This window comes from Qipengyuania sp., assembly GCF_042095715.1.
GTDB lineage: Bacteria > Pseudomonadota > Alphaproteobacteria > Sphingomonadales > Sphingomonadaceae > Qipengyuania.
Window position 1 is genome coordinate 1 of record NZ_JBELMO010000001.1, and the last position, 56780, is coordinate 56780.

General features: G+C 60.9%; 56 protein-coding genes and 1 pseudogene (1 of these 57 running past the window's edge). 37 read left to right on the forward strand and 20 right to left on the reverse strand.

The features are described from left to right. A pseudogene (locus ACFDTG_RS00005) lies at positions 1-336 on the forward strand (hypothetical protein); the annotation flags it as partial. On the opposite strand, the gene ACFDTG_RS00010 reads toward ACFDTG_RS00005, so the two are convergent. After that, on the reverse strand, positions 222-476 hold the full coding sequence (locus tag ACFDTG_RS00010) for a PepSY domain-containing protein (protein ID WP_375289015.1): 255 nt from the start codon (positions 474-476) through the stop codon (positions 222-224). The pseudogene ACFDTG_RS00005 and the gene ACFDTG_RS00010 overlap by 115 nt on opposite strands. A gap of 233 nt (positions 477-709) precedes the next feature. Here ACFDTG_RS00010 and ACFDTG_RS00015 point away from each other — a divergent pair, with 233 nt between their 5' ends. Both ACFDTG_RS00015 and ACFDTG_RS00020 read left to right on the forward strand, forming a co-directional pair. Further along, positions 710-2566 (forward strand): ABC-F family ATP-binding cassette domain-containing protein, encoded by a 1857-nt coding sequence (locus tag ACFDTG_RS00015; RefSeq protein ID WP_375289016.1) that lies wholly within the window; start codon positions 710-712, stop codon positions 2564-2566. Positions 2567-2582: 16 nt separating this feature from the next. Continuing rightward, the gene (locus ACFDTG_RS00020; protein ID WP_375289017.1) at positions 2583-3125 is read left to right on the forward strand and encodes a pseudouridine synthase; all 543 of its coding nucleotides are present in this window, start codon (positions 2583-2585) and stop codon (positions 3123-3125) included. Between the two features lie 9 nt (positions 3126-3134). Here ACFDTG_RS00020 and ACFDTG_RS00025 read toward each other — a convergent pair whose 3' ends face one another. The 5 genes from ACFDTG_RS00025 to ACFDTG_RS00045 form a co-directional block, all read right to left on the reverse strand. Beyond that, positions 3135-4280 carry a JmjC domain-containing protein gene (locus ACFDTG_RS00025; protein WP_375289018.1) on the reverse strand — a complete coding sequence of 382 codons (1146 nt, stop codon included), beginning with the start codon at positions 4278-4280 and terminating at the stop codon, positions 3135-3137. 8 nt (positions 4281-4288) lie between these two features. Then, entirely contained in the window at positions 4289-4558 is a 270-nt protein-coding gene (locus ACFDTG_RS00030; protein ID WP_375289019.1) for a hypothetical protein, read from the reverse strand. Positions 4559-4673: 115 nt separating this feature from the next. Then, positions 4674-6125, reverse strand: a complete 1452-nt coding sequence (locus ACFDTG_RS00035; protein WP_375289020.1) for an efflux transporter outer membrane subunit — start codon at positions 6123-6125, stop codon at positions 4674-4676. Then, positions 6122-9370 (reverse strand): multidrug efflux RND transporter permease subunit, encoded by a 3249-nt coding sequence (locus tag ACFDTG_RS00040; RefSeq protein WP_375289022.1) that lies wholly within the window; start codon positions 9368-9370, stop codon positions 6122-6124. The genes ACFDTG_RS00035 and ACFDTG_RS00040 overlap by 4 nt, the downstream gene beginning before the upstream one ends. A 3-nt stretch (positions 9371-9373) precedes the next feature. After that, a complete protein-coding gene (locus ACFDTG_RS00045; protein WP_375289023.1) occupies positions 9374-10528 on the reverse strand; it encodes an efflux RND transporter periplasmic adaptor subunit in 1155 nt (384 codons plus the stop codon). 79 nt (positions 10529-10607) lie between these two features. Between ACFDTG_RS00045 and ACFDTG_RS00050 the strand changes: the two genes are divergently transcribed. Beyond that, a complete protein-coding gene (locus tag ACFDTG_RS00050) occupies positions 10608-11264 on the forward strand; it encodes a TetR/AcrR family transcriptional regulator (RefSeq protein ID WP_375289165.1) in 657 nt (218 codons plus the stop codon). A gap of 143 nt (positions 11265-11407) precedes the next feature. Here the strand turns inward: ACFDTG_RS00050 and ACFDTG_RS00055 are convergent, their stop codons facing one another. Then, positions 11408-12838: a carboxylesterase/lipase family protein gene (locus ACFDTG_RS00055; protein ID WP_375289024.1), complete on the reverse strand. Its 1431-nt coding sequence runs from the start codon at positions 12836-12838 to the stop codon at positions 11408-11410. Here ACFDTG_RS00055 and ACFDTG_RS00060 point away from each other — a divergent pair. Further along, complete coding sequence (locus ACFDTG_RS00060; RefSeq protein WP_375289025.1) at positions 12820-13989, forward strand: LacI family DNA-binding transcriptional regulator; 1170 nt, start codon at positions 12820-12822, stop codon at positions 13987-13989. The genes ACFDTG_RS00055 and ACFDTG_RS00060 overlap by 19 nt on opposite strands. Before the next feature lie 141 nt (positions 13990-14130). Continuing rightward, the gene (locus ACFDTG_RS00065; RefSeq protein WP_375289026.1) at positions 14131-14916 is read left to right on the forward strand and encodes an endonuclease/exonuclease/phosphatase family protein; all 786 of its coding nucleotides are present in this window, start codon (positions 14131-14133) and stop codon (positions 14914-14916) included. A 12-nt stretch (positions 14917-14928) separates the two neighbouring features. Here the strand turns inward: ACFDTG_RS00065 and ACFDTG_RS00070 are convergent, their stop codons facing one another. Genes ACFDTG_RS00070 through ACFDTG_RS00080 form a run of 3 tightly spaced genes read right to left on the reverse strand, consistent with a single transcriptional unit; the run spans position 14929 to position 20396 of the window. Next, complete coding sequence (locus ACFDTG_RS00070; RefSeq protein WP_375289027.1) at positions 14929-15768, reverse strand: endonuclease/exonuclease/phosphatase family protein; 840 nt, start codon at positions 15766-15768, stop codon at positions 14929-14931. Then, positions 15744-17261: a glucoamylase family protein gene (locus ACFDTG_RS00075; RefSeq protein ID WP_375289028.1), complete on the reverse strand. Its 1518-nt coding sequence runs from the start codon at positions 17259-17261 to the stop codon at positions 15744-15746. Before ACFDTG_RS00075 ends, ACFDTG_RS00070 begins: the two co-directional genes overlap by 25 nt. 57 nt (positions 17262-17318) lie before the next feature. Then, on the reverse strand, positions 17319-20396 hold the full coding sequence (locus ACFDTG_RS00080) for a TonB-dependent receptor domain-containing protein (RefSeq protein WP_375289029.1): 3078 nt from the start codon (positions 20394-20396) through the stop codon (positions 17319-17321). Between the two features lie 153 nt (positions 20397-20549). Between ACFDTG_RS00080 and bglX the strand changes: the two genes are divergently transcribed. From bglX to ACFDTG_RS00095, 3 genes are all read left to right on the forward strand, one after another. After that, on the forward strand, positions 20550-22892 hold the full coding sequence (bglX, locus tag ACFDTG_RS00085; RefSeq protein WP_375289030.1) for a beta-glucosidase BglX: 2343 nt from the start codon (positions 20550-20552) through the stop codon (positions 22890-22892). Positions 22893-22895: 3 nt separating this feature from the next. Next, positions 22896-24578: a sulfatase gene (locus tag ACFDTG_RS00090; protein WP_375289031.1), complete on the forward strand. Its 1683-nt coding sequence runs from the start codon at positions 22896-22898 to the stop codon at positions 24576-24578. 344 nt (positions 24579-24922) lie between these two features. Continuing rightward, positions 24923-27346: an HAD family hydrolase gene (locus ACFDTG_RS00095; RefSeq protein WP_375289032.1), complete on the forward strand. Its 2424-nt coding sequence runs from the start codon at positions 24923-24925 to the stop codon at positions 27344-27346. Between the two features lie 150 nt (positions 27347-27496). Here ACFDTG_RS00095 and ACFDTG_RS00100 read toward each other — a convergent pair whose 3' ends face one another. Continuing rightward, entirely contained in the window at positions 27497-28054 is a 558-nt protein-coding gene (locus tag ACFDTG_RS00100; RefSeq protein ID WP_375289033.1) for a PilZ domain-containing protein, read from the reverse strand. A 97-nt stretch (positions 28055-28151) separates the two neighbouring features. Continuing rightward, positions 28152-28976, reverse strand: coding sequence for a flagellin (locus ACFDTG_RS00105; RefSeq protein ID WP_375289034.1), 825 nt, complete (start codon positions 28974-28976; stop codon positions 28152-28154). A 216-nt stretch (positions 28977-29192) separates the two neighbouring features. On the opposite strand from ACFDTG_RS00105, the gene ACFDTG_RS00110 reads away from it, so the two are divergent. The 18 genes from ACFDTG_RS00110 to ACFDTG_RS00195 all read left to right on the forward strand — a co-directional run bounded on the left by ACFDTG_RS00110 (position 29193) and on the right by ACFDTG_RS00195 (position 44473). After that, positions 29193-30461 carry a sigma-54 interaction domain-containing protein gene (locus tag ACFDTG_RS00110; RefSeq protein ID WP_375289035.1) on the forward strand — a complete coding sequence of 423 codons (1269 nt, stop codon included), beginning with the start codon at positions 29193-29195 and terminating at the stop codon, positions 30459-30461. Next, a complete protein-coding gene (gene fliE, locus ACFDTG_RS00115) occupies positions 30458-30826 on the forward strand; it encodes a flagellar hook-basal body complex protein FliE (RefSeq protein WP_375289036.1) in 369 nt (122 codons plus the stop codon). Before ACFDTG_RS00110 ends, fliE begins: the two co-directional genes overlap by 4 nt. A 105-nt stretch (positions 30827-30931) precedes the next feature. Continuing rightward, positions 30932-32491 carry a flagellar basal-body MS-ring/collar protein FliF gene (gene fliF / locus ACFDTG_RS00120; protein WP_375289037.1) on the forward strand — a complete coding sequence of 520 codons (1560 nt, stop codon included), beginning with the start codon at positions 30932-30934 and terminating at the stop codon, positions 32489-32491. Then, on the forward strand, positions 32491-33519 hold the full coding sequence (locus tag ACFDTG_RS00125; protein ID WP_375289038.1) for a flagellar motor switch protein FliG: 1029 nt from the start codon (positions 32491-32493) through the stop codon (positions 33517-33519). The genes fliF and ACFDTG_RS00125 overlap by 1 nt, the downstream gene beginning before the upstream one ends. Then, the gene (locus ACFDTG_RS00130) at positions 33500-34096 is read left to right on the forward strand and encodes a FliH/SctL family protein (RefSeq protein WP_375289039.1); all 597 of its coding nucleotides are present in this window, start codon (positions 33500-33502) and stop codon (positions 34094-34096) included. Before ACFDTG_RS00125 ends, ACFDTG_RS00130 begins: the two co-directional genes overlap by 20 nt. Continuing rightward, a complete protein-coding gene (locus ACFDTG_RS00135; protein WP_375289040.1) occupies positions 34090-35418 on the forward strand; it encodes a FliI/YscN family ATPase in 1329 nt (442 codons plus the stop codon). Before ACFDTG_RS00130 ends, ACFDTG_RS00135 begins: the two co-directional genes overlap by 7 nt. Beyond that, the gene (locus ACFDTG_RS00140) at positions 35411-35785 is read left to right on the forward strand and encodes a hypothetical protein (protein WP_375289041.1); all 375 of its coding nucleotides are present in this window, start codon (positions 35411-35413) and stop codon (positions 35783-35785) included. The genes ACFDTG_RS00135 and ACFDTG_RS00140 overlap by 8 nt, the downstream gene beginning before the upstream one ends. Positions 35786-35793: 8 nt before the next feature. After that, on the forward strand, positions 35794-37563 hold the full coding sequence (locus ACFDTG_RS00145; RefSeq protein WP_375289042.1) for a hypothetical protein: 1770 nt from the start codon (positions 35794-35796) through the stop codon (positions 37561-37563). Between the two features lie 26 nt (positions 37564-37589). Continuing rightward, positions 37590-38177, forward strand: a complete 588-nt coding sequence (fliL, locus tag ACFDTG_RS00150) for a flagellar basal body-associated protein FliL (RefSeq protein ID WP_375289043.1) — start codon at positions 37590-37592, stop codon at positions 38175-38177. Continuing rightward, positions 38174-39079: a FliM/FliN family flagellar motor C-terminal domain-containing protein gene (locus tag ACFDTG_RS00155; protein ID WP_375289044.1), complete on the forward strand. Its 906-nt coding sequence runs from the start codon at positions 38174-38176 to the stop codon at positions 39077-39079. The genes fliL and ACFDTG_RS00155 overlap by 4 nt, the downstream gene beginning before the upstream one ends. Position 39080: 1 nt before the next feature. After that, complete coding sequence (fliN, locus tag ACFDTG_RS00160) at positions 39081-39392, forward strand: flagellar motor switch protein FliN (protein ID WP_375289045.1); 312 nt, start codon at positions 39081-39083, stop codon at positions 39390-39392. After that, positions 39392-39661: a flagellar biogenesis protein gene (locus tag ACFDTG_RS00165; protein ID WP_375289046.1), complete on the forward strand. Its 270-nt coding sequence runs from the start codon at positions 39392-39394 to the stop codon at positions 39659-39661. Before fliN ends, ACFDTG_RS00165 begins: the two co-directional genes overlap by 1 nt. Position 39662: 1 nt before the next feature. Continuing rightward, complete coding sequence (fliP, locus tag ACFDTG_RS00170; protein ID WP_375289047.1) at positions 39663-40478, forward strand: flagellar type III secretion system pore protein FliP; 816 nt, start codon at positions 39663-39665, stop codon at positions 40476-40478. Then, entirely contained in the window at positions 40478-40750 is a 273-nt protein-coding gene (gene fliQ / locus ACFDTG_RS00175) for a flagellar biosynthesis protein FliQ (RefSeq protein WP_375289048.1), read from the forward strand. Before fliP ends, fliQ begins: the two co-directional genes overlap by 1 nt. Further along, positions 40747-41520, forward strand: a complete 774-nt coding sequence (locus ACFDTG_RS00180) for a flagellar biosynthetic protein FliR (RefSeq protein WP_375289049.1) — start codon at positions 40747-40749, stop codon at positions 41518-41520. The genes fliQ and ACFDTG_RS00180 overlap by 4 nt, the downstream gene beginning before the upstream one ends. Further along, positions 41517-42641 (forward strand): flagellar biosynthesis protein FlhB, encoded by a 1125-nt coding sequence (locus ACFDTG_RS00185; protein ID WP_375289051.1) that lies wholly within the window; start codon positions 41517-41519, stop codon positions 42639-42641. Before ACFDTG_RS00180 ends, ACFDTG_RS00185 begins: the two co-directional genes overlap by 4 nt. A 30-nt stretch (positions 42642-42671) precedes the next feature. Beyond that, positions 42672-44093, forward strand: a complete 1422-nt coding sequence (gene fliD / locus ACFDTG_RS00190) for a flagellar filament capping protein FliD (RefSeq protein ID WP_375289053.1) — start codon at positions 42672-42674, stop codon at positions 44091-44093. Continuing rightward, positions 44093-44473: a flagellar protein FliS gene (locus tag ACFDTG_RS00195; protein ID WP_375289054.1), complete on the forward strand. Its 381-nt coding sequence runs from the start codon at positions 44093-44095 to the stop codon at positions 44471-44473. The genes fliD and ACFDTG_RS00195 overlap by 1 nt, the downstream gene beginning before the upstream one ends. 12 nt (positions 44474-44485) lie before the next feature. Here the strand turns inward: ACFDTG_RS00195 and ACFDTG_RS00200 are convergent, their stop codons facing one another. From ACFDTG_RS00200 to ACFDTG_RS00235, 8 genes are all read right to left on the reverse strand, one after another. Further along, on the reverse strand, positions 44486-45088 hold the full coding sequence (locus ACFDTG_RS00200) for a sigma-70 family RNA polymerase sigma factor (RefSeq protein WP_375289055.1): 603 nt from the start codon (positions 45086-45088) through the stop codon (positions 44486-44488). Continuing rightward, positions 45085-47208: a flagellar biosynthesis protein FlhA gene (locus ACFDTG_RS00205; protein WP_375289056.1), complete on the reverse strand. Its 2124-nt coding sequence runs from the start codon at positions 47206-47208 to the stop codon at positions 45085-45087. Before ACFDTG_RS00205 ends, ACFDTG_RS00200 begins: the two co-directional genes overlap by 4 nt. After that, complete coding sequence (locus tag ACFDTG_RS00210) at positions 47208-48047, reverse strand: transglycosylase SLT domain-containing protein (RefSeq protein WP_375289057.1); 840 nt, start codon at positions 48045-48047, stop codon at positions 47208-47210. The genes ACFDTG_RS00205 and ACFDTG_RS00210 overlap by 1 nt, the downstream gene beginning before the upstream one ends. Positions 48048-48122: 75 nt before the next feature. Continuing rightward, a complete protein-coding gene (locus tag ACFDTG_RS00215; RefSeq protein WP_375289058.1) occupies positions 48123-48428 on the reverse strand; it encodes a hypothetical protein in 306 nt (101 codons plus the stop codon). Between the two features lie 3 nt (positions 48429-48431). Next, on the reverse strand, positions 48432-48704 hold the full coding sequence (locus ACFDTG_RS00220; protein ID WP_375289059.1) for a flagellar biosynthesis anti-sigma factor FlgM: 273 nt from the start codon (positions 48702-48704) through the stop codon (positions 48432-48434). Positions 48705-48795: 91 nt separating this feature from the next. Then, positions 48796-49290 (reverse strand): flagella basal body P-ring formation protein FlgA, encoded by a 495-nt coding sequence (locus ACFDTG_RS00225; RefSeq protein WP_375289060.1) that lies wholly within the window; start codon positions 49288-49290, stop codon positions 48796-48798. 49 nt (positions 49291-49339) lie between these two features. Next, on the reverse strand, positions 49340-49708 hold the full coding sequence (locus ACFDTG_RS00230) for a hypothetical protein (RefSeq protein WP_375289061.1): 369 nt from the start codon (positions 49706-49708) through the stop codon (positions 49340-49342). A gap of 14 nt (positions 49709-49722) precedes the next feature. Further along, a complete protein-coding gene (locus ACFDTG_RS00235) occupies positions 49723-50373 on the reverse strand; it encodes a MotA/TolQ/ExbB proton channel family protein (protein WP_375289062.1) in 651 nt (216 codons plus the stop codon). A gap of 215 nt (positions 50374-50588) precedes the next feature. Here ACFDTG_RS00235 and flgB point away from each other — a divergent pair, with 215 nt between their 5' ends. The 10 genes from flgB to flgK form a co-directional block, all read left to right on the forward strand. Continuing rightward, positions 50589-50936, forward strand: coding sequence for a flagellar basal body rod protein FlgB (gene flgB, locus ACFDTG_RS00240; RefSeq protein ID WP_375289063.1), 348 nt, complete (start codon positions 50589-50591; stop codon positions 50934-50936). After that, a complete protein-coding gene (gene flgC, locus ACFDTG_RS00245) occupies positions 50933-51343 on the forward strand; it encodes a flagellar basal body rod protein FlgC (RefSeq protein ID WP_375289064.1) in 411 nt (136 codons plus the stop codon). The genes flgB and flgC overlap by 4 nt, the downstream gene beginning before the upstream one ends. Next, on the forward strand, positions 51340-51612 hold the full coding sequence (locus ACFDTG_RS00250) for a flagellar hook assembly protein FlgD (RefSeq protein ID WP_375289065.1): 273 nt from the start codon (positions 51340-51342) through the stop codon (positions 51610-51612). The genes flgC and ACFDTG_RS00250 overlap by 4 nt, the downstream gene beginning before the upstream one ends. 18 nt (positions 51613-51630) lie before the next feature. Further along, positions 51631-52443, forward strand: a complete 813-nt coding sequence (locus ACFDTG_RS00255; protein ID WP_375289066.1) for a flagellar hook-basal body complex protein — start codon at positions 51631-51633, stop codon at positions 52441-52443. Positions 52444-52448: 5 nt separating this feature from the next. Beyond that, complete coding sequence (locus tag ACFDTG_RS00260; RefSeq protein ID WP_375289067.1) at positions 52449-53189, forward strand: flagellar basal body rod protein FlgF; 741 nt, start codon at positions 52449-52451, stop codon at positions 53187-53189. 21 nt (positions 53190-53210) lie between these two features. After that, the gene (gene flgG / locus ACFDTG_RS00265; RefSeq protein WP_375289068.1) at positions 53211-53999 is read left to right on the forward strand and encodes a flagellar basal-body rod protein FlgG; all 789 of its coding nucleotides are present in this window, start codon (positions 53211-53213) and stop codon (positions 53997-53999) included. Between the two features lie 113 nt (positions 54000-54112). Continuing rightward, positions 54113-54664 (forward strand): flagellar basal body L-ring protein FlgH, encoded by a 552-nt coding sequence (locus ACFDTG_RS00270; protein WP_375289069.1) that lies wholly within the window; start codon positions 54113-54115, stop codon positions 54662-54664. Further along, positions 54664-55764 (forward strand): flagellar basal body P-ring protein FlgI, encoded by a 1101-nt coding sequence (locus ACFDTG_RS00275; RefSeq protein ID WP_375289070.1) that lies wholly within the window; start codon positions 54664-54666, stop codon positions 55762-55764. The genes ACFDTG_RS00270 and ACFDTG_RS00275 overlap by 1 nt, the downstream gene beginning before the upstream one ends. Continuing rightward, positions 55761-56063 carry a rod-binding protein gene (locus ACFDTG_RS00280; protein ID WP_375289071.1) on the forward strand — a complete coding sequence of 101 codons (303 nt, stop codon included), beginning with the start codon at positions 55761-55763 and terminating at the stop codon, positions 56061-56063. The genes ACFDTG_RS00275 and ACFDTG_RS00280 overlap by 4 nt, the downstream gene beginning before the upstream one ends. Position 56064: 1 nt before the next feature. Continuing rightward, positions 56065-56780: the 5' portion of a flagellar hook-associated protein FlgK gene (gene flgK / locus ACFDTG_RS00285; RefSeq protein ID WP_375289072.1), read on the forward strand. The gene runs 625 nt beyond the window's last position; the window shows 716 of its 1341 coding nt (coding positions 1-716); it begins with the start codon at positions 56065-56067; its stop codon lies beyond the right edge, outside the window.

The window sequence follows — 56780 nt, forward strand, 5'->3', positions numbered from 1 at the left end:
ATCGGCAAAGCCGCAACCGGCCTGTTTACCGGCGCGGACGCCGAAGCCATTGGCGGCCAGTTCGGCGGGCTGTTGGCCAATCCCTGGGAACTGTTGATGTGGCACACCGTGTTCATGGCCATCGTTGTGTTTATCGTTGGTCGGGGTATTCGTTCCGGGCTTGAGAAAGCCGTGAACATGCTGATGCCACTGCTGTTCGTACTGCTGATTGCGATGGTGATCTATGCCATGAACAGCGGCACCTCCCCGGGACGCTCCGCCAGCGCGGTTTGCATCATTGTATCGAGCGGCAAGCCGGCCTCGGCGGACGGAGAACCTTGGAGCGATGCCTCGTAATCTTCGCCCAGAGCCCCATCGATCTCGTCGTGGAAAATGAGCGGAAGCCCCGTCACGCAGAGCATGAGCAGGAAAGCCGTGGCCACCAGGCTCGACCATTTATGGACCACAAACCAGAATCTGATGCTGCGCCGCGTCATGGCCGGATGGCTAGGCGGGTCCTTGGGCGCCGTCAATGATAACAGTTCGCAATTGCATTCTGCGGCGAGGGCTAGCCGCCAAATGTTTCAGGCGGGAGTTGGAGCCGCCTTTCGATCCGATGGTTATCCGCCGCAGATCTTACGAACCGCAACGGGTTCATTGCGAGCGCGGGGGGCCGTATATCCGATCAGTCGTTTGGGTTGGCCGCTCGACCTGCTAGGGGCGCGCCGCAATGATCACCATCGACAACCTTACAGTCCGGCTCGGCGGACGGGCTATCATGCAGGATGCCAGCGCTGCCATTCCCACCGGCGCGAGAATCGGCCTTATCGGATGCAACGGGGCGGGAAAGTCGACCCTGATGAAGACGCTGATCGGCCACATCGAACCCGATGAGGGTGCGATCGAAATGCCGAGGCGCGCGCGTCTGGGGTATATCGCGCAGGAGGCTCCCAGCGGTTCGATCACGCCTTTCGAGGCGGTGCTTGCCGGAGATACGGAGCGCGCTCAGCTCCTCGAGGAAGCGGAAAATTGCCCCGACATGGAGCGACTGGGCGACATCCACGAGCGGCTTCTCGCGATCGATGCCTATGCGGCCCCGTCCCGTGCGGCGATCATCCTGACCGGGCTGGGGTTCGACGAAGAGATGCAGGCTCGTCCGCTCGACTCCTTTTCCGGTGGCTGGAAAATGCGGGTCGCGCTGGGCACCCTCTTGCTATCCAATCCCGATATCCTGCTTCTCGACGAACCGTCCAACCACCTCGATCTCGAAGCGACACTGTGGCTGGAGAGCTTCCTCAAGACCTATCAAGGCACGCTGATCGTCATCAGTCACGAACGCGATCTGCTGAACAACGTCGTCACCGCGATACTGCACCTCCAGGATGGCAAACTGTCCCTTTACCCGGGCGGCTATGATGCATTCGAGAAGCAGCGGGCCGAGCGAGCCGCGCAGCTCGCGGCCATGAAGGCGGCACAGGATGCCCAGCGGGCGCGGCTGGAGGATTACGTCGCTCGCAACAGCGCAAGAGCTTCCACCGCCAAGCAAGCACAATCGCGCGCAAAGATGCTCGCGAAGATGCAGCCGATCACGGCCGTGATGGAAGACCCGAGCCTCAGTTTCGACTTCCCCAGCCCAGACGAGATGCGGCCCCCGCTGATCACTCTCGATCTTGCGGCGGTGGGTTACGGCGATGTGCCGATCCTCCAGCGGCTCAACCTGCGGATCGACCCGGACGACCGCATCGCCCTGCTCGGTCGCAACGGCAACGGCAAAACCACGATGGCTCGCCTGCTGGCGGCCCAGCTCGCGCCGATGGACGGGGCGATGCAGGCATCGGGCCGGATGCGCGTAGGCTATTTCACCCAATACCAGGTGGAAGAACTGGAAGCGGACGGCACGCCGCTGGACCACATGACCCGGGCGATGGAAGGCGCCTCGCCCGGCGCGGTGCGCGCTCAGCTTGGCCGGTTCGGATTTTCCGGGCACCGCGCCACCGCGCGGATCGGGACGCTCTCCGGCGGCGAGCGTGCGCGGCTGGCGCTGGCGCTCATTACCCGTGACGCCCCACATCTCCTGATCCTGGACGAGCCGACCAACCATCTCGACGTGGATGCGCGCGAAGCGCTGGTCCAGGCGCTGAACGCGTTCGAGGGAGCGGTCATTCTCATCAGCCATGATCGGCACGTGGTCGAACTGACCGCCGACCGGCTTGTTCTGGTGGATGGCGGAACGGCCAAGGAATACCCGGGTAGTATCGAGGACTACATCGATTTCATTCTGGGCCGGAACCAGCCGCGTGCGGGCGGAAGCGGCGGTGCCGCCAAACCGAAGAAAGACAAGCGCGCCGCGGCTAGGAGCCGCGAGGCCGTCCGGCTCGCGCGAAGCAATGTGACCGCAAGCGAAAAGGCGATGGCACGCTTGCAACACAGGCTCTCGGCGCTCGACACTTCCCTGGCAGACCCGTCGCATGCCGGTGTCGCCCCCAGCGATCTCCTGCGGGAGCGCGCGGAGGTTGCGGCGGAGCTGGAAACGGCCGAGTTACAATGGCTCGAAGCGCAGGAATCGCTGGAGAAGGCCGAGGCGTGACGGGAGGCCGAAGCGCGTGAGCGGCGTGATTCTCTTCAACAAGCCCTACGGCGTGCTCTCGCAGTTCACCGACGAGCGGCAAGGTGTGCCGCGCCCGACGCTTGCGCAGTTCATCGACGCACCGGGGTTCTATCCCGCCGGGCGGCTCGATTTCGACAGCGAAGGCCTGCTGATCCTTTGCGACGATGGCCGGTTGCAGGCGCGCATCGCCGACCCGCGTTTCAAACTAGCCAAGACCTATCTCGCACAGGTTGAAGGGGAGCCCGACGCTGCTGCGATGGAGGCATTGCGAAGCGGTGTCCGGCTTAAGGATGGCCGGTCCCGCCCTGCGAAAGCCGAGCGTATCTGTGCGCCCGCATTTTGGCCGCGCGATCCGCCGATCCGGTTCCGCAAGTCCGTTCCCGACAGCTGGCTGCGCCTGACCATTACCGAAGGCCGCAACCGGCAGGTTCGCCGGATGACGGCAGCGGTCGGACATCCGACGCTGCGCCTTGTCCGTTGGGAAGTAGGGGAATGGACGCTCGACGGGCTTGCGCCCGGCGAATGGCGCAAGCTGTGACGGCGCCGCTCAGTCGGAATCGATAATCGCCAGACAACCGCGATTCAGAAGATCGATGATCAGCCCGGCGACGTCTTGCGAGGCGAGCTCGTTTGAGGGCGCGATGATGCGCGGTTCGGCGCAAAGCCGCTCGGCCATTCGCGCCACCGTGCCCTGACAGACGTAAGCCTCGCCGTCGACGAACAGCACGAGTCTTTCGGTGCTCTCCCGGACGAAGGAGAACCGGCTGGCCGGATTGCGTGCAAGATCGAGCGGCGCTCTCTCTCTGGTCAGGTCGGCGGCGGTCACATGCTGCTCCGGCGCCCAGTCCAGCCCATCTTCCTTCGGCCGTGTGACATAGCGGCCGAACCATGCGGCGAACGCGGTCCGGTCCGTCAGCGCGTCCGAAACCATAGCCTGCAGACGCGCCAGGGCCGCCGAAGAAATCTCGCCGGGAGGCGCCCCGACCGAAAGATTCGGGTCGGTGTAGCGATCGTCCTCGTCCAGCGTATCCAGCAGGTGGTCAGCCCAGGCGGAAACGAGATCGCCGCGTGACGGCGCGCGGAAACCGACCGAATAGGTCATGCAATCGTCGCCCACTGCCACCCCGTCGTGCGCGTAACCGGGCGGCACGTACAAGATGTCGCCCGGATCGAGCACCCATTCCTCCAGGGGTTCGAAATCCGCCAGGAGGCGCAGATCATCGTGCGGCAGCAGCCTTGCACTGCTGTCATGGCGCTTTCCAATCCGCCAGCGCCGTTGACCCAGACCCTGAACAAGGAAGACGTCATACTGGTCGAAATGTGGCCCTACGCCGCCGCCCTCGACGGCATAGCTGACCATCACATCGTCGATACGCCAATCGGGGATGAACCGGAACGGCTCGATCAGCGCAGCCACCTCATCGATATGGTGATCCACCGCATGAACGAGCAAGGTCCAAGGAGTTGCGCCAAGATCGCCAAAACTCTCAGGCCCAAAAGGGCCATGTTGGACCGTCCACCCGCCCTGCGCGACTTGGCGAACCAGGCGGCTTTCGACCTCGGCCTGGCAGGCGAGACCCGCCAGTTCGTCGGGTTCGAGCGGGTTGGTCCAACATCCCCACGGGTTGCGGATCAGGAGAGGTTGCTTCTGCCAGCAATCCCGAAGAAACGCCGCCGCGTCGAAATTCTGCAATGCAGGCACTAGCGCGGCAGCTGTTCGTCGGCCTCGGCCATCAGGTCCATCAGGTTGCGAGCAGCGTTCCGATCGTCCGGATCGGGGAATGAGACGTCGAGGTCGGGCGCGGCACCCGGCATGTAGAGCACCGCCCACAAGGCAAATCGTTGCCCTCGATCACGCGACAGGCCGAGGTCGACCTGCATCTTTTCGATCCCCGCCGCCCGCGCGCCTGAGGAAAGCGATTCTGCCGAACTGGTGCCGAAATACCGGTAGAAAAGATCGTCAAAATTCATGGCGCCCTGCTACCACCGTGGTTGCGCGACGTCACGCCGTCGCACCGGTCATTCCGTTCTCAGGAGGCGCGGGCGCAAACAGACTGGCTGCGCCTGGCAAGCCGCTTGCCCGTTTTCATCCGCCCGACGCCATTGGCTCCGCGTCGCCAATCCCGCCTCCGAGTGCAACGAACAGGGTGGCGCTGTTCTGAATCCAGGCCCGGCGGGTGGCGAGAAGGCGCTGTTGTGCTTCGAACAGGCTGCGTTCGGCGTCCAGGACTTCGAGATAGTCGGCAACGCCTTCACGATATCGCAGATTGGCGATCCGCGCGATCCGCTGTTGCGCCGTGACGCCTCGCTCCAGCGCCGCGATCTGATCGTCCAGATATCGCCTGCCCGCAAGCGCGTCGGAGACTTCGCGGAACGCGACCTGGACCGTCTTGTCGTAGTTGGCGACTTCCTCGACTTCCAGCGCGCGAGCCAGATCGAGATCGCCCTGGCGGGCGCCCCAATCGAAGATCGGGAGGCTGATGGACGGGCCAAAGCTCCATCCCAGGGTGTCGGAAGAGAACAGCCCGTCGAGGCTGCTCGACGAAAAACCGGCATTGCCAGTCAAGGAGATCGTGGGGAAGAAGGCGGCGCGTGCCGCCCCGATGTCCGCACGCGCGGCGCGCAGTTGCTCTTCGGCGGCGATGATATCGGGCCGGACGAGAAGCAAATCGGAGGGCAGGCCGGGATCGAGGCGTCGTTCGTCTTGCTGGTCGAGCAGGTCGAGGCCCGGTGGAAGATCGTCGGGAATGCGGCCTCCGACGAGCACGGTCAGCTGGTTCTCGATCTGCGCCAGGCTCAGTTTCTGCGACGCCAGCTGCTGCTGGGCCTGTGTCAGCAGGGTTTCGGCCTGACGATAGGGCAGTTCGGAGGTCACGCCCTGATCGAAGCGAAGCTTCGCGATCCTCAGCCCTTCGACGCGCCCGTCGGCTGTGGCTTGGGCGAGCTTGATCTGTTCGCGGGTTTCCAAGGCCGCAATATAGGAATTGGCGGTATCCGCGATGAGCGAGAGATAGAAGGCGCGCTGCGCCGCCGCGGACGCGAGATACCGCGCGCGGGCGGCTTCGCTCAGATTGGCGATGCGTCCCCAGAAGTCCAATTCGAATGCGCTTACCCCGACCCCAACGTCGAACCTGTCGTAAGTTACGGACGCGGGCGCGCCGTCGGCATCTCCTGGCGGAATGATAACCGGATTGGCCGCGAGAGACTGCCGTGTGCGTGTTCCACTCGCCTGCGCGACGAGATTGGGAAGCCTTCGGGAATCCTGAATGCGATAGCGGGCCCTGGCTTGCTCGATCCGGGCCGTCGCGATCACGAGATCGCGATTGTTCGCCAGCGCGGTAGCGATCAGCGCATTGAGGCGTGGATCGCGAAACCACTCTTTGTAAGATAGCCTGCTGGCGATCACACTGCCGTCTTGCCTCAGGCTTTGGTCATAGACGGGAGGGGTCGCAGGCTCGGGCCTGACATGGTCTGGCGCGAAATTGGCGCAGCCTGCCAAGGCCAGGCTGGCCGCGGTGGCAAGAAGCAGTCGGTTCATCGGGGCGTTCCGGTATTGGGCTCTCGCGGGGTCGTGGGGGCGGCGGCTTCGTCGTTCTCGATATGCCCGGTGGCCACGGGTTGCTTGCGGCTGAGCTTGCGGCGGACAAGCAGATACAGGATCGGAATGACGAAGATGCCGATCACCGTCGCGGTGATCATGCCGCCCATCACGCCCGTGCCCACCGCGATCCGGCTGGCCGCTCCTGCGCCGCTGGCCAAAACGAGCGGCACCATGCCCAGGGTGAATGCCAGCGAGGTCATGATGATCGGGCGCAACCTCAGCCGTGCCGCGGATTTTACCGCTTCGATACGCGACTTGCCGGTTTCCTCCTCCTCGATAGCGAATTCCACCACGAGGATCGCGTTCTTCGCCGCGAGACCGATGATGGTGATCAGCCCCACGTTGAAATACACATCGGCCGACAGCCCGCGCAGCATCGAAAAGAGCACCGATCCCAGCACACCCATCGGCACGATGAGAAGCACCGCGACCGGCACCGCCCAGCTTTCGTACAGCGCGGCGAGCACCAGGAACACGACGATGACGGACAGGCCCAGCAACGCCCCGATCTGTCCGCTTGCCTGCTTCTCCTCGAAGGAAACGCCGGTCCACTCGTACCCGATCCCTGCGGGGAGTTGGCCCGCCAGTCTTTCCATTTCCGCAAGCGCAGCCCCCGAAGATTCGCCCGGCGCTGCCATTCCCGACAGGGTCATGGCGGGATACCCGTTGTAGCGCGCCAGGCTGGCAGGTGCGGCGGACCATCGCGCGGTCGCGAAGGACGAAAACGGCACGAGTTGGCCGCTCTGGTTGGGAATGCGCAAGGCAAGCAGGTCCTCGGGCGACATCCGGTCCTCGGCGTCGGCTTGGACCAGCACCTGCAGCACCCGCCCCTCGCGGTTGAAGTCGTTGGCGTAAGCGGAGCCGAAGGTGATCGAAAGCGCCGCATTCACATCGTTCATGGAGAGGCCAAGAGCCCGCGCCTGCAGCCTGTCGATATCGACGGCGAGTTCGGGGCTGAGGCCCTGATCCTCAGGCCTCAGGCCGGTTATGACTTCGCTCTGCGATGCCATGCCGAGGAGTTGATCGCGCGCGGCCGTCAGGGCCGTGCGTCCCAGGCCCACCCGGTCCTGTAGCTTCAGCGTGAAGCCGCTCGCCTGTCCCAACGACTGGATTGCGGGCGGTTGGATCACAAAGGCGAATGCCCCTTCGATCTGGGAGAATGTCCCCATCGCGCGTCCAAGCAAGGCTTCGGCGCTGCTTTCGGATGCGGATCTTTCGTCCCACGGCTTGAAGGAAGAGAACATCATGGCGTTGTTCTGGCCTTGCCCGAAGAAGCTGAAGCCTCTTACGACGACGAGGTCTTTCACTTCGTCCTGCGATAGCCAGAAGTCCACGATCGGTTTCAGCGCTTCATCTGTCCGCTCCTGCGTCGCCCCGGGAGGCGCCTGGACTACCGTGATCAGGAACCCTTGATCCTCATTCGGAAGGAAGGCGGTAGGCAAGCGGAAGAACAGCAGCACGGTGATCGCGGCAAGCACGAGAAATACCGCGAGGGCCCTGAACGGCCGCGAGAGAATACGGTCGTTTGCGCGGCCGTACTTCTCCTGCATTCGCGCGAACCAGCTATTGAAGCTGCCGGAGAAATCCGCAAGTTTCCATCGCGCCTGCGTCAATTTCCCGCGAAGTCCGGGCTCCACGGGCCCACGTTCGGGCGGCGCGGAATCGTGGTCGGTTCCCTGGTCAATCGGCTTGAGGAAAGTGGCGCAGAGCGCAGGCGTCAGCGATAGGGCCAGCACGGCGGAGAAGAAGATCGCAATCGCCAGCGTCACCGAGAACTGGCGATAGATGCCCCCGGTGGAGCCCGGGAAGAAGGCCATCGGGATGAACACCGCGATCAGCACGAGCGTTATGCCGATAATGGCGCCGGTGATCTGACCCATCGCCTTGCGCGTAGCCTGTGCAGGCGGCAGGCCTTCCTCGCGCATGATGCGTTCCACATTCTCGATCACGACGATGGCATCGTCGACGAGGATGCCGATCGCCAGCACCATCCCGAATAGCGACAGCACGTTGATGGAGAACCCAAAGAGCCACAAGCCAAGACAGGCACCGGCCAGCGCTATCGGGACGACAAGAGCGGGTATCAGAGTTGCGCGCCAGCTTTGAAGGAACAGCAGGATGACCAGGAAGACCAGGATCATCGCTTCGACCAGCGTCTTCACCACTTCCTCGACCGAGGCCTGAACGAAGGGCGTGGTATCGTATGGGATCGATAGACTCACGCCCTCGGGCAGGCTCGACTCGATCTCCGCCATTCTGGACTTTACGCCCTCCGCGGCGGCCAGCGCGTTCGCGCCGGTCGCGAGTTGCACGGCCATACCCGCCATCGGGCTGCGATTCAGCGTGGTGGAGGTCGAATAGTTCTGCGCCCCCACCTCTACCCGGGCCACGTCGCTCAGCCGGACCACGGCGGCACCGGTGTCGGCGCGAAGAATGATGTTTCTGAATTCCTCCGCAGTCGTGAACCGGCCCTCGGTCGTGATGGTCGCGGATATCTGCTGCCCGGATGCGATCGGCTGCTCACCGATGGCCCCGCCCGCTGTCTGGGCATTCTGTTCGCGCACGGCGGCGAGCACTTCGCTGGGCGAAAGACCGTAGGAAGCGAGAGCTTCCGGATCCAGCCAGATACGCATGGCGTATTGCGATCCGAAAAGGGTCACGTCCCCGACACCCGGAACCCGCCGCAATTCATCGATCACCCGCGTAGCCGCGATATTGCCGAGATCGGTGCTGTCGAATGCGGTCGTGTCGGACGTCACGGCCACGATCATCAGGAAACCGGCGTTTGCCTTGCGCACCGTAATGCCTTGTCGCCTGACTTCCTCGGGCAGGCGCGCCTCCACGGTGCTAAGGCGGTTCTGAACCTCCGTCTGCGCTATGTTGATGTCGGTCCCCGCCTCGAAGGTCAGCGTGATGCTCGCAGTGCCGTTGGAGGCACTGGAGGACGCCATGTACAAGAAGCCTTCGACGCCATTGATTTGCTGCTCGATGACCTGGGTTACGTTCTGTTCGAGCGTCTCGGCATTCGCACCCGGATAGACGACGCTGATGGTCAGCGAGGGCGGCGCAACCTCGGGATATTGTTCGATCGGAAGGGCCCGCAGGGCGATGATGCCCGCCAGCAATATTGCCAGCGAAACGACCCAGGCGAAAATGGGGCGATCGATGAAAAAACGCGCCATCGGTCAGCCCTCCTTGGCGGGGGCCGGTGTGTTTGCTTGCGCTTTACGAGCACTGCCAATCCGCTGGACCGGGACCCCCGGCCGCAGCTTTTGAAGATTGCTGACGATCACGACGTCACCCGCTTTCAGGCCACTCTCGACGATCCACTTTCCATCGATCATCGCGCCCAAGGTAACCGGACGTACCGCCGCTTTCCCATCCTTGCTCACGATGAACACGGAGCCGCCCTGCTCGCTGAGCGACACAGCGCGTTGCGGGACCGCGATCCCGTTGCTGATTTGGCCGGCAATAATTTTCGCCCGGACGAATTCTCCCGGCAGCAAGAGGCCGCTGGGGTTCGGAAAGATCGCTCGCAGTTCGACGGTCCCGGTTTCGGCGTCCACCGAACGACCTTGAAAATCGATATATCCGGGGACGGGATATTCACTGCCGTCCTTGAAGCTGAGCAGCACCTCCATCCGGTCGTTGGGCCCCAGCGAGATCTCCCCGGTCGATGCCTGCCGGCGAAGCGCCATCAGCTCGTCCGACGATTGCGAGAACCGAACATAGACCCTGGAAATCTGCTCTATCCGCGTGAGCAGCGTGCCTTCCGCCTGAGAGACCAGCGCCCCCTCGGTTGTTTCCGCGCGACCCGCTCGACCGGCGATCGGCGCGCGGACGGTGGTATAGCCCAGTTGGAGGTCCGCCGCCCTGAGCTGCGCGGCGAGTTGGTTTACATTCGCATCGGCTTCTCGCGCGGCCGCGACGGCGGCGTCGTACTCCTGGCGGCTGATCGCATTTTCGCTGACCAGCGGGCGGTATCGTTCAACCACGGCCCTCGCATTGGATGCGCTGGCGCGTGCACGGGCAAGGGCGGCCTGCGCTTGAGCATAACTGGCCCGCAACTCGCTGGGGTCGATCCGGAACAAGAGCTGCCCGGCGCCTACGTCGGTGCCTTCGTCGTAAAGCCTCGACTGGATGATGCCGGTAACACGCGCCCGGACCTCGGCGGTTTTGAATGCCTCGACCCGGCCCGGCAGTTCCATGACGTTGGGAACCGAAACCGCGCGCATGGTGATCGTCTGGACCGGAACAGCGGCCGGCTGTGGGGGCGCTTCGGATCCGGAACAGGAAACGAGGAACAGGCCTCCCATCAGGGCGGCAAACAAGCGCGTCATCGTCGAAACTTTCGGTTCAGTATTTGTGCAGATGCGAAGGTGTAATAGGAATTACAGTGTTGCCATACAAGCGCCTTTGGTGAAGCTTTTGCCTGTGTTCGGAAAAGAAACGGAAACTTGTCGGCTAAACCGGCGGCGGGCGGCCATTCTCGACGCCGCTCGCGCGCTTTTCATTGAATTCGGATACGAGGGAACGACCTTGGGAATGATTGTGGATCGTGCGGGGGGGTCGCTCGCGACGGTTTACAAGCTCTTCGGCAACAAGGACGGTCTCCTCAAGGCCATGGTCTTCGAGAGGGAGTTATCGAGCGTAACAGCTATTCTGGCCGCGAGAAATTGTTCGGAAGAGCCGGCAGAGACCCTTCACCGTATCGCCGCCGAACTGGAAGCGCATTTGCTGAATGCCGATTTCTTGGCGCTTGTTCGCATCGTGATGGCCCGCAGCATCGAAGACGCACAGTTTGCGAAGGAATTCTATGACCGTACGGCCATGCGCACGCGCGCCGGGCTCGAGGATTTGTTTGAGATCTGGCGCAAGGCAGATCTCGGTTTGCAAGGTGATCCGCAGATGTTGGCCGATACGTTTATGGGGCTGATTGTGAGCGACATGCATCACGCGGCGATCAGCCACGGTTCGATCGAGCGGCTGACCACGGAGCAATTCAGCCAGCGGACGGATCTCTTCCTGAGGGGGGCCGGTCTGCTCCCTCGCCCCATCGAACACTTGAGGCAGTAATCGGGGGGCATCGATCACGCCTCCGAATTAATGGAGCTGCTGTGGTGACTGCCCCCGCGCGCAACCAAACCCTCGGGAGGGTTACGCGCGTAGTCCGTAAAGCCACGGGAACGCTGAACGGGCCGCGAAACCGACTCGTCTAACTAGTCGCGCTCCGCTGCCGCTGCGTCTAGCCTTGCTCCCAAAGGATCTTCTTTCAGCACCGCCTCGCCTGAAGCCTCGAAATCCATGATCTGATCGCCGGTGGGATCATACGACAGCCACTGCGGCAGTTCGTCCCCATTTGGATTACCGGTCTTTGCGAAGTTGGTCAGATAATCGCCCATCAACCGGGCGATTTGACGATCCCTGGCTGTCGTTTGGTCGCCATACTTGATTTCTGCGGTGTCGAAAAAGAACGGAATGTCGGTCGCGTGTTGCGCGCCCTCGGAATCCACCGATTCCGCGACATACGAGAAGCGGTATTGCCAGACCGGAACGCCGTGCTCGGCCACTTCGCCTGCGATCTCGCGGGCGCCAGCCACCATAATTCCTGTCGGCCCGCCGATGTCCGCACTTGTGGCGCCTATCATCATAGGCGCTTTGGCGAAATCGCCGTCCTCATAGGCCGCCTCGGCATCGACCGCGATCAAGCCATCGGGGAAGGGGCTGGCGAAGGTTCGCTCCCCGGCATCATTGACGGCGGACATGGTGGCAAGATTGAGCCCGTCGGTCACCTTTGCAGCCGGAAGCGCGCGCAGTTTCTCGAGCGCTTCCGGGTCATTGGTCGCGATTCCGTTCGTGCGCGCGAAGTTCACTCCGATGGCCTCGGTGGCAGCGAAATCGGCTGCGCGCATGGAGCCGCCATTTCCGCCGGACATCACCACCGCCTTGTCGAACAGTCCTTCGGCCATCGGTGAGGTAACCAGAAAGTGAACTGACATTCCGCCCGCCGATTCCCCCACAATGGTAACATTCTCGGGGTCACCACCGAACGCCGCGATATTGCGCTCTACCCAGCGCAGAGCGGCGAGCTGATCCATATATCCGTAATTGCCGAGCAAGCCATTGTCCGGGTTCGCGCGGGTGAGGGCTGGATGCGCGAATGTGCCAAAACGCCCCACGCGGTAATTGAAACTGACGAAAACCACGTCTCTCGAAGCGAGCTTCGCCCCCGAATACGTGGGCGGCGAGGAGCCACCGTTGACGAAGCCTCCGCCATAAATCCATACGACCACGGGCAGCTTTCCCTCTGCGCCGACAGGCTTCCACAAGTTGATGTAAAGGCAGTCTTCGGCTGGCTCCGTGCCGAGCGGCGCGGCGTCGCTCGGAAAGGGCTTCTGCATGCAATCGGGCGCATAACCCGTCGCCTCTCTCACGCCGTCCCATGCGCCGGGCGGTTGCGGGGCGCGCCAGCGCAGCGGACCGACCGGCGGCGCGGCGAACGGGATGCCCTTCCAACTCGCAATACCGTCCTCGACGGTGCCGCGAACCGCGCCGGTTTCGATACGCACTACCGGCGCATCGATCGTCGGCTCCGCTGCAGCCGGCACGCCCAAACCTGCAATGGCGAACAATGAAGCGATCAACCGCATGTTATCTCCCTCTCGCTCATCGCGATTATCAGCTGCCGGGCTTATTGCAGCTTCTCGACGTCGCCGCCATCGAAGAGAAGCGCAGCGACTGTCGAATTGATTGGCGATCACTCGCCGATGGTTTAGGCTTCGCTGGTGGCAAGCGCATGGTAACGATCAGGGAAGTCGCGAAAGAAGCGGGCGTTTCCGTGGCGACCGCATCGCGTGCGCTCAACGGCTTGAAGAATGTGACACGCGCAACCCGCGAGAAGATCGAGGCTGCTGCCCTGCGTCTCGACTATGTCCCTCATAGTGGCGCCCGCAGTCTCACCCGCCGCCAGACCGACACCATCGGGATTATCCTGCCGGACCTGTTCGGTGAGTTCTTTTCCGAAATCATCCGCGGCATCGACATGGTGGTCCACGCTGCGGGCAAGAACATTCTGCTTGGCAACATGCACGGCAGTCCGGCCGAAACCGTTCAGGCGATACGTGCGATGCGGGGGCGGGTAGACGGTCTGCTGGTCATGCCCCCCAACTCCAGCGTCGATACGATCGGTGGTTCGAACAATTGGAATATTCCGACGGTTCTTCTCAATGCTCCTGCACGCGATGCGGACATGCCGTATGTCACCGTCGATAATTACGCCGGCGCACGGCTGGTCGCCGAACATCTCGTCGGCTGCGGCGCCAAACGGATTATCCATATCGCCGGGCCTCAAAACAATCGTGATGCAAGCGAACGGGAGCGTGGATTTCGCGACGTGATCAAGGAAAAGCTGGGCGAAGCCAATCCGGTTGTCTTGCCTGGCGACTTTCGCGAAGATGCGGGGCGGGATGCGGCGCACGCGTTGCTGTCCGGCGGAACGCCCTTCGATGCAGTCTTCGCTGGGAACGATGTCATGGCGGTCGATCTGATAACCGAACTGCGCAAGGCAGGCCTGGAGATTGGCAAGGATGTGCTGGTTGCGGGCTTCGACGACATTCCGCTCGCCCGCTATGTAACGCCCGAACTCACGACGGTTCATTCGGATATAACGCGTCTCGGCTCGACCGGGGCGCGGCTATTGCTTCGCATGCTGAGGGGCGAGGATCTTGGTGAGGAGCGCGGCCTCGTCATCGCGCCTACCCTTGCGGTCCGGGGATCGACCACCGGCAAGGCCTCCTTCTAACAACGATCGGAACAAGGCGTGGCCCAAGAGATCGGAGTGAGGATTTTGCGCGGCACCGCGATTCTGGCGTGCGCGCTCCTGCTTGCCGCATGCGCGCACGTGGCAGAGCGAATACCCCTTAACAGCAGCCCCCTCGTTGTCATGACCTACAATGTCAGGCTCGATCTGGCGTCCGACGGTGCCAACGCGTGGCCGAAGCGAAAAGATATGGTCGCCGCTCTCATCGGTCACGAAGCGCCGGATATCTTGGGCATGCAGGAGGTGCTGGCCGGTCAGAAGCATGATCTGGAGGAGGCGCTGCCATCTTACCGGTTCATCGGTGTCGGCCGGGACGATGGAGGCGATAAGGGTGAGTTCTCTCCCCTGGCATGGCGCAACGACCGCTTCGTCCTGGTGGATTGGGGAAATTTCTGGCTTTCGGAAACACCGGCCAATCCGGGGAAGGGATGGGATGCGGCCTATCCTCGGATCGCGACTTGGGCGCTCCTGCGCGAGCGCGGAAGCGGTAGGCCCCTTCGCGTCCTCAACACGCATTTCGACAATGTCGGCGAGGTCGCGCGCGAACGTGCCGCCGAAATGATCGTTCGCTGGGCGCGAGAGGGGCAGGGGAGTGACCTTTCGGCTGCGACCGTGGTGATGGGAGATTTCAATGTTCCCCCCGGCAGCCGGCCGCACGCACTGCTCGCGGACGCCGAGCACAGCGGGCTGAAGGATGCGAAGACGCTCAGTACAACGCCTCCTTATGGACCTTCTGGAACCTTCACCGGTTTCGATATCTCGAAGGATGCAGGCGAGCCGATCGATCATATTTTCGTGTCGAGCGGCATCCGCGTACGCGGTTATTCAGTTGTAACCCAGCATTGGGGTGGTTGGCTTCCTTCGGACCATTATCCGGTGATCGTGGAGCTTCAATTGCCCGATCGCTAATCGGGCCTGTCTCTAGACCACGCGCAGGGTGGCGCGGACGCCGAAGTGATCGGATGGATATTTTCCGTCCTCCGGAACATCCCCGATCCGACGGGCTGCGACCGGCTCGAAGCGCTTACGCTCGGCAAAGATGTGGTCGATTACCCTTTCCCGATGACCCATGGCCGGGTTCAACGTGGTCGTGGAGGGATCTTGCGGCAGCGTACTGAAGAAGCGGGGGCCAGTCAGCGGCGCAAGGGCTTTCTCGTCGACGGTGGCGTTGAAATCGCCCGCAACGATCAGGGGTGTATGGTCGCGAGGAAGCCAATCCATGAGGTCGTTGACCTGTAAGGTCCGCACTGCGCCTGCGTCAGGCTGCGAGGCCAAGTGGGTGCCAACCACATCGATCGCAGAGCCGGCAACCGACATCCGTAAGCGCAAGGCGGTGCGATAATCGTTCAATGGTTCAAGCTTTTTCCCGACCTCATCCATCACTGGGAAGCGGGTGAGAATGGCATTGCCATAACGTTTAAGCGATCCTGGGGGTTCGGTGGCAAAGAAGTGGACCGAGTATTCCCCTAGCATATCCGCGATCGTCTGGGCTTGGTTGGGCAAAGCCCTGGTTTTGTCCTGCAGCACTTCCTGCAAAATGATGATGTCCGCCCCAGCCTGCTTCAGCGATTGCACCAGCAGCGGCAACCTTTGTGGCCAATCCCCGGCATCGTGCCAAATATTGAATGTCACGAGCTGGACCGTGCGGGGCTCTGTAATGTGAGCGACACAACTGGTGAGCGGAAACGTACCGGCGGCAAGCAACAGGGCGCGCCTGCTGAACACCGGCCCGGCCATCATTTGGCGGTCTTCTCGAGCCATCCGCCCTTGAAGCCCAACCGCTCCAGTCCACGCCGAATATGGGGGTTCTTGCGTAGCGTATTCCAGACGAGGCCAGTGCGATGGTTCTCCATCATCGCAAGGATCGGGCCCTGATCGATACCAAGATGGTCGCGCGCCACCCATCCCTTTTGAGCGTCCACCGTGCCGCTGGCGCTGCCTACATCGGTGAAGGTGTAACTCGGGTTGAAGGCGTCCTTGAACCCATACTTCGTGTAGAGCGACGCGCCATAGGTCTCGCGCATGGCCATCAGCGCGGGAATGGTCACTTCGGGAGCGAAGGGGACCGAACCGCCGGCAGCGGTGGGTACGATCGTGCCATCGTCGACCACTCGCTCGCTGCTTACCCCGCGCGCGGAATAGCCCTGAAATTGGCGGGGCTTGCCATTCACGATCCGGCCATTGGCGGCACCGGTCGGCCCGTCGGACGCGGTCCAGCCCCAGAGATCGCCGGAATAACCGACCCAATCGTTGGGATTGTCGATGCCATAGGCCCGTTGGCTCAGCGTGGCGCGGCGGCTGTTCTCAAAATAATCGATCCCCTTCGACGCCATGAAGGAATCCTGGATGCCGCGAAAGTCGATCCAGACATGGCTGTACTGATGGCCGAAAAGCGGCTCGAACTGAAGGTGCTCATAGCCGTAATAGGGGGCCCAGTCCTTCTCCAGATCGGCCGCCCAGCCGGTGTCCCATGCCTCTTTCGTGACCGGATGTGTCGGCGATCCGGCAGCCAGAATATAAATTAGCATGCCTTCGTTGTAGCCGACCCAGTCGTGCGTGCCGAAATCGCCGTTTTCTCCGCGCTCGGGATACCACCCCATGGCGATCGCCTTTCCGCTGCCGCCATTGGCGGACGGAATGGAACTGTTTTCGCGTTGGACGAAGGTCCAGTCGACACGGGCGTAGATTTTTTCGGCGAGGTCGCGGATTGCCGCTTCGGTCGGGTCGTCACGATCGAAATAGCTTTGTGCGAACAGAACGCCGCCCAGCAGAAGGCTGGTGTCCACGGTGGAGAGTTCCGTACGCCCGCGCCGCGCGCCGTCTTCGTTGTTGAGGAAGTGGTAGAAGAAACCCTTGTAACCGGAAACGCCCTCTACAGCAGGACCTTGAGGCGCGTTCCAATAGAACTCCAGACAATCGCGCGTGCGCGCAGCCGCCTGATCGCGGGAGACATAGCCACGCTCCGCCCCGATGCCGAAGGCGGTCAGCGCGAAACCGGTCGCCGCAATGGAGGAGAATGGATTACTCGGCCACCGATCGGGCGCGAGGCACCGTTGGGTATCAGTGGTTTCCCAGAAATAGGCGAAGGTTTTTCGGGTTAGATCTTCGGAGAAGGCGGCCTGATCGGTGGTCGAAGGCTGGGTGCCGCTCAGAGGACCGTCAACGGTCGCATTATCCGCGGGGAGGTAGTTTACACACCCCCCGAGAACCAAGGTTACGATTAGCGGAACGAGGCGTAGAGAAATGGTGGTCACCCGTTGGCAAGGGAAAGCGCCACCGCCCCTTCATCGCGGCGGCGGCGCGGGAGGGGTCTAAAATTCGAAGCCTGCCGATATCTTGAGCGTCCGCGGCGGGCCGGCAGTTCCGAATCCGGTCCGCTGTAGATAGTTGGCAGACAATGGGTTCGTGTTGAAATTACTGTAGTTGCGATCGTTCAATGCGTTGACAATGTCCGCCCGAAGCCTGAATCGCGCACGGTCGGAAAGGAAACCAAAGGGGATATACTTGGTAATCGCCAAGTCCAGTTGGCGGAAGCCCCACCGGTCGCCGTTGGATTCCACCGTGTTGGAGATGACGGTACGCTGAATTTGATCGTTGGCCCCGATCTCATTTATGAAGCTGGTCACGTTTTGTGGCGATGCGATCTGAAATTTGCCAGAGAGCACTGCCGCGATCGGAAGGTCGACCGCACCGGCAATTACAATGCGATGGCGTCGCAGCCCGCTCGAGCGTGCAAAAGGATAATCTTCGACCGATGGAAAATCGAGAGCGAAGGTCTGGCCAAACTGCCGGTTCTCGATAGCATCGCTGTAAGTATAAGTCCCGGTTAGGTTCCACGGGGATGACTGGGTATAGCGCTTCGTAAGCTTGAGATAGGCACTATCGTTGCGTGTCTCGAGCCCGTTTGTTCCGATTATGATTGACCCGAATCCCGGAGGCGTCGCACCGAAGGGCGAGCTTGGGTTGGCTGGCGGATCGGGGAAAAAGTTACCATTCGGCAGGCGATTGCCAAGGAGCAGGACGAACCCGTCCTTGCTCTCGATATGCTGGTACCCGATCTCCGCCTCGAAATTCGGAGCCAACTGGCTGCGCAGGCCGAGACTGAATTGATCGGAATACGGTGTCTTGAGATCGTTGTCGAAAAAGCGAAGCTCACGCCCGCCTCCCGCCCCGGCATTGGCCACCAATTGAGCGCGACCTTCGGGCGTCAGAAAAAATGGATCGAACTGCACGCAGGTTGGTGACAGTGTGCAGGGATTGGTGGAATCACCCGTCTGGAAGTTAAATGTTCGGGTGGTGAAGCCCTGCGCGACACGCAGTTCCTGACCGAGGAAATCAAACTGGTTGCGGTCGTAGGATCGACCAAATCCTCCGAACACCACGAACCGACGATCCTCGTCGAGGGCATAGCTAAAGCCCAGTCGCGGCTGGAAGGCGCCGGTGAATGCTTCGCGTTGCGTGCCATCGGATATAAATTGGTTGATGTCGTAATTGGCGTTAACGAGGTTGGGGTACTTCGCCGGAGAAACTGCGTCGATGAAGGCTTGCGGTGTGACGAAGTCAAGAAACGCCGGAATCTCCTCGTAATCCCAACGAATGCCGAGGTTGAGCGTCAGACGATCGGTAACGTCCCAGTCGTCCTGGACATAGACGCCAAATTGCCAGGCATCCGTTGTGATTTCGTCATCGCCTGTACCGTCCTGGAACCCAAATTGGACGCGATAGGGGACATCATCATTGAAGAAGCTGCCATCGGTGACGAATTGGCGCGTGACCGGATTGAAAACCGCATTGTATTGATAAAGTGGGTTGAAATTATTGAGCTGCGTGGCGCGCAGTTCGACCTGCTTGTACTTGAAGCCTGCCTTGATGGTATGACGTTCGAAGCCGATCCAGGTGAAGTCGTTCTGGATCGCAAAACCCTTCTGACCCTTGTCCTGGTAGTTCGACCCGCCACCGATACGTAAGATATTGTTTGACCGGAATACGCCCGGTCGTCCGTTAGCGAGAATAGTCGGCGTCACGTAGTCGAATTGCTGAGCGTTTCCAAACTCGAGCGGGGTTGGTGCCCACTTCACGTCCTCGTACGTCAGTTTGAGGTCGTTGACGAAATTGTCGGAGCTGAATTCGTAGCGCAGCAGCCCGCGATACTCCTTCACGTCCTGCGAACTTATGGTCGAGCGCGCATTGCTGCCGTCACCCAGGAACTCGCCGCTCTCGTCGCGAAACTTGAACGTTGCCTCGACGAGGTGCCCGTTCGCCGGCTCGAGCGAAAGTTTTCCAAAATACAGGTCTTCGTTGAACGTCGAGTTCGCCGGACCGAAGACATCCTGATATTCGGACGGGAAGAAACTGATCGGCAGGCCATTGCCGGGTGTAATCTGAATCGGATTTTCACGCCGCTTTCCTTCGTATGTAACAAAGAAATGCGCGACGTCTTTGACGATCGGACCACCGAGTGCGCCGCCGAACTGGAAGATGCGCGTTTCTACCTTGTCACGCGGGGGATTGCTGTACTTTTCCAGCGGAGTCTTCTGACGCAGGTTTTGGTTCGTATAATCAACAAAAAACTCACCCCGGAATTCGTTAGTGCCGGATTTGGTGCCCGCCGTGATCGCGACCGAGCTCACTTGGTCAAACTCGGCCTTGTAGTTGGAACTGATGACTCGATATTCACCAACCGCCAGCTGAGGGAATGGGTTGCCTTCCGAACTGTCCTGACCGGTAATGCCGTTCTTGAGGACGTAATCCTTCTGGCCGACACCATCGATGAAAACATTGACAGTGCGACTGTCCTGCGCCCCGCCCTGAATGCGTGATTGGCCGTCCGGATTGACGAATTGAACGCCGGGCGCAAGGTCCGCGAAGGCCAAGAAGTTGCGGTTGTCCTGCGGCAAAGTCTCGATCTGGCGCTGCGTAATATTGGCGCCCACTTCGCCGCCTTCCAGCACGGAAATGCGCCCACCTGTGACGATGATCACATCGCCCGTGCCAGCCACGCCTGAAGGGTCAGCCACTGCCGGTTCCTGGGCGATGTCATCGAAGTTAAGCACCGAATCTTGCGCGATCAAAAGCGTAAATTCATCGGTCCGGCGGATGACTCCGTCGATCCCGGTGATCTCGAGGTAATAGGTGGCTGGCCTCAGTTGCGGGAAATTGTAGCGGCCGTCTTGCGACACCGATACCGTGCGACGGAAGCCGGTTGCGATATCGACAGCGGTTATCTCGGTCGCGCCCGTTACTGTACCGCGCAATGAAGCATTCGATTCCTGGGCGTGTGCGGGTACTGCCAGGGCCATGCTCATGGCGCCGCCGGCAACTCCCACGGCGAGTGCCGCAGCCAATTTGCGCGAAATTAGCGCGCCCTTCGATAGGCGATTGCCGTTCATCAATTCTCTCCCCGTTACATCGAACCCCGGTTCTCCCCGGCGGCCCGAATCATTCTCGGTCTCTGCGGCGGCCTTGTAACCGGTTCCATAATCTCTGTATAGCTCATCCCGGCAGCGGCGATTCTTCAGGCTGCGGATAAAGGAGAGATGAGGATGGGCCGTATCGGCAATTCCCTGTGGACGGGGATCTTTGCGCTCGGGGCAGTGGGATGCACCACCACGCAGGTCGAGGAGCCCAGGGGACTAGCCGATGCTTCCGTAGCCGCGTCCCCAACTGCCGTCGCTATATCCAAGGCGCAACCCACGTGGTCGCAGAGCGCCCCCGAAATGGATCGCTTCATCGCCGATCTGATGGCGCGGATGACGCTGCAGGAAAAGGTTGGGCAGCTCAACCTGCTGACCAGCGATTGGGAATCGACCGGTCCCACGATGCGCGATACTTACCGGCAAGACATCGCCGCTGGCCGGGTGGGTGCGATTTTCAACGCCTATACCGCCAAATACACGCGCGAACTGCAGCGAATGGCGGTGGAGGGCACGCGCCTCAAGATACCGCTGCTGTTCGGTTACGACGTCATTCACGGACACCGCACGATCTTCCCCGTGTCGCTCGGCGAGGCGGCCAGCTGGGACATGAAGGCTGTCGAAAAATCCGCACGGGTTTCCGCGCAGGAAGCCGCGGCGGAAGGCATTCATTGGACCTTCTCGCCGATGGTGGACATCGCGCGCGATCCGCGCTGGGGTCGCATCTCCGAAGGTGCGGGCGAGGATGTCTATCTTGGCAGCAAAGTCGCCGCTGCGCGCGTGCACGGATATCAGGGGGACGACCTTTCCGCGACCGACACGGTGCTTGCCACCGTCAAGCACTTCGCCGCCTATGGCGCGGCGCAAGCGGGCCGCGATTATCACACGGTCGATATCTCGGAGCGGACGCTGTGGGACACCTATCTGCCGCCGTTCAAGGCAGCGATCGATGCCGGCGCGGCGAGCGTCATGACGTCCTTCAACGAAATCGATGGCATCCCCGCGAGCGGCAGCGAATACCTGCTGACCGATGTCCTGCGCGACCGATGGGGCTTCGACGGCTTCGTGGTGACCGATTACACCTCCATCAACGAGATGGTGCCGCACGGATTTTCCAAGGATCTCGCGCAGGCCGGAGAGCAAGCGCTGAACGCCGGTGTCGACATGGACATGCAGGGCGCCGTCTACATGGAGCACCTCGCCAAATCGGTCGAAGAAGGTCGCGTCAGCATGGATGCGATCGACCGTTCGGTGCGCCGGGTGCTCGAGGCGAAGTACCGGCTCGGCCTGTTCGACGATCCCTATCGCTATGCTAACGAAGCCCGCGAAAAGGCGACGCTTTACCGGCCCGAATTTCTCGAAGCCGCACGTGACGTGGCGCGCAAATCCATGGTGCTGCTCAAGAATGAGGGCGACACGCTCCCGCTTGCCGCTTCCGCGCGCCGGATTGCACTGATCGGACCGCTCGCCGACAGCAAGCCGGATATGATCGGCAGCTGGGCTGCTGCGGGTGATCGGGGCACGCGGCCCGTCACCGTGCTGGAAGGCATGCGCGCGCGCGCCGGAAACGGCACCACGGTCGAATATGCCAAGGGGGCGAGCTACGATTTCGATGCCTCCGGATCGACCGAAGGCTTCTCCGAAGCGCTCGCTCTGGCCGAGCGGTCAGACGTGATCGTCGCGGTAATGGGGGAAAAGTGGGACATGACGGGCGAGGCGGCGAGCCGCACTTCGCTCGATCTGCCCGGCAACCAAGAGGCGTTGCTGGAAAGATTGGTGGCAACCGGAAAACCGGTGGTCCTGGTGATGATGAGCGGACGCCCTAATTCGATTGCCTGGGCGGATGAGAACGTGTCCGCGATCCTGCATGCCTGGTACCCCGGCACGCAGGGGGGCAAAGCGGTCGCAGACGTGCTCTTCGGTGACTACAACCCTTCGGGCAAGCTGCCGGTGACCTTTCCGCGGACCGTCGGCCAGGTGCCGATCCATTACGACATGAAGAATACCGGCCGACCCATCGAGCTGGGTGCCCCGGGTGCGAAATATGTCTCGCGTTATCTCAACACGTCCAACGATCCCTTGTACCGGTTCGGCTATGGCTTGAGCTACACCAGTTTCAGCTACTCGCCGGTCACTCTGAACGCATCCAGCATGGGGCCCGATGGATCGATCACGGCCAGCGCGACCATTACCAATACCGGCCGTCGCGCTGGTGAAGAGGTCGTGCAGCTATACGTGCGGGACCTGGTCGGCTCCGTCACCCGTCCCGTTCAGGAGCTGAAAGGCTTCGAGAAGATCATGCTGCAACCGGGAGAAAGCCGCTCGGTCACCTTCACGATACGTCCCGAAGATCTCGCGTTCACCCGGGCGGATATGTCACATGGGTGGGAGCCGGGCGAATTCCGCCTCTGGATCGCGCCCAGTTCGGGGCCCAAGGCGGCGACGCCGGTCACCTTCACATTGACGGAGTAAGCCATGACTGGCCGCGCCGTTCTTGCCTGTCTTGTCACCACGTTCGCGCTCGCGCTTCCAGGTTGCTCGACCATCGCATCCGACCCTGTCGTGGCCGAGCCGAAGACAATGGCCAAGGTCGAGCAGCGGCGCCCCAACATCATCTTCATCATGTCGGACGATCACGCTCAGTCGGCAATCTCCGCCTACGGCTCCAAGATCTCCAAACTCGCGCCCACTCCAAATATCGACCGCATCGCGAAAAATGGCGCGCTGTTCGAAAACAGCTATGTCGTGAACTCGCTATGCGGGCCGAGCCGGGCGACGATGTTGACCGGCATGTTCAGCCACATGCACGGCTTCACCAAGAATGGGCAGAAGTTCGACAACGGCATGTGGAACTGGGTGCGCGCTCTGGGACAGTCCGGCTACGACACCGCGCTGTTTGGCAAATGGCACCTCAATTATTCGCCCGAAGGCGCGGGCATTAGCACCTGGAAAGTGCTGGACGATCAGGGCAAATACTACAATCCCGACATCATAACCCCCGCCGGGCGCAGCGTGGTGGAAGGCTATGCCACCGATTTGGTGACCGATTTCAGTGTCGACTGGCTTCAACATGGGCGCGACCCGGACAAGCCCTTCGCCCTGTTGGTCCACCACAAGGCGCCCCACCGCAATTTCATGCCGGCGATCCGGCATATCCAGGATTATCTCGGCACCGAGTTTCCCGTGCCGACCAATTATTTCGACCATTACGACGGGCGTCCTGCCGCCGAAGCGCAGGAGATGAACATCTATCGTGATATGTACGAGGGTCACGACCTCAAAATGACGACCGAGGTCGGCAGCCGCGAGCTGCGCTTTAACCCTTGGAAGGACGATTTCGCGCGGATGACGCCAGAGCAACGTGAGGCCTATTTCGGCGCGCTCCAGCCCAGCAATGACGCGATGAATGCCGCTAACATGTCTGAGCGCGAGATGGCTGTGTGGAAATATCAGCGCTACATGAGCGAGTATCTCGGGACGGTTGCTGCGGTGGACGACAGCGTCGGCCGCCTGCTCGACTGGCTGGAGGCGTCGGGGGAAGCCGACAACACGATCGTGATCTACACCTCCGATCAGGGCTTCTACCTTGGCGAGCATGGCTGGTTCGACAAGCGATTCATGTATGAAGAGAGCCTGCGTACCCCTCTGGTGATGCAGTATCCCGGCCATATCGCCCCCGGGACGCGGGTGAGCGTGCCCGTTCAGAATGTGGACTACGCGCCGACCTTCCTCGATTATGCCGGGCTAAAGGAACGCCCCGCCATCCAGGGCCGGAGCTTGCGAGAGGTGGTGGACGAGATGCCGCCCGCCGACTGGCGCAAGGACATCTATTATCATTATTACGAATATCCCGGTTTCCACTCGGTGCGCGCGCATTACGGGGTCAAATCCGGACCTTACAAGCTGATCCGCTTCTATGGCGACATCGACCAGTGGGAATTCTACGACCTCTCGACCGATCCCGACGAGATGCACAACCGGATAGACGATCCAACGGTGCAGGCAACGATCGCGCATTTGAAGGACGCTTTGGTGGACCTGCGGCGAAAGTACCGCGACAGCGACGGCCCAGCCGTGACCGATCCACTGACCGCAAGCGCTAAAGGCAGGAGCGACGCGCAGGCCGCGGCCGGTATGGAAGCTCACGCGCACCACTAGCGCCGAAGATGTTTGGCGCAGTCTGCCTCTGGCAAATAAAGTCCTGTCTCAAACGTAAAAGCCGTAGCTTTCGCAAAGGATATCTTCAGGATTGAAATGCAATCGCGAGGAGTGCCATCCGTGCACGCTGCGCGCTCCGCGTTTCTATTCCCTGCAGTTTCAGCATGATCGATAGGCAAGGTGGACGGGCTTCGTTGCCGCGTGACCGAAAGTCCCATCATCGTCCCTGCGCTTCGCTTACTCATCATTAACCATACCGACCTAAGATGGCCGCGAGAAGGGAGCTTGAAGCCGTTGCCGCGATGACGCGCCGCAGCTCCCGAAGACCGTACAGGAGCCTTCTCATGTCCCTATCCGCCGCCCCGCACGAACTCGCGCAGGTGCTCGACCAATGGCCAGAACTTCGCTGTTTGTCGCTCGACTGCTTCGATACGCTGCTGTGGCGCGACGTGCATAAACCGCGCGACCTTTTCCATGCGCTACCCGATACGACAATCGTGCAGCGCATTGCCGCTGAAGCGCGCGCGCGCAGGGCGGTGGAAAGCAGCGGGCGCGGCAACGAGGTGTCGATCACACAGATCTATGAGCAACTCCTTCCAAACGCCGACCGCGCCGTAATCAATGCGGCGGTGAAGGCTGAACTTGCGGCCGAAGCTCTCCATTGCTTCGCATTTGAACCCATTGTCACACTGATGCGGGATGCCAAAGCGCGTGGGCTCAAGGTCATCGTTGTCAGCGACACCTATTTCGATAAAGCCCAGTTGCGCGGACTGATCACCGATGCGGCCGGAGAGAATGTCGCTGGGCTTATCGATGAAATCTTTTGCTCAAGCCATTTTGGCAGGGCCAAAGCGCAGGGGCTCTATGGCGAGGTCCTGCGTAAACTGAAGCTGCCCCCAGCAACGATTGTGCATATCGGTGACAACGAGAACGCGGACGTCAACGGAGTCACACCGTTCGGTGTGAATGCCATACATTTTAAGCAGTTTTCCGAAACGGCCGAGCAGCGCTTCCGGCTTGAGGCGTCGATCGATGGTTTGCTGCACCCGTTTGCTCCCGCAACTGCCGCCCAGATGCTTCCCCACCGGGCGGCAGTTTCCCATATCGAACCGCAGATCGAAGATGAAGCCGAGCGTTTCGGTGCAACGGCGCTGGGCCCGATCTTCCGAGGGTTCGACGGATGGCTTCAAGGCGAGGCGGAGGAGCTTGAGCGCGAGCGCGGAGGGAACGTCCACTGGCTGTTCATGATGCGAGACGGGCATCTGCCGCGCCTCCTCCATGCGCAGTCACGCCCCGATCAACCCGGCTACGATATCGAGATAAGCCGATTTACGGCTGTGGCCGCCTCCTTCTGCGACAACGCAGCCCTGACCCGATTTCTTGAGACAGATGACGGAACTCCGGGCGACATGCTGGCGCGCCAATTGCTCTTGTCGCAAGATGAGATCAACGGCCTGTGCGCCGGTCTCGACCCGCTGGAGGCAAGGAACGTGATCCTCGCCACGATGAAGGCGGGCAAATCGCGCAAGTCGGTCATCCGCGCCTCGCGCGCCTTTGCAGACCGCCTGGTCGAGCATGTGCGGGCAAAGGTTGAGCCGGCGCCGGGCGATACGTTGATGATGATCGATCTCGGCTACAATGGCACGGTTCAAGACGCCATCGCCCCTTTGCTTCAGGAGCAGCTGGGCGTGCATGTTGCCGGACGTTATTTGCTGTTACGCGAGATGTCGCGTCCCGGTCTCGACAAGCGTGGGTTCATCGGGTCGGAGCACTATGATCCCTTCACCCTCGAAGCGATGTGCGGGAATGTCGCGGTGATCGAACAGCTCGCGACCAGTTCGAGCGGATCGGTCATCGACTACGAGAAAGACGGTTCGCCAATCCATCTTGCGAACGAGATTGTGCCAGCGCAAGCCGAGGTTAGAAAACGTGTGCAACGAGGCTGCCTGCGTTTTCAGGCCGAGGCCCCAGGCGCAAGTTCACGCGTTGATACGACGAACGAGGCGCAACTCTGGCGGAAAGGCACCGCGATTGCCCTCATGCGGTTGATGTTCCTCCCTATGCCCGAGGAGCTTGCCGTAATCGAGGCGTTCGAACACGACATCAACCTTGGCACCGCCCAGACGACCGGGATGTTCGACAAGGCTCATTCCGAGCGGGCACTACGCGAACGTGGTCTATTTTACATGGACGCATCGGAGCGGATGTATTTGCCGGCCGAATTGCACGGTCAAGGCATGGCGACGCGGCTCAGCCTTCTGACCCAGCGCCGCTTCGGCTTGCCGCTCACATTCGCAGACAGCACCGATGCGGCAATCGATCTCCCGGTGATCTTTGCCAACAGCCACGATGCGATAACGCAGGTCATTCACGCGTCGGGCACGCACGACGGGTATTTCCTCGCAGCCATTCCAGTTGGAAATGCGCAGTTCTCAATCGCGCTCCATTTCGGTGCGCTGTTCGATTGGTTTCAGCTCGACAGCCTTACATTCTATAAGGTCGATGAATTCCTCTCCGCCCTGCCGGAGGATCGCCGCGAGCGCTGGGACGCGGTGGTACAATTGGAAGGAATTGCGGAGGCAGCGAAGGGATTGATGCAATGCGAAACCACGGATGGTTTCGTCATGGTACCGCCACCCCGCGCAGATATCACCGAACCCATGCTATTGGCATGTGTGTTCCGCCCCATCGTGGCGCGCGAACCTGCACCTGCAAACGAAAGCATGCACGGGACGACGCGCGACGCCCAACCCGTCGTCGTTAGATAAGCACGGACCGATGGTGTCATTCATTCGATGGCGAACGTAAAACGGGAAACCGCGCGACGGTATCACCGCGGCTGGACACGATCGCCAGGGCCCTTTTGCCTTGAATAGCCCGGGTAGCTAATTTCGGTCCGACCCCGGCAGACCAGACAATTATTGCGACGCGAATTTTTTCAGGGTCTGCCCTGCGATGTCGAGGATCTGAAGCTTGTTCATGAACTTTGCGATGACGGCAGGGTCCGAAGCCAGTTCGTCCGCCAGTTGATCTACGGCGGCTGCGATCGCCATCACATCCGCGGCCGAGATTGCGCTGGAAGGCAGGGGGGCGCTTGAAGAGGGCAGTAGGCCAGCATCCTTCTCCGCCTTGGCAAGGGCCACTGCTTGGTCGACTGCGCGCTGGCCGCCATTGGTGGCGGGCAACCAGTCGGAGACGACTGCCCTTTCCCGGAAACGAAGGCCGGCATGCTTGCCGACCGACCAGACGACATGCCCGGTCAGCGTCGTTTCGGCGCGGCAGAGTTTGATGGCATTGCCGGGCCGTGGCAATAGCGGACCTTCGATAAGAGCGCCGCTCGGCGACATGTTCCGGATCTTGACCTTGTTGGACACGCCTTCTGCGACCAGCATCGCCAGAACGAACATATTCGTTCGAACTTCGGTTCGTCCGCAATCTGCGCGGGTTTCCGGAAGGGTGTAGGCGGCGGAAAGCATGGTACGTGGTCCCTGGTCAATTTCAGACGAGAAGAGGCCCGCCGCTCGGGGTGCAAGCGGCGGGCCAATTCAGATCAAGTCAGAAGACTTTCCCGACTTAACGGAGAAGTGACAGGACGCTCTGCTGGCTCTGGTTGGCCTGGCTCAGCATGGCGGTCGAAGCCTGGCTGAGGATCTGGGCCTTCGACAGGGCGGTGGTTTCGGCCGAATAGTCGGTGTCTTCGATCCGCGAGCGCGCATCGGACAGGTTGGTCGCACCGGTCGTCATGGTGTTGACGGCGGATTCGAGCTGGTTCTGCGACGCACCCAGCTTGGCGCGGGCGCTGCTGATGGTTTTAAGCTGAGTGTCGACGGTGCCCATGGTGGTGGTAGCCGCCGTACCGTCCGCACCGGCCACGCTGTAGGTAGCGCCCGAAACGGCCGAAAGGTTTGCGAAGGTCATGGTCACCGTGTCGGTCGTATTTGCACCGGTCTGTACCTTCACCGTGCCGGACGAACCTGCCGTACCCGTGAACAGCTTGTTGCCGTTGAATTCGGTGTTGGACAGGACGTTCGTCATCTGGGTCTTCAGAGCGTCGATTTCCGTTTGCAGGTTGGTGCGGTCGCTCGATGAGTAGGTTTCAGAAGCCGCTTGGACAGCCAGTTCGCGAACGCGCTGCAGCATGTTGGTGACTTCGCCCAGCGCACCTTCAGCGGTTTGCGCCATCGAAATGCCGTCGTTCGCGTTGCGGATGCCCTGGTTCATGCCGCGAACCTGCGAGGTCATCGTGGTTGCAATGGCGAGGCCGGCGGCGTCGTCCTTTGCAGAGTTGATGCGCTTGCCGGTGGACAGGCGCTCCATCGAGGTGCCGAGCATCTTGGCGGCATTGTTCGACGCGTTCGACGCTTTGAGTGCGCCGATGTTGGTGTTGATGACAGCCATGTGTAACTCCCTAGGTGTCCAAAAAACAAGCCGCTCGCTCAACCCCTTGCCGTGCGGCAGCCAACCATAAGACCGGAGATTGCCGACGTTTTTTAAACCGGGGCTGCGTGCAAGGCAGAAAAACGTATAGGGGTTAATACGGGGGCTAAATTTGAGGCTTGTTTGGCCGTCCCCGCGATAAACGCTCCATCAGCCGTGGTTAACGGTGAGGGGTAAATGACGAAAATCGCAACGACAAAAAAATTTCAGCAGAACCATCCCGGGCTGGCCGCGCGCTTGGCCGGTGTCGTTGGTTCGCTCGAGGTGACCCGAGAGGTCATCATTTGTGATGCGAGTGAGCATGACACTCATCGTGCGGGGTTCGTGCCTGTGCGCCATGAACCGGAAGCGCCCACGATCATGGCCGGCAATCCGCTGCGAGAGCTTGTCTATGACGGCGGGCATCCGGAGATGGCGCTCGCAGCGTTGATCGCGCGCATTGGTGCAGAAGGCGGCGAAGGTCCCATTGGCGCCGATCCCGAAAGCCTGACGGTCTATGCCCTGGCTGGCCGCCTTGCAGCTACCGACGTACCCGTGCTGATCACCGGGCCGACCGGGGCGGGCAAGGAGGTACTGTCGCGCCATATTCACCGCCTCAGCAATCGGGCCAAGGGGCCGTTCGTGGCTCTTAATTGCGCCGCCATTCCTGAAGCCATGCTCGAAGCCATGCTGTTCGGCCACATCAAGGGCGCCTTTACCGGTGCGACTGCCGCGAGCCTGGGCCACTTCCGCGAGGCCGACGGCGGGACCCTGCTCCTTGACGAAATCGCTGAGATGCCGCTGCCACTGCAGGCCAAGCTCCTGCGTGCTCTGCAGGAAGGCGAGGTCACTCCGGTAGGCGCCACGCGACCCATCAAGGTCGACGTTCGAATTCTTGCCTGCGCCAACCGTCATCTGCCGGATGAAGTCGCGGCAGGGCGCTTCCGCGAGGACCTTTTCTACCGGCTCAACGTGTTCCCGATCGCCATGCCGCCTATTTCTCAGCGGCCGGGCGACATTGCTCCGCTGGCTGCATCGCTGCTGTTGAAGCACACGATGACTGCTGGCGGACCCCGCTGGATCGAGATGGCAGCATTTACTGCCCTGTGTCGGCACCGTTGGCCAGGCAACGTCAGAGAGCTTGAGAACGTCATCCGGCGCGCTGTCGTTCTCGCTGGCAAAGGAAAGACGATCGGGATCGACCACATCGTTTTCGATCAGCTTTCTTCAGTGGCCCAAGTGGACGAAAGCAAGTCATCTTTTGATCTGCCCGCGGAAGATGACGCCACGGATCCGCTGAGCAGCGTCGTAAAGCGCAGCGAGGCAAAGGCAATCATCGAAACGCTGAGGGCCTGCGGCGGGCGGCGCGTCGACGCTGCCAAACGTCTGGGCATCAGTGAACGCACGCTGCGCTATCGCCTTGCATCCTACAGAGACGCAGGCGTCCCGCTGGAGGCAGCATTATGAGCGGCATTTCGGGCATCGGTGGCGCCTCGGGCGTCGGTGATATCATGGCTTTGCGCTCCAGGATCCTGGAGCAGCAACAATTCATTCGCGCGCTCGACAACGGCGGAGAAAGCAAGCCGGTAGGCACTCAGGAAGCGGCACCTTCCGGAGATTTTGCCAGTGCGCTCAAGGATTCCATCCAGTCCGTCAATGAGAGTCAAAAGCGCTCCCAGCAACTTTCCAATGCGTATGAGCGCGGTGAAACCACGGACGTCGCCTCTGTCATGATGGCGCGCGCCGAAGCGGGTATCGCCTTCGAAGGCGCGCTCCAGACGCGTAACAAGCTTCTTGGTGCCTACCAGGAAATCATGAGATTGGGGCTATAATAGATGGCTGGTGAAATCCTTCCCGCTAACCATGCATCTCCCGCAATGTCTCCGGCGCGACTGCCGGGCGCGGGCCGCCCGGCGTTAGAACGAGTGGGCATGATCATGCGTGAGCCAGCCATGCGCAAGATTTTGCCGTGGTTCGTCGGTGCGGGGGGGCTGGGTCTCGCCGCATTGACTTTTGCGATGCTGTCGCCAGCACCGCAGCGCATCCTTTATTCTTCGATAGACGATCAGGATCGCGCCGGCGTGGTCGCCGCCCTCGATCAGGCAGGGATCGGCTACGAGATTGACAACGGGAGCGGCGCGATCAGCGTTGCGGAGGATGACGTATACAAGGCGCGCATGGTCGTGGCCTCTAACGGAGCGCTGGCCGCGCCGGAAAGCGGATCCACCATGCTCGAAAACCTCCCCCTGGGCGCCAGCCGTACGCTTGAAGGCGACCGCCTTCGCGCCGCACGCGAGCGCGATCTGGAGATGACGATCGCGGAGATCGACAGTGTGGAGTCCGTCCGCGTTCACTTGGCGCAACCGGAGCGTTCGGTGTTTGTGAGGGACACGTCACCTCCCAGCGCGTCGGTCATGCTCCGTCTGCGTAACGGGCGATCGGTAAGCGAGGCTCAAGTAGGGGCCATTGCAAATCTGGTCGCCGCGTCGGTGCCCGGCCTCAGCACAGATCAGGTGCGCATCGTCGATCAGCACGGGAAGCTATTATCCGAAGCGTCGGGAGAGTCTGGAGAGCGACTTCAGTATCAGAGTGATATGGAGGCAAAGCTCAGGGGACAGGTCTCTCAACTGCTTACGCCGATGTTTGGAGCGGGCAAGTTCTCAGCGGAAGCCCAAGTTGAAATCGACATGAGCGAGACGACCTCTGCTCGTGAGAGTTACGATAAGGACGGCGTGGTTCGCACCGAAAGCCAGAGCCAATCTACCAACTCGCAGGAACAGGCTGGCGGCGTTCCGGGCGCGACAACCAACATTGCTCCGGCAGACCCTCAAGCCGAAGAACGTGCGCCCGTGGGTGGTGAAAACGGAAATGCCGGTGTCCAGAACGGGCAGAGTCAGATGAATCGGACCTACGAGCTGGGAAGGGAAGTCGCCGTGGCGTCCACTCAGCCAGGCGATTTGAAGAGGCTGACCGTCGCGGTGGCGATCGATGAAGCCGTTCTGAAGAATGCAAAGCCCGCTGATCTCACGCGCCTGGAGGAACTTATCTCGGCAGCTGTGGGCGCCAACCCTCAGCGTGGCGACGTCGTGAAAGTCATCGCGCGCAGCTTCGAAGCGACTCCCGAGGTCGAGACCCCGATTTACGAGGAATCGTGGTTTTTAACGCTGGTTCGTTACGGAGCGGCAGTGCTGGGCACCTTGCTGGTTCTGCTCCTGGGCGTACGCCCGATGATCAAGGCGGTTCGCGAACGCAATCGTGCCCTGACGCAAATGGATGAGGCGAGCCAGGAGGGAGCAGATGACCGCGAAGGTGAGAGTGCTTCCGACGACGAGATCGCTGATGTTGCGGGATCACCAGTCCAGTCCAGCGGCGACAAGCCGAATGCCCAGGTGCTTGAACAGGTCGAATTGGCACGGCGCATCGCGCGGGAGCAGCCCGACGATGCGCTGGGCGCCTTGCGCAGCCTCCTGGCGGCAGATCGTAAGGAAGCGGCGTGATGGGCCTGGAGAACGTCATTGAGCAGGGCGCCGCGTCCGGGCTCAGCCACGCTGCGCTGATGGTGCTTCTTCTGGAGGAAGATGTTGCGTCCTCGCTTCTCGCCCAATTATCCGCCGAAGAGCTAAAGGCCCTAGGCAAGGAAATGGTCTCCATGGGGGAGGTCGATCCGACCAAAATATCCCACGCTATTGCGGCATTCGCCAATGAAGCTACGCCGAGCCCCGTTCCGGCAAACATGGGGTCGGAGAAGGTCCGCCACCTTTTCACCGAAGCGGTCGGCCCAATGAAGGCCGACAGCCTGATGCGGGATTGCAAGCCGGAAGAGCAGCCCACGCCCAAGTACGCGTCTCTGGAGTTGCTGAAATGGCTGGATCGCGACGCAATCCTGCCGATAGTTATCGACGAACATCCTCAAGTTGTGACTGCCTTGCTCATGCAGATGAATCCGGAGACAGCCGCGCATATCTTGGCGGCGTTGCCCGAAGATTTGCAGGCCGATCTCGTGCATCGCGTCGCAACGATCAAACCGATCTCACTCGATGCGATCGCGTTTCTTGCCGAGCTGGTGGAGAAGGGTCTGGCCGCCACATACGGCAAGCTCCCCATCACTCTGGCTGGGCTTCCGCAGGCAGCAGATATCGTGAATTCCGCGGCGAAGGAAATCAGCAAGAAGCTGATGCCCAAGCTTGCGAAGCGCGACAAAATCATTGCCCGCAAGATTGAAGAGGCGATGTTCAGCTTCGACCTTCTGTTTACCTTCGATCCCAAATCCATGGGGACACTGCTTCGCGAAGTCGAAAGCGAGGTCCTTATCGACGCGCTCAAGGGGATCGAGGAAGATCAACGCGAGCTTTTCTTCGCCGCGATGTCATCGCGCGCGGCGGACGGCGTGCGGGACGAGATCGAAGCGCGCGGCAGACTCAGGCGCGACGAGGTGGATAAGGCGCAACGCAGCATGATCGATGTCGCGCGTCGCCTCGCAGCGGAAGGTACGCTGAGCCTCGGCGGTGACGACGATTATGTCTAGCCTCCTGATCTCGCGTCTTGCCGAACAGTCGGCTTTCAAAGCTGATGCACGCTTCGACTTGTTTTCCGCACCCGTTGATGACGAAAACACATACGAGAGTTCCGAGCGCGATCCCGCCGAGATCGCGTTCGAGCACGGATTTGCGGAAGGGAAGGCGGCAGCAGAGGCCGAATGGCTGTCGATAATTGCCCAACGTGAAAAGGAATTCGCAAAGCTCGTCGGTGCCTTGGAGGTACTGACGCGGAGTGATGCGGACGCCCTTGCCGAACGCTTTCACCAGACAGTCCTCACGCTATGCGAATCAGCTGTTTTGCCCCTTGCGATCGATGTGGAGGGGCTTGCCCGCCGTTGCCGTTCGGCCGCTGGGATGCTGCGACGCGAATGTGACGAGAAGATCATCAAGCTTCATCCCGACGATGCGGTACTCGTGGCTCCGATCTTGTCGCCCGACCTGAATGTTGAAGCGGACCCTACCGTCGAACGAGGAGGTTTGCGGATCGACACTGACGATGGTGGTGTCGAGGACGGCCCTACCATGTGGCGTCAGCGGCTCCTTGAGGCAATCGGAGAATGCTGAAGCTCTTCGATAGGGTGATGGCGCCCGTGGGTGAGGAATCGCTGGATCTTTCCTCGCGCCGCTTCGGCCTGGTGACCACGTGCGACGGTCCGATAGTCGAGGCATCTGGCCTGGCTCTTCCGGTTGGAACCCTGTGCACGATCGCGCAAGGGGAAGCGCGGGCATATCGGGGGGAGGTCATCGGTTTCCGACAAGGCCGCACTGTCATGTCGCTGCTGGGCGATGCCGTCATGTTACGGCCGGGCGCACGCGTCAGGCCGGAGGGCCACGCCGGCTTGCTCAACGTTGGCCCAGCCCATCTCGGTCGCGCCGTCGATGCATTGGGGCAGCCTATCGATGGCCGCGGTGCTGTCCGCGCCAAACGACACTGGCCGGCCCATGGCGAGCGGGCGGGAGCGCTGGAGCGCGGCAGCGTGAAAGAGCTGTTTCCTACAGGCGTGCGTGCAATCGATGCGCTCAATACGCTTGGAATTGGTCAGCGTGTCGGGATCATGGCAGGATCTGGCGTGGGCAAATCTGTGCTTATCGATATGATCGCAGATGGTGCCGAGGCTGACGTCATTGTGGTGGGCCTCATCGGGGAGCGTGCCCGCGAGGTTTCGGACTTCGTTGGCCGACATATGCAAGGCGAGCGCGCCGAGAGGACGGCCATCATCGCAGTGCCTGCCGATCATGCGCCAAACCTACGCCTGCGAGGAGCCATGCTCGCAACCAGCTTGGCGGAATATTTCCGCAATGAGGGCAAGCGCGTCCTGCTCATTCTCGACAGCCTGACCCGCGTTGCTCACGCAGCCCGCGAGATCGGCTTCATGCTCGGCGAAAGCGGCGCCGCGCGAGGATACCCGCCCAGTGCTTTGGCAACGATCACGAAACTTGTGGAACGGGCAGGCAATTCGGTGCGGAGCGGCGGATCGGTAACGGGTCTATATACGGTACTCGCCGATGGTGACGATACCAATGACCCGGTGGTCGATACTGCGCGATCGATCCTCGACGGGCATATCATTCTTTCGCGCGATATAGCTCAGCGCGGTCGTTATCCGGCAATCGACATTCCGGCATCTCTAAGTCGCGTCATGAACGACATTACGACCGCACAACATATCGAAGCCGGGCGAGTGCTGCGATCGCTCATCGCCACGCTCAATGCAAACCGCGATCTGGTTACCATGGGGGCTTACAAGCCGGGGGCGGACCCGGCGCTCGACCGCGCCTTGCGACTGGAACACAGCATGGAAAGCTTTCTTGGCCAGGATCGTCATGAATGCGTTGCCGCTGCTGATTCGGTCGCCCAGTTGATTGCCCTCACGAGCAATGACTGACAGCCGCAAGATCCGTCTCCTGCAGCTCGTATCCCTGAAGAGGGAGGTCGAGCACCGCGATGCTGCCCTGGCGCTGTCGCATGCGCTTTCCCGTGAGACCAAAGCGAGCGAATTGTCGCTGAAAACCACGCGTCTGGCGAAGGAGTATGGCGACAAGACAGATGCGACGAGCGCGGATCAATTGAGAGCGCAACGAGGGATGGTCAGTCATTTGCTGACGTTGTCCGAGCAGGCTCGCCAGGGTGCCGACTTCGCCACCAAGGCCTTCGAGAATGCTCGCAGCGTCGAACATACCAAGCGCCGGCAACGCGACCTGGTCGTCGACGCCTTGGATGCCGCAAGAAGGATTGGCACGAATCTTGATTAGATGTTTGAATGCAAATTCAGACCAGTCAAGTCACGAGCATTTCGTCCTTCGTTTCCGGCCAAGGTCCGCAACGAGAGAGCGCCGGTGATGAAGCAGGCTTCACATCCGCCCTGGCATCTCTCGTTTCGGAATCTGAACCGGGCGAGAAAGAGCATTCCGGCAAAAATGCGCTAGGCGAATCTCCGCTAAGCGATGCTGAGGAATTTATCGATCCACAGTTTGAGTGCGGATTCGATGCCGTCGCCTTCGGATCCCTGAAACTGCCCCCGTTTCACCCCTCCGCGCCAGCGGCGGTCCTTTTCGAAAATCCAACAGGAAAAGCTTTGCCGGTGACCGGCAAAAACCTGCCGCTTTACGCAATCGGACAGGAACAGACCACGCTCAACCCGGCAGCCTCGCTTGGCTTGACAGTATCGCCAGCCCTCGTTCCGGTTCCGATCCGCGCCGGCACTGAGGAAGCTTCTGTCCCCGTGCTGAGGGCGTCCCTAGCAACTCTCGATCTGAAAGGATCGGGACTCTCCAAACCATTTGTCAACGCGCTCGACGGCTCCGTTTCTATTGCCGAACCTCAGAATAATGAGCTGCGCGTGCGCATTTCTCCAATCCCGAAAGAGCCGGGCCCGCGCATTGCGGATAGCTCGCCGTTATTGAACGCGGGCGGGGCAGCTAGCATCCATCACGACTCTGCACTGCACCCGCTGTCGGGAACGGCGGCGGTCGGGCCTCAGACATCCAAGGTTGATGTGGCATCGCAGCATCCGCCCACCTCTGCGGGGCCTGTTCCGGGCATACCTATAGAAGCAACGGCGGTCGCACCGCAGACACCCAAGGCCAATGTAACATCGGAGCAGCTGCCAACCTCTACGGGAATTGTATCGGCGGCCCCTGAAGCAGCAGCCGCGGTAGCATCGCGGACCTCCAACGCCGGCGTGGCATCGCTGAGCATTGATGCCTCCCCGAATATGCTTTCAGAAGCCGTGGTATCGTCAGCGGCGGTGGCACCGGGGATCTCCAACCCTGGAACGACTTCGCGGCATCTGAACGGCAATATTGCCATCTCCGCCGATGCCCTCGCAGTATCAGAGCCCTTCGAGATCAGCGGCTCGTCTATTCAAGGAGACGATCGCACAACTGACATAGAGCTTTCTCCAGCCAACCTTCTGAAAGACCCACCCGCGCACCGTTCCAAAGAGGCCGCGCTCGCGCTCACGGCAAATGATTCCATGAGCAAGAGCCAGACGGACAGCGGTACCGTGGCTTTCGCAGACTTCGCCTCAAGGTCGCAACCCGCTGATGTCGCTGGAGCGCCTCAAAGAAACTCGATCAACTCGACAGTTGGCGCTGACCTCGCGCGACAAATAGCCGAGGTTACCCGGGATCTCATGCAACCCCTGGAAAACACCGGGTCGCAAAAAGGCGAGATCAAGCTCAACCATGAGCTTTTCGGGGCGGTGGCACTTCGGATGTCACGTGACAATGTCGCGGGCCTAGAGGTCCGCGTAGAGGGTTCGCCCGAACTGCATACCGCGCTTGCGGCGGCACATCGCGATGACCGTTCGGATGCTCGCCAGCCCAACACCCAGGCGCATTCTTCTCATGCCAATCAGCAAATGGCTTCCAGCGGATCTGGGGAAAATACCTATTCGTCGAGAAAGGAAAATGAACCACGTTTTCGATTAGACGAACAGAGCAACGAGGCGGGTCAGAGATCGCCGGGAGACGGATCGGAAGGCAGTGAGGGACGCCCCCTTGCGCGCCGAAGAGGCGTCTTCGCTTAACCATACTATGACCATGGGGTTCTCCGATGAGTGACAAACCGGACAAGACAGAAGGCGGCAAGAAAAAGAAGGGCGGTTTGATGAAGATCGTCATTCTTGCCGTGGTCGTAGTGGGCGGAGCTGGCGGCGGGGCTTATGGCTTGGCGGCCAGCGGTATCGTCGGCGGAAGCCACGAGGTTGAAGAGGATCACGAACCCAAGCTCATCCTGAAAGGTGGTGAAGATCCCTACGCGCCGGTGGCAAAGGAGGGCGAAGGAGAAGGTGTCCAGTTCGTTCACGGCGAAGGCGGGGACAAATACCGCGTTGCCTATTACACCTTCGCGGACGAGTTCACCTCGAATTTGCGGGATTCCGATGCCCTCGTTCAGATGACGTTGGCGGCATCGACACGTCGCGACGGGCGTGTTCTCATGTGGCTGAAGGAGCATGAGCTTGCCATCCGGAGCCAGTTGCTCGTCGATCTTGCCGATACGGACGAACTGGATCTTGTCAGCCCAGCAGGGAAAGAACGCCTGCAGAAGCGTTTGACCAAATCGATCAATGACGTGCTCGAAGACAACGAGGGCTTCGGAGGCGTCGATCAGGTCTATTTCCGCACACTGATCGTCCAATGATCAGCGACCATCTGTTCCCGAAGGCCGGCCGCGCCGCGATGCACGCAAGTGAATTATTTGCGCGCCAGGAAGGCGAGGAGGAAAGGCTCGGTGCCCTTTCCGTCCTGGCCTCGGCTTGGGGAACGCAGCTTTGCAAGGAATTCTGCGAACTCACCAGCGGCAAGCTGACTGCCGAGGTAAGTTCCGCGGAAACCATCCAGCAGGGCGCACTGGGCGAAAAGCTGGGGCGCGGGGCCGCGGGCTTCGCCGCTTATACCTGCGGTCGCGCCGCTCAGACGATTCATGCCTCGATCAGCGTCGACGGCCTCGAAGACTCGCTCAGCGATATGTTCGGTGGAGACCAGAACCCTTCCCTCGGTGACGCTCCCACGAACGGCATAAGCCGCGCAAGTGGACTTCTGCGGGATCGCGTTGCGCGGATGCTGGCCAATGCACTTACCAACACTCTTGGACCCTGTGGGATAAGCTATCGCCTGGTCCACACAGGTGCGCTGCCAGTATTTCAAACTGCGGGGCGCGGCCACTTCGTCATTGTGGGTTTTGCGCTCAACGGGGAAAGCCTTTTCCCTCTCACGGTAAAGATTGCGCTCCCCGCCGAGGGGATCGATGTTCTGCTGATTGCGGACCGCAAACGGCGCGCAACCCTTTCCGCGAGCGCGGCGCGGTCGTCGCCGACGGCATCCCCTTGGGGAGACCTGCCTTTGTCGGTGAAGGCGATCCTCTCGGATACCCGTTTCCCGTTGAGCAAACTCGCTCGGCTAACTCCGGGCATGGTCATTCCTTTGCCGATCAACCGCAAGGTTCCGCTCACTTGTGAAGGCCGCACCCTCGCATTCGGCAGCGTCGGCGAGATGGATGACCGGATTGCTTTGCGCATTACCGACTTGGTCCAAGGACAGTAAGATGACCGCTCCCTTTTCGCTCCCGATGTCGCGCATCAACGATATCTCCGTACAGTTGACCGTCGAGTTGGGATCGACGCGGATGCCCTTGCGTGAGGTGCTCGCACTGAGCGAGGAAAGCGTAATCCTTCTGGAGAAGCTGGTAGACGAGCCTGTAGAATTGCTCGCCAACGGCACGCCGGTGGCCCGGGGTGAGGTGGTCGCGGATCGCAACCGTTTCGGCATCCGGATCATCGAATTGATCGGGGATGGCGACAGTGCCGATGCATTGCCGGCGCCCGAGGAACCCCGCGTTCCGGGAGCTCAATTCTGATGTTGTGGTATATCGCCAAATTACTGGTGCTGCTCCCGCTCGTGGGTCTGCTTGCCTGGGGTTCCCTCAAGCTTGCCAGGCGGATGCAGGACAGGATGAACGCCAATCCCGGCGGTGAAAGGGCGGCGCGGATCGTGGAAACCACTTTCCTGTCACCCGGACTGAAACTTGCGGTGATCGAATTTCGCGGCCGCGAGATTTTGGTCTCTACTTCGCGTCAGGGCCTCACAAGGCTCGCCGAAGCACCCGTGCGCGGCGTGGTTGACTGAGATGCGCGCCCTCACCGTTGTGCTGGCGCTCCTGTGCGTCCTGGCAACTTTTGCCCTGCCCGAAACCGCGTTTGCCCAAGCCCTCGACAATGCCGCGCAAACGGTAACCCCACCATCGGTAGAGGGTGCGCCCGCGGCTATGCCCGGCGCTCTAGACCGCGCGTTCGGCAATCTGGCTGAAAGTAGCGGTTCGCTTTCTCTTTCGCTGCAGCTTCTGCTTGTCATGGGGCTGCTCACGATCCTGCCCGCGCTCATCCTGATGATGACCAGCTTCACACGGATAGTGATCGTTCTAGCTCTGGTGCGGCAGGCTCTGGGCTTGCAGCAATCGCCACCGAACCAGGTTTTGATCGGGCTTGCCCTTTTCCTCTCGCTCTTCGTGATGGCGCCGACGCTCAACGCAACCAACGCGCGAGCGATAGCTCCCTATGCCGCCGGCACGATCAACGCGGAACAGGCGATCACAGCCGCGGGCGAGGAGTTTCACGGCTTCATGATCCGCCAGACCCGCGAGCGGAATCTCGCGATGTTCGCTGACATCGCGAAGTCGCCCAAGTTCGCATCACCAGACGACGTTCCATTTTCCATTTTGCTTCCCGCCTTCGTGACGAGTGAGCTGGAGACTGCTTTCCAGATCGGTTTCATGATTTTCCTGCCGTTCCTGGTAATTGATCTCGTCGTGTCCAGCATTCTCATGAGCCTGGGCATGATGATGATGAGCCCCATGCTCGTATCGCTGCCGTTCAAGCTGCTCTTGTTCGTGATTGTTGACGGATGGGCGCTTCTCATGGGCTCTCTCGCCGCGAGCTTTGCATAATGAACCAGGCGGCCGACCTTCTCTCCCTAGCAGACCGTATGCTTTGGATCACGGCGCTGCTTGCGGCCCCGGTGCTTCTGGTCAGCCTCGTGGTTGGCCTGATCGTAGGCCTCATCCAGGCCGCGACATCGGTGAACGAGCAGACACTCACTTTCGTGCCGAAGCTGGCGGCCATCGCGCTGGTGCTCGTCGTTCTGGGGGCCGCCATGGTGGGCTTGCTTGCCGACTTCACCGAGGAGGTCTTCGCGCAGGTCGCGGAAATCGGACGGTGAACGTCGTAACTCTCGGTGTCCCTCTGGAGGCCGAATTCTGGCGAATAGTATTTCTGATGGCACGGTCAGGAGGGGCCTTGGTGGCTGCGCCGATTTTCATGGCCACCGGCGTTCCGGCTCTTGTTCGCGTATCCGTAGCGGCGGCGATCGCGATCTTTGTGGCACTCTGGGTTCCCGTCGGGCCGGTACCGCAAGTCCAAAGCTTTGTCGGTATGATCGATATCGTCGGCGAACTCGCGATCGGTCTCTCGCTCGGCTTCGTTCTCCAGATCATCTTCGCGGCACCCATTCTCGCTTCCGAAATCATCGGAGGCGGCATGGGCCTCAGCATGGCGGTGGGCATGGGGCCGGATGGCGCCCAGCATCCCGTAATCGGCAGGTTCATGACGGTCGTGATGGTCATCCTGTTCTTTGGCACCGGGGGGCACCTCGTGTGGTTCCGACTGCTCATCGAAAGCTATGCAGTTTTCCCCCCGGGCGCCCCATGGATGGAAGCGGATCGATTCAGGGATATCGCGTTTTTCGGAGGGACCGTTTTTCTTGCCGGTCTGGTGATTGCCTTGCCAATCACTTTTCTGCTTCTCCTGGTTCAGCTCATGGCAGGTGTTCTCTCCCGCTCCGCCCCGCAGCTTAATATCTTTGCGCTCGGTCTGCCGCTCGGCGTTCTCGCCGGGCTGGGTGGCCTTATTTTAACCGCTCCAATCATCTTTGCCGGACTGGAAGAGCTGATCGAACTGGGTCTCACTCAGGCGGCGGGCCTCGTGACATGAGCAGCGAGGGCGAGAAGCAATTTGCGCCAACGGAAAAGCGCAAGGAGGATGCCGCCAAGAAAGGCGACGTCGCCCGCAGTCGCGACATAGGCGCTGCGGCCGGCATTTTGGTCGGCTTTGCCATGCTCTCCATGATGGGGCCCTGGATGGGCCGGGAAATGGCTGATTTGCTGCGCGCATCCTTCACATTCGACCACCAGAACCTCGTCCAGGGTTTCTCGGCAAGAGCGTTGGCAGCAAACGTCTTTGCCGTTTTCCTGCCGGTGCTCATTCTGGCGTCGGCCCTTACGTTGCTAACATTTGGCAGCCAGCTGATCATTGCCAGTGGGCGTTGGGTGCCGAGCAATATCGCGATGAAGGGCAGCCGGCTCGACCCGCTGAAGGGTATGCAGAAGGTCTTCGGCCCCCAGGGCTGGATCGAGATGGGCAAGGGCCTGCTCAAAGTTTCCATGCTGGGCGTGATAGCGTTCGCATGGGCACGACATTGGTTCTCAAGGCTGGGTGATCTCGCGCGCGCCAATCTGGATCAGCAGATTGCCATTGCGTGGAGCGCCCTGCTCTCTCTCGGCTTTGCCCTGGGCGTGGGATTGCTCGTGATCGCGATGATCGACATGCCGATCCAGTGGATGCGCCGCAACAAGCGGTTGAAGATGTCCCACCAAGACATGCGCGACGAGCACAAGGAAAGCGAGGGCTCGCCAGAAGCAAAGTCACATCGCCGCCAGCGTCAACGGGATATCGCCGCTGGCGCGCTGGGTCCGGCCATGCGCGAGGCGCAGTTCGTCATCACTAACCCCACGCATTTTTCGGTAGCGCTCGCTTATGATCCGGACAAGGCGCCCGCGCCCATCGTTCTTGCCAAGGGGCGCGGCGACAAGGCTCTCGTCATCCGTGAGTTGGCGGGGGAACGGAAACTTCCGACCCTGGAATTTCCTGCCCTGGCGCGTTCGATCTATTACACCACCCGCGAAAAGCAGATGATCCGCAGCGAGCTCTACAGTGCGGTTGCGGCGGTCGTGGCATTCGTTTTCGCGCTCGGGCGGGGGGAAACGCCACCGCTTCCCAAATTGGATGTTCCGGTGACACTCCGTTTCGACGCGAACGGGAAACCCGAAGGTTAAAGCAGGCCAAGCCGTGACGTTCTATTGAACATGAGTACGGCAAGTTCGATCACAACTACGCTCGGTGCCGGCAGCGGTATCAACATGGCCCAGCTGGCCAGCGATCTTGCTGCGGCGCAATTCGGAGCGCGAAAGGCGCGGATCGATTCGCGTGTCGAACAAAACGATGCGAAGATCTCGGTGGCTTCGCAGTTGCGCAGCAGCATCTCGGCGCTTGCTACCTCCTTCGGCGACCGGATCAGGACAGGCGATCTGGCGCAAAAGGCAACGGTCAGTGGGTCGGGCGTAGCAACCGCGACCCTCGCCCAGTCGGTTGTCGCCAAGGGGGCCTATTCTCTCGAAGTCTCCTCCCTGGCGAAATCGCAGACATTGGCCAGCCAGGCGTTCGGCGACGCGGCAGCGACGGTAGGCTCGGGATCGCTCACGTTTCGTTTCGGCAAGGTTTCCGGGGGAGCGTTCACGGAAGATGCCGGAAAAGAGGCGTTGACCATTTCGGTTGCCGAGGGCGCCAGCCTGAAGGAGATCGCGAGCTCCATCAATTCGCAGAACAAAGGCGTCACCGCTTACATTGCGAATACCGGCGCCGGCGCTCAGCTCGTATTCAAGGGTCTCGAAGGCGCCGCCAACGGGTTTGTGGTAGAAGCGGTAGAGGACGCGCCCGGTACCGGCCTGGCCAAGCTCGCATGGGAAGCGACTGGCGGAGATCCCCTACGCTTGACGCAGGGTTCATCCGATGCCGCGTTCAAACTCGATGGCCTGGAAATGACCAGTGCGACGAACAAGACTGGTCAGGTCGCGCCTGGTCTTACGCTGAACCTCACCGGGACCAATGTGGGCAATCCGTCCACGATCAGCTTTTCGGACAACACTGCCAACCTCTCCAGTGTCATGCAGGATCTGGTGGGGGCGATGAACGAACTGTCCACGCTGGTCCGCGATGCCACGAACCCGCTTGGTGGTGGCGAGTTGAATTCCGATCCGGGAGCGCGGGCTCTCAAGTCCCAGCTTTCTTCCATCACCACTCTTGTGATGATGCCGAACGCGGCATCCGGAGAGCCGAAGACTCTCAGCGATCTCGGGGTGAAGATTGAGCGCAATGGATCCTATAGTATCGACAGCGCGAAGCTCGGTGCGGTTCTTTCGGAAAATCCCGAAGCCGTGTCGGCCATGTTTACGACGGGGCTTTACGGCATCTACTCGTCCTTCGATAAGATAAACAGAAGCGCCTCGGCGATCTCGGATCCGGGCAGCCTGGCAGGCTCGATCAAGAGATACGAGGATTTGTCCTCGAAGCTGACGAGCGAGAGCGCCAAGCTTGACGAAAAGCAGGAAACCCTTCGCCAGCAGATGGTGGCTCGCTTCGCCAAGACCGATGCCCGGGTGGCCGCGTCCCAGTCGACGTTATCCTTTCTTCGGTCGCAGATCGATGCCTGGAATTCGAGTAACAACTGATGCTGGCACTGGTTGAAAACCCGGCGGAAGCCTATCGTCGCAGCGCCTTCGATGCCCGCGTTCGCGCGGCGCGCGCCGGAGATCTCGTCATCGTTTGCCTCGAACAGGTCGCCGAAGGACTGGGCAAGGCTCTGGCTGCCCATCGCAAGGACGATCGCCAGCGCCGGGCCGAAGGGCTGACGCATGCCCATGCAGCGCTCACTGCGCTGGAAATGGGTATCGACCGGTCGGGTCCGCTGGCGGATGCCCTCATTCAACTCTACGGAGCCGCGCGCAGGCAGGTCCTGAATTGCGTGACCGATTTCCGCCCCGAACCGTTGGAAGTCGTCAAGGCCGACTTCACCGAGATAGCCGAGGCCATGCGGGTGAGGGCGGCCTAGCCCTCAACCGATCTATTCGGTCAGGGTCGCCTTCAATTGCTTGAGAGCCGCCGCCTTCAACTGGTGCACGCGCGGCACGGATACCTCCAGAACGGCGGCAATCTCAGCCAGGTTCAGCTCTTCGACGAAGTATAGCTGAAGCACCAGTTGAAGGCGCTCCGGCAGGACCCGCAGTGCGACGACGAGCCCGTCACGGTCTTCGACCTCGATAATCTGTGCGAGCGCATCGGGCTCTTCGCTGGCGAAGGCGCCGTCACTGTCGGCATAGACCTCATCGATGGATTCGAGGCGCACCTGAGGTTGGCTGGAATCCTTTTCGCCCCGGCGACGCAGACCCTTGCGGTTGGCCCTGATCGCATCGACCATGGCGCCCCGCACGCGCAGCTTTGCATAGGCGGCGAATCCATCTTCGTTCGGCCGGTCATGGCGGCGCGAACATTCGATGAGAGCGATCATCCCTACCTGAAACAGATCTTCGGGCTCCATGAAGTCCTCGACCGATGCTGCAAGGTGCCAGGCCTGCTTGTGCACCAGCGGCGTAAACCGGCGCACGCGATCGTTCGCGCTCGATCCGTAGGCATCGCTTACAGCCAGCGGGGACCGGGAGTGAATCATGATTGCAACGTCCTTTCGTCGCTTGAAAATGCGGTGCCAGTTGCGGCCACCTGGGGAGCTTGGGTTTCCTCTCCGACGACGGCGATCACATCGATCGGCTGTTCGGGGGGAAGTTCGGTGATCGAGAGAACCGCGATTGTCGGCACGCGATTGCGCAACAACAGCGAAAGAGGGCGGCGCGCACGCGGCTGAACAACGAGAGCAAGCGGCACCATTCCTGGTTCGCGCTCTGCGACCAGCGTGCCGATCTGCTCACAAATCGCTCGGGAGAGATCGGGCTCGATGACCAGGTCTCCGCTGGTAGGGTCGCTGAGCGACCCGACGACCAGCTGCTCGAGGCGGGCAGATAGCGTGAGCACGGGAAGGCGCTCGCTCGGGCCGCAGATGCGGCCGACCAGTTGCGGTCCCATATCCGCCCTGACCAGTTCGACGAGAGCACCCTGTTCCACCGTAGACAGTGCGGCCTGTGCGATGCTGCTCAGAAGAGCGCGTGGGTGCGAAAGGGTAATTCCATCGTCCAGCAGCGTGCGCAGAAGTTTGGTAAGCGCGCCCAGTGACAGCGGCTGCGGGGTCACCGCATCCACCAGAGCTTCGCCGCGGGCGCGAACCGCATCGATCCATTCCTTGACCTCGTCGTGGCCAAGCAGGCGCGAGGCGCGGCTGATGAGGAGGCGGTTTACGTGGGTTACGACGACGCTTTCCGCATCGACCACAAGATAGCCTTCGCTCACGGCGTGATCTCGAAGCCCCTGATCGATCCAGACCGCCGGACACCCGAAGCTCGGATCTGCCGTACGCTCGCCGACCAGTGCGGCCGAGGCATCGACTTCGCCGGTATCGATCGCCAGCATCCTTCCGGGCACCAGGCGGCCCCCTCCAAGCGGGGCGCCACCCAGAACAAGACGATATTCGTCCGGCGCAAGCGACAGGGAATCCTTCAGGCGAAAGGCAGGAACAACGAAACCGAGCTGCTCGCTCATCTGGCGGCGCAGGCCCGTAAGCCGGGAGACCAGTGGCGCGCCCTTGCGCTCGTCCGCGAGCTGGACCAGCCCGTATCCAAGCTCGAGCGTAACGAGCGAATTGTCGGCCACATCCTCGATCGTGATAATGGAGGGGTCGGGCCCATTGTCGACGGGTTGCGCCTTGCGCATCTCTTCCATCGCGGCCTTCTTGCGCAGGCTCCGCCAGATGAAGAAGGCACCGGCTGCAAAGGGCATGAATACGCTCTGCGGCATTGCGGGAATACAGCCGATCGCGAAAAGAATGCCCGTTACCGGCAACCAGATACGGGCATCGGTGAACTGACCACCGATCTGACCGGTCAGGTCGCGCTGATCGGTGACACGCGTCACGATGACAGCGGCGGCGATGGAAAGGAGCAACGCGGGCACCGAGGCGACAAGCGCATCGCCGATGGCCAGAACGATGTAGCGCTCCCCCGCTTCGCCGGCGGAAAGGTTGTGCGACGCCATGCCAATGGCAAAGCCGGCAATGATGTTCACCGCCAGAATGAGAAGGGATGCAACCGCATCACCTTTCACGAACTTGCTGGCACCATCCATCGAGCCGTAAAAGTCTGCTTCGGTCGCGACCTCGCGCCGCCGGTCCTTCGCTTCCTCGGGGGTCACGAGGCCAGCGGCAAGGTCAGCATCGATCGCCATCTGCTTGCCAGGAAGAGCATCGAGCGTGAAGCGCGCGGAAACTTCGGATACGCGCCCAGCGCCCTTCGTGACAACGACCAGGTTGATGATCATCAGGATCATGAACACGAAGATGCCGACAACGAAATCGCCACCGATCAGAAAGGCGCCGAATGCTTCGATCACCTTGCCTGCCGCAGCCTCACCTTCATGGCCTTTGAGAAGAACCACGCGCGTCGACGCCACGTTGAGTGCGAGACGCAAAAGGGTTGTGAACAGCAAGACCGAAGGAAAGGACGAAAAGTCCAGCGGCTTCGCGACATTCATCGCGGCCATCAGCACCGCGATCGAAAGCGCGATGTTCAACACGAAGAAAACATCCAGCATGAAGCTGGGCAGCGGGACCACCATCAACAGGATGATCACCAGGATCGCCCCGGGGAGTGCCACCGAACTTGCCCCGCCGGGCCACTTCTTCATCACAGGCCCGCTCCTGCAATCTTGTTATAGGCGGCGGCAACGTGGCGCCCGGCCCTGCCTGGCAATTGGTTGCCGGCGCCGAAGGTCGATTGAAGCAGTTGCGACATGGGCGGGCGCTCACCCTGTTCCCCCGGCCTCATGGCTATCGATGGGAATCCCGGCGACCCGAACGGGGAAGCACCCGAGGGCGGCGAGGATTGCGCGAATTGCGGTGCGAAGTCGGGTGCGCGCTCCAGCTTGCTTGCCATCAGTCCCCGGACTTCCTCGAGGCTGCGGGCGCGACCGCCAGTGAAGAAGATCGATGTGTTCGCCTCAGCGGCGGAAGGCAGCAGTGCTGCGGCACTTTGCGCCGGATCTGCCGCATGGGCCTTGAGGAACTTTGACGCTCCTGCGGAGCCGAGGAAATGGGCGAGATAGAGTTCGGTCTGATCCGGCTGGCGGCCCAAAACGGAGGTGAGAACCGCTGCATTGGATTTGGCGAGCGCGCCTGCCATCAGGGATGCCGCGCCCGGATCGAAACGCAGGTCCAGAAGCTGTTGCCGCATCGCAGGGTCGGCAACGAAAGCGCGGCCGTTGCGACGTTCGATCGCTGCGCTGGCCCACCCCAGACCATGTTCACTGCCGAATTTGTCGAGCGTGTCGAGCCAGGTTCCGCTGGTGAACTGGAACAGACCTGCCGCACTTGATGTCCGGGCTGTGGCGGTGGGGTTCATTGCGGATTCGACATGCGCCTCCGCGATGAGAAAACCGAAGTCCACTCCGGTTCTTCGCGAAGCATGTTGAATCGCGTCGATCGGTCTCGGCGCTGTGCTGGGGCTCGGCCCCGCAATTGTCGGCATGGTTAATCCCCGGTGTTCTTGGCGGGGATTTATTCAAGGATCGTGCCAAATTCTCGATTGGTGGTGCGGGAATGATCAGGCGAAAGCTGGTGCCGAGGAATAGGCCGGGTTTCCGCCGGTCAATAACGACAGCCGCGACTGGACGTTGTCGGCGATAAGATTGCGCAGTTTCCGGTTGATGGCATTCAGCCGCTTGGCCGAATCCAGCAGCCCGAGGCATTCGTCATCGAGCTGGTCGGGCGCATAGCTGGCCAGCTTGTCGCAAAGATCCGCTTTGCCTTGGGCGCAATTGAGAATGCGATCCAGGTCCAGGGCGGCAAGAGCTTGCCGCTCACCTTCCAGGAGGGCCACCATCTGCTTCAATTGTTGAACCGGTTGCACGAATTATTCCTTCTCAACGAGCATGAATTTAGCCGCGATCATCGCATCGGCGATCTTGAAGGGCAGCAGAGGATAACGCCCCTCTCGCAATGCATCCCTGATTTCGCTGACACGCTGATTATCCACCGGAGCTTCCGCGCCGGCACTTGGCAGGGCAACCGTGTTGGAGGCGGTGGCCTCCTTGCGGATGTCGACCTGAGTGGACCGGTCCGTCTTGGCAATCTGTCGCACCTGCCCCGGCACTCTGCCGGGCGATACACTATCGATCGGCTTCATTGGTCGTTCTCCTAAAAGTTCACCCTATAGAACGTCTCGCGGGTGGGTCTTTTAAGAGTACCGTAAAATTTTTCCGGCAAGCCCTTGCCGGTTACGGCACATCGATGCCGACAACCCCCGCCTCCAGGACCTTGGCAGACAGCGATTTGCGGACGTCACCGTATGAAGGGCGCACGGAAATGGTTGCGCCGACAGCTCCAGTCTGAAGGGCTTCCGCTCTTGTGGACATAGAGAAGCCCGCCCCTGAAACACGGACCTGCACCAGATCGCCGCGGCTGATGACGGGCTGCGATCTCTCGGACCCCATCACCGGTACGAACACGCGCCAACCACCCGGCACGGGGCAGCTCACCTTAACGCTTTGTTCCTGTGAGCCATACCATTCCGCCGTCGCTCCCTGATCGCATGCGGTAAGCCGCAGCCGAGGATCGACCGCCTGCCTTGCGCCGCCCGGCTGGCCAATTGCCTTGCCGGTGAAGGCGGCGACCAGGGCATCGATATGAGACGGGGGCGTCAAGTTTTGGGACGCTGCCGGTGCGGCAACCATCAACAGGGGCGTTATCAAAAAAGCGGGCTTGCGCCACATGATCAGTCTCCAAAATGTCGATGCATCGGTATCGCAAGCACCATGCCAATTACCGAGTAGCCTGTCCGTCGTAGATCAGGCGCGCCGACCATCCGGTTTGCCCGGATGGCAGGACGACCGTGCGGACACGTTCGAAACGCTGCTTCGCGACACTTTCCATGCGAGATGCCTCGTTCCAGATGCGAGCCCTGTCGCCCTCCGCATAGCGACCTGTCATCACGACGGTGGTGCGGGGATCGGCAGGCTGATCTGCGAGCCAGCGTCCGAGAGGCTGTTCGCTATCGCCCTCTGCCCATTTCGAGAGCGCAGGATTGCTGACGGGCTTGGCCTTCCCGAGTTCAGCGTCCTGTTTCGCGGCGCCAGCCGTTACCAGAAAAAGGATCAGGGCCAAGTCGGCAATCACGGTTTGCCAACCCAACCCTCCCTGACCGATCATCGCGCCACTTCCAGCGGACGTCTGGTGCGTGGATCAGCTTCGAGAATTTTGGCCTCCATCCATGCGAAGAGTTCCTCGCGCGCGAGATCCTCATTACGCGCTTTTCGGTCCACCAGACTTGCCAGAGGAGCAAACACGAAATTGGATAGCAACAGCCCATAAAGCGTGGTCAGAACCGCAGTACCAATCGCATTCGCAATCGATGAGGAAGCGCTCGCGTCGTGGGTGGCGAGACCCGCAAGTGCGAGGAGCGTTCCCGCCAGGCCCAGGATCGGCCCAAGCTCGGCAGCCTTCAGGAGAACGGATTGGGCGATTTGAGACCGTTGCAGACGTTGCCTGCGGTGCCTGTCATGCTCACTCGATAAACCGGCCAGGGAGCGCGATTTGACCAAGGCCGCCGTAGCGTCGTCGATTTCCTGATCGCCGATCGGGTTTGGATCACTGCGTACCAGACCGTCCTGCTGAATATCGGCGATTTGACGAGAAACCTCCGCTCGCGCTTTTATGAAATCGAACTTGCGTGTCGCGACGCTGAGCAGCACGGTAACCGTCAAGCGGCAGGCTTTGGGGCCGCAGTGGACCAAGGTTGCCAACAATGTGCCGCCGCCGACCACCGCGAGCGAGTTAGGATCGAACAGCTCGATCATCGCCAATCCTCCAACACAGTACGATCAAGAGAACGTCGTGTCGGAACTGTGCTTTAGCGCTCGGCGGACATTTGCCGGGAGCGGCAATATTTTGCCGGATCAGTTGGTCCTGGCGCCGAGCGAACTCAATCACCCCGGCCTCGCTCGACTGAAACCTGATTTGGCACGCAGCTTGCTTGAGTGGGGGACGATTCATGAAGCAACTGGATTTGCCAATGTCCAACTCACTCTTCGGTCTGCATGGCGAGGCCCTCCGCTTGAGGGGGGAGCGCATGACGCTGATAGCATCGAACATCGCGAATGCGGCGACTCCTGGTTACAAGGCTCGTGACATTGACTTCCGGTCTGCTCTCGCGGCGCGGGAAGGCGGAGCGAGCATCGAGGCGAGCCGATCTGCGGCCATTCAGTTTCGTGCGCCGATCATGGCGAGCCTCGATGGGAATACCGTCGAAATGTCGACCGAGCAGATGGCGTTCAGTGAAAATGCTGTGGCGTACGCCACCACGCTGGAATTCCTGAAGGGTCGCATCGAGACAACCACCCGCGCGATCAGAGGCGAATGACGGTGGCGAATTCGATGTCTCTCTTTGATGTAGCGGGGCGCGCCATGTCGGCCCAGCTGGTGAGGATGAATGCCGCGGCGTCGAACCTGGCCAATGCCGGAACCGTCGCTGCGTCCAAGGAAGAAGCGTATCGCCCGCTTCGTCCAGTGTTTCAGCAGGAACTCGATGCGACAGGCAACGCGGCGACGGTAAAGGTCGCGTCTGTGGCGAGAGCCGATGTCGCGCCGGTCCGTCGCCATGAGCCGGGTCATCCACTTGCCGACGAAAACGGAGATGTCTGGGCATCTCCTGTCGATGAAAACGAAGAGATGATCGAGATGCTCGAGGCGTCCCGGCAGTACCAGAACATGGTTGAGGCGCTTTCTACCGCAAAACAGCTGATGCTCGAAACCGTAAGGATGAAATGATGAGCGTATCCTCAATTGCTTCGGGCGGTGCCGCCCCGATATCTCAAGGCTCTTCTGAGAAGAGCGGCTGGGCGTCTTTGAACCAAGGCGACTTCATTCGACTGCTTACGGTCCAGCTCCAAAATCAGGATCCGTCCGACCCGGTCGATAACAAAGAGATGCTCGCGCAGATGGCGCAGTTTTCTTCGCTTTCGGGAATCAACGATGTGAACTCCACGCTTCAGTCGATCTCCGAAAAGATCGATCTGCTTGCGAGCAAGACCCTCTAATATTCAGGAGTATCCGAAATGTCTTTCTACACTTCGCTAAACGGCATGAAGAATGCCCAGACCGATCTGGGGGTCATCGCACACAATATCGCGAATGCGGAGACTGTCGGCTTCAAGAAGTCTCGCACCCAATTTGCGGACGTTGTAGCTGGCTCCGCCTTTTCCAACCCCAAACTGATGGTCGGTATCGGCGCCAACGTCGAATCCATCACGCAGAATTTCTCGCTAGGCCCAGTGGAGCAAACAGGCTCTGCTCTCGATGCCGCAATCACCGGTGACGGGTTCTTCGTCACGCGATCGGGAGAGACCGGCGAAACCTTCTACACGCGCAATGGCTCTTTCGAGACAGACGAAGGCGGCTTCATTCAAGACGGCTCCGGCAACCGTCTTCAGATGTTTCCCACCGACGCCGCTGGAAACGTCACATCCACTACTCCGCAAGACGCCCAAGTACCTGCGCAGAATGCTGCCGGGTCTGCTTTCGCGGGCCTGACAATCTCGTCGAACGGGAACATTTCTGCGTCTTTCGTCGATGGCAGCAACGAGGTCATCGGCAAGGTTTCTCTGGCGAGCTTCATTGCGCCAAATGGCCTGCGCCAGGTTGGTTCCTCGAACTGGCAGTCCACCGGCATTTCCGGAGCCCCGAAATATGGTGGTCCGGGCGAAGGTCTGTACGGGAAACTATTGGCGGGATCGCTGGAGCGCTCCAACGTCGACATCGGCGAGCAACTCGTCGCGCTGATCACAGCACAGCGTAACTTCCAGGCGAATGCGAAGGCCATCGATACGGCAACGCAGATCGGCCAGACAGTTATCAATCTGCGGACGTAAGTGAGATGGATCGTCTGATCTACACGGCCCTGTCGGGCCTGTCGGCTTCGATGGATCGCCAGCGCGTGATCGCCAGCAACATGGCGAACGCGCAGACGATCGGCTTCCGGGCCGAGCTGATGGATCAGCGCGCCGTTACGATTGCCGGCGAACAGCCAGAGGTTCGGGCGCAGCAACAGGCGCTCGTCCGCAGTGCGGACATGCAGGGGGGGGAGGCCGTGATGACGAGCCGCCCCCTGGATATTGCGCTCGACGGCTCAGCCCTGCTTGCTGTCCAGGCGGATGACGGCAGCGAAGCCTACACGCGGCGAGGCGATCTCTCTGTGCGAGCGGACGGCGTGGTGGTGAACGGCGATGGAGCGATGGTCATCGGTGAGGCAGGGCCGATCACGGTTCCGCTTACCGGTCGGATATCGGTGACCCCTTCCGGTGCCGTCACGGTGAGTGATCCGGCGACCCCGGACCTGCCTGCGATAGAGGTCGCTCAACTCAAGCTTGCCAGCCCTGACGGCAGCCAAATCGCGAAAGGTGTTGACGGCTTGTTTAGGGTCGTAGGTGGCGGAATTCTGCCAACGGACGAGGCCGCTACGTTAAAACCCGGATACCTTGAGCAATCCAATGTGAAACCGACCGAAGTACTGGTCGAGATGATCGATCAGCAACGGTTGTTCGAGATGCGAACCAAGCTCGTAACTACCGCCAAAACCATCGACGAGAGCGGCGCACGATTGATGCGCCTCATATGATCCAACGGGGGCTTTTGAACAATGCCAACCTCTGCTCTGCAAGTCGCCCGGACCGGGCTGGAAGCGCAGGATGTGCGGATGCGCGTCATCGCAAACAATCTTGCAAACGTTCAGACGACCGGTTTCAAACGCGATCGCGCGAATTTTGCCACCCTTGCATATCAGGACACCCGCGTAGCGGGCGCGGCTTCGAGCGGCGAGACCGCCTATGCAACGGGCCTCAACCTCGGAACGGGCGTCTCCGTTCAATCGACGACCCAGATCATGACGCAGGGAACGCTCGATCAGACGGGCAATGCCCTGGACCTCGCGCTGGACGGCGATGGGTATTTCCAGGTTGCGCTGCCCGGTGGTCAGCTGGCCTACACGAGGGCGGGAAACTTCACGCGCTCCGCAGAAGGGACGCTGGTTACCCAACAGGGTTACGAGGTTCAGCCGGCGATAACCATCCCCGAGGGGGCTGGCGCGATGACCATCTCTCCAGATGGAACCGTGTCCGTCCAGATCGAAGGGCAAGCCGAGCCCGCACAGCTTGGCCAGATACAGGTTGCCAGCTTCGCCAATCCGGCGGGGCTTCGCGCTCTGGGCGATAACTTCCTTGCAGAGACAGCGGCGAGTGGTGCGGTTCAGCTGGGCGCAGGTGGCGATGCCGGGCGCGGCCGTGTGCGGCAGGGCATGCTTGAAACCTCCAACGTAAATGTCGTCGAGGAACTCGTCGATATGATCGAATGCCAACGCGCTTACGAGGTCAATTCCAAGATGATCTCCGCAGTCGACGAAATGATGCGCAACGCCAACCAAACGCTGTGAGAGACGATATGAAGCGTAACTTTGTCAGCATACCGGCGATTATTGCCCTTGGTGCGTGCACTTCCGGACCCCCCCCTGGGTTTCAGGCTGCGCTTCCGGCGGCGCCCGTTCACGTGGCGCCTGCGGTCGCATCCAATGGGGCGATTTTCCAGGCCGCCAGTGGCTATGCACCGCTTCATTATGGTCAGCGCGCACATCGTCTTGGGGATATCGTAACGGTGGTTCTCGCCGAGCGTACGACCACGGCGAAATCTGCCAGCGGCAACACCACTCGCGCTGGATCCGCAAGCATCACGCCGCCAACCGCCGGGCCTTTCGCGATCGACCCCAACATACTGAGCGCGGGCGCCTCTGGTAGCTTTACCGGCAAAGGTAATGCTGCCCAATCTTCGACACTCGCGGGCGACATCACGGTCACCATTGCCGAGGTTCTCGGGAACGGTGTCGTGCGTATTCGGGGCGAAAAGCTGATGAATTTCAGCCAGGGTCAGGAATGGGTGCAGCTCACCGGCCTCGTTCGCTTGGCCGATATCGATGCAGATAATCGGGTTCTGAGCCCTCGCATCGCCGATGCCCAAATTCGTTACGGGGGCAAGGGCTCTGTTCAGACAGCGGGGCGGGAAGGCTGGCTTTCTCGCTTCTTCAGCAAGATCAGCCCCTTCTGATGACCTGGCGCCACCTACTCGCCGTTCTTGCGGCCTTCGCTTTCTGGACCGCGCCGGCACAGGCCGAGCGTATCCGGGATCTCGGCACATTTCAGTCGGTTCGTTCCAATCAGCTGACCGGTTACGGAATTGTGGTCGGTCTCGACGGCACGGGCGACGATAACCTTGCTTACCTGACGCAGGCGATGCGGGGCACCACCGGCCGGTTCGGATTGCAGCTTCCGCCAGGCGTAAGCCCTGGACTGAAGAACGCCGCAGCCGTGATCATCACGGCAGACCTTCCGGCTTTCGCCAAACCCGGCCAGCGGATCGACGTGACCGTGTCGACGATGGGGAAAGCCAAATCTCTGCGTGGCGGCGCGCTCATCCTCACCCCACTTTTCGGCGCCGACGGCGAGATCTATGCGATGGCGCAGGGCAATCTCGCGGTGGCCGGGTTGGGGATATCCGGAAAGGATGGCTCCAAACTCACCGTTAATGTTCCGACCGTGGGGCGGATTCCCGAAGGTGCTAGTGTAGAGCGTGCCGTCGCTACCGGCTTCGAAACGGGCGAAACGCTCCGGTGGAATCTCGCATCCGCCGACTTCTTGACAGCTTCGCGGGTTCGGGACGCGATCAACCGTCAGTTCCCTGGCCTGGCCAGTGTCGAAGACGGAGTCACGATCGCGATCAGGATGCCGTTCGATACAGATGCTAGGGCCAGCATGATGGCAGCGGTCGAAATGATCGAAGTCGATCCAGCGGAAGCTCCGGCAAAGGTTATCGTGAACAGTCGTAGCGGAACCGTGGTTATCTCAAACATGGTTCGTCTTGCCCCGGCAGCGATCAGCCATGGAAGCCTCGTGCTCCGGATCGAGGAGAACGAGCGGATAATCCAGCCAAATCCTCTGTCGCCCGGCCAGACAGCCGTTGAAAATCAAAGCAATCTGACTGCCGAAGGGCCAGGCGAGAAACGCGTTCAGTTGTTCAATCCTGGGGCAAGCCTCGCGGCGGTTGTCGATGCATTGAACGCTTTGGGGACCAGCCCGTCTGACCTCGTTGCGATCCTGGAGGCCTTAAAACAGGCCGGTTCCCTCCGTGCTGAGATGGTAGTGATATGATCGCAGCAGCCACGCCTCTTTCCGGCCTCGCAACCGCCAGCCCAGCCAGCGCCGACAACAAGGCGTTGGTGGATGCTGCGCGGGGTGTTGAGGCGATGTTCCTGCGCCAGGTCCTTTCGGCTGCGCGGGCCTCGTCTTTCGCCGATGAGGAAAACCCCCTTTCGGGTGGGAGCTCGGCGGCGACATTCACGGAAATGCGTGACGCGAAGTTTGCCGACATCGCCTCTCAAACCGACATGATCGGTTTGTCGGCGACGTTGGCTAAGCAGCTTTCGCGCAACCTCAAGACGGGAGGCTAAGATGGCGTCCGATCTCATGACGATCGCGAAGAGTGGTGCCAAAGCAGCTCGTTCCGCGCTTGATGTTACCGCACAAAATATCGCCAATGCCAATACCGAAGGTTACGTTCGCCGGTCCATAGAGACGGCCGAAGTAGCGAACTCTTCCGGTATGTTGCGGCTCGGCGACTTCTCGCTGTCCGGCGTCCGGGTCGCTGCAGTCAACCGCAACGCTGACATGTTTCGCCAGTTGGAAGTTCGGCGGACGGGGGCGGATGCCGCACGGGGTTCGGCCGCGCTGCAGGGAATGGAAAACATCGAAGCAGCGATCGAGCAGTCGGGGCTTTATGGCTCCGTCGTCGCATTCGAGGCTTCGATCAAGCAACTCGCATCCGATCCGACAGCCAATGAATTGCGTGCTGCTGCGCTGGCCCAGGCAGATCACATGGCCCAGAGCTTCAATCTGGCCTCTTCGAGCCTCGATCAGGTTGGCGAAGGCGCGCGCTTTTCCGCTCAGGGCGGGGTGGATGAGGTCAACGTGTTGGCCGAGCAGCTGGCTCGAACGAACACCTTTCTGTCGCGAGCGGCTCCGGGTGGTTCGGACCGTGCGATGCTTCTTGACCAGCGCGACAATCTTCTGGCCAAAATTTCCAAACAAGCGGGCGTAACGACGTCGTTTAACGCGGATGGCCAGGTAGACCTGCGCCTGGGTGGCGCGTCGGGCCCGCTTTTGGTCAC

Bases quoted from the DNA above. Each gene is read 5' to 3' on its own strand.
- ACFDTG_RS00155 (WP_375289044.1), top strand. From the start codon at position 38,174: ATGATCAGCGACCATCTGTTCCCGAAGGCCGGCCGCGCCGCGATGCAC.
- ACFDTG_RS00225 (WP_375289060.1), bottom strand. From the start codon at position 49,290: ATGTGGCGCAAGCCCGCTTTTTTGATAACGCCCCTGTTGATGGTTGCC.
- ACFDTG_RS00220 (WP_375289059.1), bottom strand. From the start codon at position 48,704: ATGAAGCCGATCGATAGTGTATCGCCCGGCAGAGTGCCGGGGCAGGTG.
- ACFDTG_RS00015 (WP_375289016.1), top strand. From the start codon at position 710: ATGATCACCATCGACAACCTTACAGTCCGGCTCGGCGGACGGGCTATC.
- ACFDTG_RS00060 (WP_375289025.1), top strand. From the start codon at position 12,820: ATGAAGCGATCAACCGCATGTTATCTCCCTCTCGCTCATCGCGATTAT.
- ACFDTG_RS00095 (WP_375289032.1), top strand. From the start codon at position 24,923: ATGTCCCTATCCGCCGCCCCGCACGAACTCGCGCAGGTGCTCGACCAA.
- fliL (WP_375289043.1), top strand. From the start codon at position 37,590: ATGAGTGACAAACCGGACAAGACAGAAGGCGGCAAGAAAAAGAAGGGC.
- bglX (WP_375289030.1), top strand. From the start codon at position 20,550: ATGGGCCGTATCGGCAATTCCCTGTGGACGGGGATCTTTGCGCTCGGG.
- fliD (WP_375289053.1), top strand. From the start codon at position 42,672: ATGAGTACGGCAAGTTCGATCACAACTACGCTCGGTGCCGGCAGCGGT.
- flgB (WP_375289063.1), top strand. From the start codon at position 50,589: ATGTCCAACTCACTCTTCGGTCTGCATGGCGAGGCCCTCCGCTTGAGG.
- ACFDTG_RS00255 (WP_375289066.1), top strand. From the start codon at position 51,631: ATGTCTTTCTACACTTCGCTAAACGGCATGAAGAATGCCCAGACCGAT.
- fliE (WP_375289036.1), top strand. From the start codon at position 30,458: ATGAGCGGCATTTCGGGCATCGGTGGCGCCTCGGGCGTCGGTGATATC.
- ACFDTG_RS00145 (WP_375289042.1), top strand. From the start codon at position 35,794: ATGCAAATTCAGACCAGTCAAGTCACGAGCATTTCGTCCTTCGTTTCC.
- ACFDTG_RS00135 (WP_375289040.1), top strand. From the start codon at position 34,090: ATGCTGAAGCTCTTCGATAGGGTGATGGCGCCCGTGGGTGAGGAATCG.
- ACFDTG_RS00235 (WP_375289062.1), bottom strand. From the start codon at position 50,373: ATGATCGAGCTGTTCGATCCTAACTCGCTCGCGGTGGTCGGCGGCGGC.
- ACFDTG_RS00210 (WP_375289057.1), bottom strand. From the start codon at position 48,047: ATGCCGACAATTGCGGGGCCGAGCCCCAGCACAGCGCCGAGACCGATC.
- ACFDTG_RS00195 (WP_375289054.1), top strand. From the start codon at position 44,093: ATGCTGGCACTGGTTGAAAACCCGGCGGAAGCCTATCGTCGCAGCGCC.
- ACFDTG_RS00185 (WP_375289051.1), top strand. From the start codon at position 41,517: ATGAGCAGCGAGGGCGAGAAGCAATTTGCGCCAACGGAAAAGCGCAAG.
- ACFDTG_RS00100 (WP_375289033.1), bottom strand. From the start codon at position 28,054: ATGCTTTCCGCCGCCTACACCCTTCCGGAAACCCGCGCAGATTGCGGA.
- ACFDTG_RS00035 (WP_375289020.1), bottom strand. From the start codon at position 6,125: ATGAACCGACTGCTTCTTGCCACCGCGGCCAGCCTGGCCTTGGCAGGC.
- ACFDTG_RS00110 (WP_375289035.1), top strand. From the start codon at position 29,193: ATGACGAAAATCGCAACGACAAAAAAATTTCAGCAGAACCATCCCGGG.
- ACFDTG_RS00030 (WP_375289019.1), bottom strand. From the start codon at position 4,558: ATGAATTTTGACGATCTTTTCTACCGGTATTTCGGCACCAGTTCGGCA.
- ACFDTG_RS00260 (WP_375289067.1), top strand. From the start codon at position 52,449: ATGGATCGTCTGATCTACACGGCCCTGTCGGGCCTGTCGGCTTCGATG.
- ACFDTG_RS00080 (WP_375289029.1), bottom strand. From the start codon at position 20,396: ATGAACGGCAATCGCCTATCGAAGGGCGCGCTAATTTCGCGCAAATTG.
- ACFDTG_RS00165 (WP_375289046.1), top strand. From the start codon at position 39,392: ATGTTGTGGTATATCGCCAAATTACTGGTGCTGCTCCCGCTCGTGGGT.
- ACFDTG_RS00280 (WP_375289071.1), top strand. From the start codon at position 55,761: ATGATCGCAGCAGCCACGCCTCTTTCCGGCCTCGCAACCGCCAGCCCA.
- ACFDTG_RS00040 (WP_375289022.1), bottom strand. From the start codon at position 9,370: ATGGCGCGTTTTTTCATCGATCGCCCCATTTTCGCCTGGGTCGTTTCG.
- flgG (WP_375289068.1), top strand. From the start codon at position 53,211: ATGCCAACCTCTGCTCTGCAAGTCGCCCGGACCGGGCTGGAAGCGCAG.
- ACFDTG_RS00090 (WP_375289031.1), top strand. From the start codon at position 22,896: ATGACTGGCCGCGCCGTTCTTGCCTGTCTTGTCACCACGTTCGCGCTC.
- ACFDTG_RS00105 (WP_375289034.1), bottom strand. From the start codon at position 28,976: ATGGCTGTCATCAACACCAACATCGGCGCACTCAAAGCGTCGAACGCG.
- ACFDTG_RS00055 (WP_375289024.1), bottom strand. From the start codon at position 12,838: ATGCGGTTGATCGCTTCATTGTTCGCCATTGCAGGTTTGGGCGTGCCG.
- ACFDTG_RS00065 (WP_375289026.1), top strand. From the start codon at position 14,131: ATGACCTACAATGTCAGGCTCGATCTGGCGTCCGACGGTGCCAACGCG.
- fliN (WP_375289045.1), top strand. From the start codon at position 39,081: ATGACCGCTCCCTTTTCGCTCCCGATGTCGCGCATCAACGATATCTCC.
- ACFDTG_RS00250 (WP_375289065.1), top strand. From the start codon at position 51,340: ATGATGAGCGTATCCTCAATTGCTTCGGGCGGTGCCGCCCCGATATCT.
- ACFDTG_RS00205 (WP_375289056.1), bottom strand. From the start codon at position 47,208: ATGAAGAAGTGGCCCGGCGGGGCAAGTTCGGTGGCACTCCCCGGGGCG.
- ACFDTG_RS00010 (WP_375289015.1), bottom strand. From the start codon at position 476: ATGACGCGGCGCAGCATCAGATTCTGGTTTGTGGTCCATAAATGGTCG.
- ACFDTG_RS00070 (WP_375289027.1), bottom strand. From the start codon at position 15,768: ATGGCTCGAGAAGACCGCCAAATGATGGCCGGGCCGGTGTTCAGCAGG.
- ACFDTG_RS00275 (WP_375289070.1), top strand. From the start codon at position 54,664: ATGACCTGGCGCCACCTACTCGCCGTTCTTGCGGCCTTCGCTTTCTGG.
- fliP (WP_375289047.1), top strand. From the start codon at position 39,663: ATGCGCGCCCTCACCGTTGTGCTGGCGCTCCTGTGCGTCCTGGCAACT.
- fliQ (WP_375289048.1), top strand. From the start codon at position 40,478: ATGAACCAGGCGGCCGACCTTCTCTCCCTAGCAGACCGTATGCTTTGG.
- ACFDTG_RS00140 (WP_375289041.1), top strand. From the start codon at position 35,411: ATGACTGACAGCCGCAAGATCCGTCTCCTGCAGCTCGTATCCCTGAAG.
- flgC (WP_375289064.1), top strand. From the start codon at position 50,933: ATGACGGTGGCGAATTCGATGTCTCTCTTTGATGTAGCGGGGCGCGCC.
- ACFDTG_RS00045 (WP_375289023.1), bottom strand. From the start codon at position 10,528: ATGACGCGCTTGTTTGCCGCCCTGATGGGAGGCCTGTTCCTCGTTTCC.
- fliF (WP_375289037.1), top strand. From the start codon at position 30,932: ATGCGTGAGCCAGCCATGCGCAAGATTTTGCCGTGGTTCGTCGGTGCG.
- ACFDTG_RS00125 (WP_375289038.1), top strand. From the start codon at position 32,491: ATGGGCCTGGAGAACGTCATTGAGCAGGGCGCCGCGTCCGGGCTCAGC.
- ACFDTG_RS00200 (WP_375289055.1), bottom strand. From the start codon at position 45,088: ATGATTCACTCCCGGTCCCCGCTGGCTGTAAGCGATGCCTACGGATCG.